This window comes from Streptomyces sp. SAI-170 (genome assembly GCF_049739565.1).
In the GTDB taxonomy this organism is placed as follows: Bacteria; Actinomycetota; Actinomycetes; order Streptomycetales; family Streptomycetaceae; genus Streptomyces.
Map to the genome: position 1 here is coordinate 4,241,342 of NZ_JBMGQD010000001.1, position 57,671 is coordinate 4,299,012.

General features: G+C 69.8%; 48 protein-coding genes and 2 tRNA genes (1 of these 50 cut by a window edge). 20 read left to right on the forward strand and 30 right to left on the reverse strand.

Annotation, left to right across the window (positions count from 1 at the left end; genetic code table 11):
* Positions 1 to 161 precede the first annotated feature (161 nt).
* Positions 162 to 857: a DUF5324 family protein gene (locus RKD23_RS18880; RefSeq protein WP_424854733.1), complete on the forward strand. Its 696-nt coding sequence runs from the start codon at positions 162 to 164 to the stop codon at positions 855 to 857.
* Between the two features lie 79 nt (positions 858 to 936).
* Here RKD23_RS18880 and RKD23_RS18885 read toward each other — a convergent pair.
* Positions 937 to 1,009: transfer RNA gene (locus RKD23_RS18885), tRNA-Ala, on the reverse strand.
* Between the two features lie 182 nt (positions 1,010 to 1,191).
* Between RKD23_RS18885 and RKD23_RS18890 the strand changes: the two genes are divergently transcribed.
* Complete coding sequence (locus tag RKD23_RS18890; protein WP_424854734.1) at positions 1,192 to 1,740, forward strand: helix-turn-helix domain-containing protein; 549 nt, start codon at positions 1,192 to 1,194, stop codon at positions 1,738 to 1,740.
* Positions 1,741 to 1,946: 206 nt separating this feature from the next.
* Positions 1,947 to 3,452 carry a serine/threonine-protein kinase gene (locus tag RKD23_RS18895; RefSeq protein ID WP_424854735.1) on the forward strand — a complete coding sequence of 502 codons (1,506 nt, stop codon included), beginning with the start codon at positions 1,947 to 1,949 and terminating at the stop codon, positions 3,450 to 3,452.
* Here RKD23_RS18895 and RKD23_RS18900 read toward each other — a convergent pair.
* Both RKD23_RS18900 and RKD23_RS18905 read right to left on the reverse strand, forming a co-directional pair.
* A complete protein-coding gene (locus RKD23_RS18900) occupies positions 3,416 to 4,873 on the reverse strand; it encodes a hypothetical protein (protein WP_424854736.1) in 1,458 nt (485 codons plus the stop codon). The genes RKD23_RS18895 and RKD23_RS18900 overlap by 37 nt on opposite strands.
* 102 nt (positions 4,874 to 4,975) lie before the next feature.
* On the reverse strand, positions 4,976 to 5,104 hold the full coding sequence (locus RKD23_RS18905; protein WP_003999697.1) for a DLW-39 family protein: 129 nt from the start codon (positions 5,102 to 5,104) through the stop codon (positions 4,976 to 4,978).
* A 338-nt stretch (positions 5,105 to 5,442) separates the two neighbouring features.
* Here RKD23_RS18905 and RKD23_RS18910 point away from each other — a divergent pair, with 338 nt between their 5' ends.
* From RKD23_RS18910 to RKD23_RS18920, 3 genes are all read left to right on the forward strand, one after another.
* Positions 5,443 to 5,862, forward strand: coding sequence for a DUF6344 domain-containing protein (locus RKD23_RS18910; protein WP_424854737.1), 420 nt, complete (start codon positions 5,443 to 5,445; stop codon positions 5,860 to 5,862).
* Between the two features lie 117 nt (positions 5,863 to 5,979).
* Positions 5,980 to 6,588: a UTRA domain-containing protein gene (locus RKD23_RS18915; protein WP_424854738.1), complete on the forward strand. Its 609-nt coding sequence runs from the start codon at positions 5,980 to 5,982 to the stop codon at positions 6,586 to 6,588.
* Positions 6,589 to 6,595: 7 nt separating this feature from the next.
* Positions 6,596 to 7,345: a glycosyltransferase family 2 protein gene (locus RKD23_RS18920; RefSeq protein ID WP_424854739.1), complete on the forward strand. Its 750-nt coding sequence runs from the start codon at positions 6,596 to 6,598 to the stop codon at positions 7,343 to 7,345.
* Positions 7,346 to 7,361: 16 nt separating this feature from the next.
* Here the strand turns inward: RKD23_RS18920 and RKD23_RS18925 are convergent, their stop codons facing one another.
* The 12 genes from RKD23_RS18925 to dnaA all read right to left on the reverse strand — a co-directional run bounded on the left by RKD23_RS18925 (position 7,362) and on the right by dnaA (position 25,331).
* The gene (locus tag RKD23_RS18925) at positions 7,362 to 7,550 is read right to left on the reverse strand and encodes a ferredoxin (protein ID WP_424854740.1); all 189 of its coding nucleotides are present in this window, start codon (positions 7,548 to 7,550) and stop codon (positions 7,362 to 7,364) included.
* Positions 7,551 to 7,573: 23 nt separating this feature from the next.
* Complete coding sequence (locus RKD23_RS18930) at positions 7,574 to 8,059, reverse strand: hypothetical protein (protein WP_424854741.1); 486 nt, start codon at positions 8,057 to 8,059, stop codon at positions 7,574 to 7,576.
* 191 nt (positions 8,060 to 8,250) lie between these two features.
* A complete protein-coding gene (locus tag RKD23_RS18935; protein ID WP_424854742.1) occupies positions 8,251 to 12,291 on the reverse strand; it encodes an AAA family ATPase in 4,041 nt (1,346 codons plus the stop codon).
* A gap of 347 nt (positions 12,292 to 12,638) precedes the next feature.
* A tRNA-Ile gene (locus tag RKD23_RS18940) sits at positions 12,639 to 12,712 on the reverse strand.
* A 100-nt stretch (positions 12,713 to 12,812) separates the two neighbouring features.
* Positions 12,813 to 13,484 (reverse strand): DUF3566 domain-containing protein, encoded by a 672-nt coding sequence (locus tag RKD23_RS18945; RefSeq protein WP_404037003.1) that lies wholly within the window; start codon positions 13,482 to 13,484, stop codon positions 12,813 to 12,815.
* A gap of 18 nt (positions 13,485 to 13,502) precedes the next feature.
* Positions 13,503 to 16,097 (reverse strand): DNA gyrase subunit A, encoded by a 2,595-nt coding sequence (gene gyrA, locus RKD23_RS18950; protein WP_424854743.1) that lies wholly within the window; start codon positions 16,095 to 16,097, stop codon positions 13,503 to 13,505.
* 42 nt (positions 16,098 to 16,139) lie between these two features.
* Positions 16,140 to 18,212 (reverse strand): DNA topoisomerase (ATP-hydrolyzing) subunit B, encoded by a 2,073-nt coding sequence (gene gyrB / locus RKD23_RS18955; protein ID WP_404036997.1) that lies wholly within the window; start codon positions 18,210 to 18,212, stop codon positions 16,140 to 16,142.
* A gap of 428 nt (positions 18,213 to 18,640) precedes the next feature.
* Entirely contained in the window at positions 18,641 to 19,171 is a 531-nt protein-coding gene (locus tag RKD23_RS18960; RefSeq protein ID WP_424854744.1) for a DUF721 domain-containing protein, read from the reverse strand.
* Complete coding sequence (gene recF / locus RKD23_RS18965; protein ID WP_424854745.1) at positions 19,168 to 20,289, reverse strand: DNA replication/repair protein RecF; 1,122 nt, start codon at positions 20,287 to 20,289, stop codon at positions 19,168 to 19,170. The genes RKD23_RS18960 and recF overlap by 4 nt, the downstream gene beginning before the upstream one ends.
* Before the next feature lie 59 nt (positions 20,290 to 20,348).
* Entirely contained in the window at positions 20,349 to 21,224 is an 876-nt protein-coding gene (gene gnd / locus RKD23_RS18970; RefSeq protein ID WP_424854746.1) for a phosphogluconate dehydrogenase (NAD(+)-dependent, decarboxylating), read from the reverse strand.
* 187 nt (positions 21,225 to 21,411) lie between these two features.
* Complete coding sequence (gene dnaN / locus RKD23_RS18975; protein ID WP_404036985.1) at positions 21,412 to 22,542, reverse strand: DNA polymerase III subunit beta; 1,131 nt, start codon at positions 22,540 to 22,542, stop codon at positions 21,412 to 21,414.
* A gap of 881 nt (positions 22,543 to 23,423) precedes the next feature.
* Complete coding sequence (gene dnaA, locus RKD23_RS18980) at positions 23,424 to 25,331, reverse strand: chromosomal replication initiator protein DnaA (RefSeq protein WP_424854747.1); 1,908 nt, start codon at positions 25,329 to 25,331, stop codon at positions 23,424 to 23,426.
* Positions 25,332 to 25,729: 398 nt separating this feature from the next.
* Between dnaA and rpmH the strand changes: the two genes are divergently transcribed.
* The 9 genes from rpmH (at position 25,730) to RKD23_RS19025 (ending at position 32,573) form a co-directional block, all read left to right on the forward strand.
* Positions 25,730 to 25,867, forward strand: a complete 138-nt coding sequence (gene rpmH, locus RKD23_RS18985) for a 50S ribosomal protein L34 (RefSeq protein ID WP_016644655.1) — start codon at positions 25,730 to 25,732, stop codon at positions 25,865 to 25,867.
* Between the two features lie 21 nt (positions 25,868 to 25,888).
* Positions 25,889 to 26,260 (forward strand): ribonuclease P protein component, encoded by a 372-nt coding sequence (rnpA, locus tag RKD23_RS18990; RefSeq protein WP_404036979.1) that lies wholly within the window; start codon positions 25,889 to 25,891, stop codon positions 26,258 to 26,260.
* Positions 26,257 to 26,628, forward strand: coding sequence for a membrane protein insertion efficiency factor YidD (gene yidD, locus RKD23_RS18995; RefSeq protein ID WP_404036976.1), 372 nt, complete (start codon positions 26,257 to 26,259; stop codon positions 26,626 to 26,628). The genes rnpA and yidD overlap by 4 nt, the downstream gene beginning before the upstream one ends.
* 3 nt (positions 26,629 to 26,631) lie before the next feature.
* Positions 26,632 to 27,921 (forward strand): membrane protein insertase YidC, encoded by a 1,290-nt coding sequence (gene yidC, locus RKD23_RS19000; protein WP_424854748.1) that lies wholly within the window; start codon positions 26,632 to 26,634, stop codon positions 27,919 to 27,921.
* Positions 27,922 to 27,936: 15 nt separating this feature from the next.
* Entirely contained in the window at positions 27,937 to 28,449 is a 513-nt protein-coding gene (locus tag RKD23_RS19005; protein ID WP_404036970.1) for a protein jag, read from the forward strand.
* Between the two features lie 127 nt (positions 28,450 to 28,576).
* On the forward strand, positions 28,577 to 29,293 hold the full coding sequence (rsmG, locus tag RKD23_RS19010) for a 16S rRNA (guanine(527)-N(7))-methyltransferase RsmG (protein WP_424854749.1): 717 nt from the start codon (positions 28,577 to 28,579) through the stop codon (positions 29,291 to 29,293).
* 312 nt (positions 29,294 to 29,605) lie between these two features.
* Complete coding sequence (locus RKD23_RS19015) at positions 29,606 to 30,679, forward strand: ParA family protein (protein WP_404038312.1); 1,074 nt, start codon at positions 29,606 to 29,608, stop codon at positions 30,677 to 30,679.
* Positions 30,676 to 31,776, forward strand: a complete 1,101-nt coding sequence (locus RKD23_RS19020) for a ParB/RepB/Spo0J family partition protein (protein ID WP_424854750.1) — start codon at positions 30,676 to 30,678, stop codon at positions 31,774 to 31,776. The genes RKD23_RS19015 and RKD23_RS19020 overlap by 4 nt, the downstream gene beginning before the upstream one ends.
* Positions 31,777 to 31,955: 179 nt before the next feature.
* The gene (locus RKD23_RS19025; protein ID WP_424854751.1) at positions 31,956 to 32,573 is read left to right on the forward strand and encodes a GNAT family N-acetyltransferase; all 618 of its coding nucleotides are present in this window, start codon (positions 31,956 to 31,958) and stop codon (positions 32,571 to 32,573) included.
* A gap of 76 nt (positions 32,574 to 32,649) precedes the next feature.
* On the opposite strand, the gene trxA is transcribed toward RKD23_RS19025, so the two are convergent.
* From trxA to RKD23_RS19060, 7 genes are all read right to left on the reverse strand, one after another.
* Entirely contained in the window at positions 32,650 to 32,982 is a 333-nt protein-coding gene (trxA, locus tag RKD23_RS19030; protein WP_424854752.1) for a thioredoxin, read from the reverse strand.
* Between the two features lie 44 nt (positions 32,983 to 33,026).
* Positions 33,027 to 33,995 carry a thioredoxin-disulfide reductase gene (gene trxB / locus RKD23_RS19035; protein ID WP_424854753.1) on the reverse strand — a complete coding sequence of 323 codons (969 nt, stop codon included), beginning with the start codon at positions 33,993 to 33,995 and terminating at the stop codon, positions 33,027 to 33,029.
* 157 nt (positions 33,996 to 34,152) lie between these two features.
* Positions 34,153 to 35,127 carry a hypothetical protein gene (locus tag RKD23_RS19040; protein WP_424854754.1) on the reverse strand — a complete coding sequence of 325 codons (975 nt, stop codon included), beginning with the start codon at positions 35,125 to 35,127 and terminating at the stop codon, positions 34,153 to 34,155.
* Positions 35,124 to 35,843, reverse strand: a complete 720-nt coding sequence (gene sigM, locus RKD23_RS19045) for an RNA polymerase sigma factor SigM (protein ID WP_424854755.1) — start codon at positions 35,841 to 35,843, stop codon at positions 35,124 to 35,126. Before sigM ends, RKD23_RS19040 begins: the two co-directional genes overlap by 4 nt.
* A gap of 18 nt (positions 35,844 to 35,861) precedes the next feature.
* Positions 35,862 to 37,565 (reverse strand): protein kinase family protein, encoded by a 1,704-nt coding sequence (locus tag RKD23_RS19050; RefSeq protein ID WP_424854756.1) that lies wholly within the window; start codon positions 37,563 to 37,565, stop codon positions 35,862 to 35,864.
* A gap of 117 nt (positions 37,566 to 37,682) precedes the next feature.
* Entirely contained in the window at positions 37,683 to 40,013 is a 2,331-nt protein-coding gene (gene murJ, locus RKD23_RS19055; protein WP_424854757.1) for a murein biosynthesis integral membrane protein MurJ, read from the reverse strand.
* Between the two features lie 44 nt (positions 40,014 to 40,057).
* On the reverse strand, positions 40,058 to 42,475 hold the full coding sequence (locus RKD23_RS19060) for a DUF6049 family protein (RefSeq protein WP_424854758.1): 2,418 nt from the start codon (positions 42,473 to 42,475) through the stop codon (positions 40,058 to 40,060).
* 308 nt (positions 42,476 to 42,783) lie between these two features.
* On the opposite strand from RKD23_RS19060, the gene RKD23_RS19065 reads away from it, so the two are divergent.
* Positions 42,784 to 44,229, forward strand: coding sequence for a CCA tRNA nucleotidyltransferase (locus RKD23_RS19065; RefSeq protein WP_424854759.1), 1,446 nt, complete (start codon positions 42,784 to 42,786; stop codon positions 44,227 to 44,229).
* 127 nt (positions 44,230 to 44,356) lie between these two features.
* Here the strand turns inward: RKD23_RS19065 and RKD23_RS19070 are convergent, their stop codons facing one another.
* The 5 genes from RKD23_RS19070 to RKD23_RS19090 all read right to left on the reverse strand — a co-directional run bounded on the left by RKD23_RS19070 (position 44,357) and on the right by RKD23_RS19090 (position 49,447).
* Positions 44,357 to 44,818: an LppU/SCO3897 family protein gene (locus tag RKD23_RS19070; protein WP_424854760.1), complete on the reverse strand. Its 462-nt coding sequence runs from the start codon at positions 44,816 to 44,818 to the stop codon at positions 44,357 to 44,359.
* Positions 44,819 to 45,374: 556 nt separating this feature from the next.
* A complete protein-coding gene (locus RKD23_RS19075) occupies positions 45,375 to 46,151 on the reverse strand; it encodes a hypothetical protein (RefSeq protein WP_424854761.1) in 777 nt (258 codons plus the stop codon).
* Between the two features lie 139 nt (positions 46,152 to 46,290).
* Entirely contained in the window at positions 46,291 to 47,553 is a 1,263-nt protein-coding gene (locus RKD23_RS19080; protein ID WP_424854762.1) for an MFS transporter, read from the reverse strand.
* An 80-nt stretch (positions 47,554 to 47,633) separates the two neighbouring features.
* Complete coding sequence (locus RKD23_RS19085; RefSeq protein WP_424854763.1) at positions 47,634 to 48,716, reverse strand: inositol-3-phosphate synthase; 1,083 nt, start codon at positions 48,714 to 48,716, stop codon at positions 47,634 to 47,636.
* A 47-nt stretch (positions 48,717 to 48,763) separates the two neighbouring features.
* Entirely contained in the window at positions 48,764 to 49,447 is a 684-nt protein-coding gene (locus RKD23_RS19090; protein ID WP_404036925.1) for a PadR family transcriptional regulator, read from the reverse strand.
* A gap of 386 nt (positions 49,448 to 49,833) precedes the next feature.
* Between RKD23_RS19090 and RKD23_RS19095 the strand changes: the two genes are divergently transcribed.
* Together RKD23_RS19095 and RKD23_RS19100 are read left to right on the forward strand one after the other, a co-directional pair.
* A complete protein-coding gene (locus tag RKD23_RS19095; protein WP_424854764.1) occupies positions 49,834 to 52,551 on the forward strand; it encodes a transglycosylase domain-containing protein in 2,718 nt (905 codons plus the stop codon).
* A gap of 111 nt (positions 52,552 to 52,662) precedes the next feature.
* Positions 52,663 to 54,159: a glycosyltransferase family 87 protein gene (locus RKD23_RS19100; protein ID WP_424858279.1), complete on the forward strand. Its 1,497-nt coding sequence runs from the start codon at positions 52,663 to 52,665 to the stop codon at positions 54,157 to 54,159.
* Positions 54,160 to 54,262: 103 nt separating this feature from the next.
* On the opposite strand, the gene RKD23_RS19105 is transcribed toward RKD23_RS19100, so the two are convergent.
* From RKD23_RS19105 to RKD23_RS19115, 3 genes are all read right to left on the reverse strand, one after another.
* The gene (locus RKD23_RS19105; protein WP_424854765.1) at positions 54,263 to 55,294 is read right to left on the reverse strand and encodes an alanine racemase; all 1,032 of its coding nucleotides are present in this window, start codon (positions 55,292 to 55,294) and stop codon (positions 54,263 to 54,265) included.
* A 110-nt stretch (positions 55,295 to 55,404) separates the two neighbouring features.
* Positions 55,405 to 56,526 (reverse strand): peptidoglycan bridge formation glycyltransferase FemX, encoded by a 1,122-nt coding sequence (gene femX, locus RKD23_RS19110; protein WP_404036916.1) that lies wholly within the window; start codon positions 56,524 to 56,526, stop codon positions 55,405 to 55,407.
* A gap of 187 nt (positions 56,527 to 56,713) precedes the next feature.
* Positions 56,714 to 57,025: a hypothetical protein gene (locus RKD23_RS19115; protein WP_404036913.1), complete on the reverse strand. Its 312-nt coding sequence runs from the start codon at positions 57,023 to 57,025 to the stop codon at positions 56,714 to 56,716.
* Between the two features lie 265 nt (positions 57,026 to 57,290).
* On the opposite strand from RKD23_RS19115, the gene rpsF reads away from it, so the two are divergent.
* Entirely contained in the window at positions 57,291 to 57,581 is a 291-nt protein-coding gene (gene rpsF, locus RKD23_RS19120; protein ID WP_009189556.1) for a 30S ribosomal protein S6, read from the forward strand.
* A 77-nt stretch (positions 57,582 to 57,658) separates the two neighbouring features.
* On the forward strand, positions 57,659 to 57,671 hold the start of the coding sequence (locus tag RKD23_RS19125; protein WP_424854766.1) for a single-stranded DNA-binding protein. The gene runs 566 nt beyond the window's last position; the window shows 13 of its 579 coding nt (coding positions 1-13); the start codon lies at positions 57,659 to 57,661; the stop codon falls past the right edge of the window.

Genomic DNA, 57,671 nt, shown 5'->3' on the forward strand with positions numbered 1-57,671 from the left:
CCGGGCAATCCGTGGCATTGTCGACGACAAGCCCTGTTGCTCCCCGTTCATCCGCTGGAACCCGAATGCCCGCCCCCGCATGCCACGAGGGGTCCCGGTAGGCATGATCCGTAAAAGGGTGGAAAGTCGAAATACCGTACGCCACCGAGGAGGAGGATCCCGTGACCCGCATCGACAGCGTGCGCGCCGCGACCGGCTCGGCGAAGGACAGCGTGCTGCACGCCGCGGAAGTGGTGGCGCCCTACGCCGACACCGCCAAGGAAAGGGCCGCACAGTACGCGCAGGAGGCGCGCCTACGGCTCGCGCCCAAGGTCTCCCAGGCCGCCGGACAGGCACGTGTGCAGTACGCGTCCCATGTCGCGCCGCTGCTGGCCGAGGCAAGGACGCATGTGCCGCCCAAGGTCGACCACGCAGCGCAGGAGGCCGCCGCACGCACGCGTGTCGCCGCGCGGCAGGCCGCCGAGTACTCCAGGCCGATGATCGAGCAGGCCGTGGCCGCGGCCGGGCCCGCCAAGGACGAGGCCGCGGCGCGCGGTGCCGCGGCGCTGGCCGCCCTGCGCGGTCAGGTCACGCCGGAGGAGATCCGCAAGCTGGTCCGCAAGCACGAGAGGCGGTCCCGCGCGGGGCGTGCCGTGAAGTTCCTGGCGATCTTCGGCATGGTCGCCGGCGGCGCCTTCGCCGCGTGGAAGTGGTGGGACAAGCAGGCCAACCCCGACTGGCTGGTCGAGCCTCCCGCCGCCACCGAGGTTCCCGAGCCGACGCCGCTGACCTCCGTCGACGGCAGCGGCTCCCTCGACCCGGAGGTCCAGGCCAAGGAGGCCGAGGAGGAGGCCGCGCACCGCGACGATCAGCGCTGAGCGCGGCGGCGGTCCCCCAGGCACCACGAAAAAATGCCCTCCGAACTGCGTTTCCGCAGTTCGGAGGGCATTTTGCGAGTGGAGCCTAGGGGAGTCGAACCCCTGACATCTGCCATGCAAAGACAGCGCTCTACCAACTGAGCTAAGGCCCCGCGACAAGCGTCCCGCCGAAAGTACCTCGCACCGGCGGGCGCCGCAGACCAGAGTACCGGGTCACCCGGGGGATCTCGCAAAAAGATTGGGGCTCCCTGCGGCCGACCACTCTCCGTAAGATGCTCGGCGTGGTTCGCTACAGCGAACCGCGGTTTGTTTGGGGAAGCGATGGGGAGACGCAATGGACGCCGCACAGCAGGAAGCCACCGCGAGAGCGCGGGAACTGCAGCGGAACTGGTACGGGGAGCCGCTGGGGGCGCTCTTCCGTAAGCTCATCGACGATCTTGGCCTCAACCAGGCTCGTCTCGCGGGGGTACTGGGACTGTCGGCACCGATGCTGTCGCAGCTGATGAGTGGTCAGCGGGCGAAGATCGGCAACCCTGCCGTGGTCCAGCGCGTGCAGCTGCTCCAGGAGCTGGCCGCGCAGGTCGCCGACGGCAGCGTGAGCGCCGCCGAGGCCACCGAGCGCATGGACGAGATCAAGAAGTCGCAGGGGGGCTCCGTGCTGAGCAACGTGACGCAGACGACGAACACTTCGGGTGCCCCGACCGTCAAGCGGGTCGTCCGCGAGATCCAGTCGCTGCTGCGCTCCGTCGCCGCCGCCGGTGACATCATCGACGCCGCCGACACCCTCGCCCCCACGCACCCGGAACTCGCCGAGTTCCTCCGCGTCTACGGCGCCGGCCGCACCTCCGACGCCGTCGCCCACTACCAGGCCCACCAGAGCTGACCGCCCGGCCCGGCCGACCGAGGGGGTTCGGCGGCCGGGCCCGGCTTCGACCACCCCGTGCACGACACCGACCACCCCGGGCACGGTCCCGACCACCCCGGGCACGTGCCGTGGGAGTACTGACGAGTTACCGGGGGAGTAAAGGGGAGCGAGGGACTCGGGGCCGGGCCGGGCATCGGCCGCAGGGGGAGGAGCAACGCACAGCGATGGGTGAGGTGTTCGCCGGCCGGTACGAACTGGTCGACCCGATCGGACGCGGCGGCGTCGGCGCCGTCTGGCGCGCCTGGGACCACCGCCGCCGGCGCTATGTGGCGGCCAAGGTCCTCCAGCAACGCGACGCCCACTCACTGCTGCGCTTCGTCCGCGAACAGGCGCTGCGGATCGACCACCCCCATGTCCTCGCGCCCGCCAGCTGGGCCGCCGACGACGACCAGGTCCTGTTCACCATGGACCTCGTCGCAGGCGGTTCGCTGGTCCACCTCGTCGGCGACTACGGCCCTCTGCCGCCCGCCTTCGTCGCCACGCTCCTGGATCAACTCCTGTCCGGCCTCGCCGCCGTGCACGCCGAAGGCGTGGTGCACCGCGACATCAAGCCCGCCAACCTGCTGTTGGAGGCAACCGGCACGGGGCGCCCCCGGCTGCGCCTGTCCGACTTCGGCATCGCCATGCGGCTGGGCGAGCCGCGTCTGACGGAGACCAACCTCGTGGTGGGCACGCCCGGCTATCTCGCGCCCGAGCAACTGCTCGGCTCGGAACCGGACTTCCCCGCCGACCTGTTCGCCGTCGGGCTGGTCGCGCTGTATCTGCTGGAGGGCGCCAAGCCTGACGCCAAGGCGCTCGTCGAGTACTTCACGGCGCATGGCACACCGAGTGCGCCCAAGGGCATCCCCGAGCCGCTGTGGCAGATCGTGGCGACCCTGCTGCAGCCCGATCCGCAGGCCCGTTTCCGTACGGCCACAGGGGCGCGCAAGGCACTCGCCGCCGCGGTGGAGCTGCTGCCGGAGCCTGGGCCGGACGACGAGTTGATCGAGATCTTCGACCAACTCGGGCCGCTGCCGCCGGGGTTCGGACCCGACGGACCGCTGAAGCGGGCGCCCGGAGTGAAGGAGTCTTCGGGGGAGGGCACCGGCGCGTCTCAGGGCACCGGCTCCCCCGGCTCGTCCCTGTCCTCGGGCCCCCAGGCCGGCCAGGCCCGTCAGGCCCGCCAGGTCCCCGAGGCTCCCCAGATCTCCATGTCGGACACGGGCAGTTTCCCGCTGCCGCCGCCCCTCCCGTCCGGTTCCCAGCCGCAATCCCCGTCCGGCGGAAGACACCCCCGCGTGCAACCAGCCCACGGGCAGCCCCACAGACAGCCCCAGGTACCGCCCCAGACGCCGCCCCACGATCCAGCAGACACCGAGGATCGCCGGCCACAGGCTCCCCTGGCCCCGCCACAGCCCCACCTCGCGCCGTCGCCCTACGCACCCGCCCACGTCCCGTACTCCCCCCAGCCGCGTATCGATGCCTCTACTGCTTCGTACACCGCTCGGGACCCGCAGGTTCCCACCCCCGCGCAGGAAATCCGGCAGCCGGTGCTCCCGGCCCGGACCGAAGGACGCCAGCACCGCCGGCGTCGGCGCCGCCCGGGACCGCCCGCCAAGGTGACCGTCCCGGTCCTGCTGCTGGCCCTGGCCTGCTACGCCGTGGGCTTCTGGGCGCTCACCCGCCTGTGACGACCGGGCATTCGATCAGCAGCCCCTCCCTCGGACACACCTACCCGGCCCGTCTCCGTGCCACCGCGGTCCACACGCCGAGGCCCGCCACCAGCACGCTTCCGCCACCGATGCCGCCCACCGCCAGCGCCCGCAGCGTGGCCTCGTCCTTCACGCCCCCATGGGAGATCCCCGCGCCCGGCAGCGAGGCCGAGCCGCCGGCCACGTCGAAGATCCCCCCGCGGCAGGGGCTCCCCCGCGTACCCGGGTCCGGAGCGGGCCTGCCCCGAGACGCGCAGGCGCAGGGTCAGCCCCAGCGGCCCGTCGCCGAAGCGCTCCGCCACCTGGGCCGAGAGATGGACGGCGAGGTAGTACGACCCGGCGAACCGCATGCCGCTGACCCGGTCGGCGACGGCGAACCGGTTCTCGTGGCCGACCGGCGGCAGCGGATCCAGGTCGGCGGACTGCTGCCGCCCGTAATAGCCGGTGCTCGTGTCCTCGACCGGACCGCGCGCCGGGTTGTAGAGGGTGAGGTCCAGCGCCCCGGCGGTCGCTCCGGACCGGCCGGGCGAGCTGCCCAGCTCGGCGGTGACGTACACCTGCCGGCCCCAGCCCAGCGGCACCTCGTAGTACAGCGTCTGCCCCGGCCGGATCCCGTCTCGCCAGACTCCGTGCCCGAGGCGGGTGGCCCGCGAGAAGCCGGCGCCGCCGGTGCGGGCGACGGGGTCCCCGGTGAGGTCGGCGGGCGGGGCGGAGTTCCAGCTCTCGGGCGCCTCGGTCGCGCCGGTCCGGGACAGCCCCGGTTCCGAGACGGTGGTCAGCTCCAGGCCCCAGTCCCCCGACGCGAACGCATCCGGGGCAGCGGAGTCGTCCGACGCCCCGGAGCCGCCCGACGCCCCGCCCCTCCCCGTCTCCACCACCGCGTAGTACGTCCCGGCCTCCTGGCAGCGCGACCTCCGTGAGGTCAGCTCCCGCATCCCCCACGCCGTGAGGGGACGCGCACTGCGGACGCTGCCGAAGGTCTCGGTGTCGACGGAGCAGATGCCTCCGTCGACGTCCTGGACGGACACCTTGACTCCGTCCAGGGCGGAGACGGCGGCGCCGGGCGGGGGGACGACGGTGGCGGAGACGTAGGCGTTGGTGGCGGAGTCGAGTTCGAGGCGGTAGTAGGCCTTCGTGCCGTGCGGCAGGGAGCTGCGGTAGATGCCGCCGAGCTCGAGGCGCTCGGCGTCGGTGGTGCTGCTCGCCGCGGGGAGACGCGCTGCGTCCTCGGCGTAGGCGAAGGGGGAGTCGCCCGAGGGGTCGGCAGCCCGCGCGGGCCACGCCCAGAGTGCCGGGACCAGGCTCAGCGCGGTGACCCCGCCCAGCAGGGCCGCGCCCACGCGCGCGTGCCCCCGGGTCCGCGCCCGTCGCCGTACCCCCGCCGTACGTCGCCGCCCCATCGCGCGCCACCCCTCCCGTCGGCCGGGGCCCATCCTGCCGCGCGCCCCGGACACACAAAACCCCGACCGCACATGCGGCCGGGGTCTGTTCGAATCAGGAACTCACGAACCCGTGGGCACGGAGTCAGTCGCCTCCGTCCACAGATCCTGCTCGGCGCGATCCGCCTGGATCTGGCGGTACACGAGGAGCCCGCCGATGGCGGCCAGTGCGACCAGGAGAAGCTTCTTCACCGCGCGACCTCGTCTTTCGTTGACGTAGGGGACCTCTGGCGCCCGACTATACACACCGTCCGATATCGATCGGTGACCTGCGCCGGGCCCTCAACTCCGGCCCCGAGCACCGCAGTAGACGATGGTTCACCACTGTGATCTGAGGGTGATCACACCCCCACGGAACGTGACCATTCGCCCGCCTTCTCCCCTCTCAGGGGTTTTTCAGGGCTCTTGCACCCATCCGTGTGGTGTTCATCTGAAGATCGACGCGCCGGGGGCGTCGGTCCACCACTTCGCGACCCACATACACATCATGAGGAAAGTACGCAAATCGCCCAACCCGAAAGTGAGGGATCATGGCCCGGAACAAGGTCATGCAGCTGTGGACCGCCTTCGTCACCGCCTTCCTCGCGCTGTGCACGGCGCTCGGTCTCGTCACCACCACCGCCGCCACGGCCGCCGCCGCGCCGGTACCGCAGACCGAGCCCGCCCGCAACACCAGCGCCCCGCTCGCCGTGCCGGCCGCGATGTCCCTGTGGGCCTGGTCCCACGCCAAGTCACTGCCGCCCACGATGAAGCAGCGCATCCACGCCGAGGCCCACGGCAAGAGCCCGAGCTGCCGTCACCTGCCCCTGACCGACACCGAGGACGCCACGGCCGCGGAGACCGACTCCTGCGCAGAGGGCACGGAAGGCGCCGACGGAGCCTCCAGGGATCGGGCACCCCACGCAGCTGAGGGAACGAACGCGGCCCGCACCGAGACCCTCAACCGTTGACCAGGCCGGTCCCCCCGAAGCAAGGGCATCCGACAAGCCCTGAGCCACACCACACGCAACACCCCGAGCCCCACCCCTCACCCCACACCCCTGGCCCCCCTCCGTAGGCTGAAGCCGATGAGCAGCAGCCCCGAGCCAACCCCTCCCCGGACCCGCGCCGTGCGTGACAACCGGCGCCACCAGTGGGAGAAGGACCGTGCCCGGCAGCCCCTCGCCAAGAGGGCGAGCACCGGAGCCACCGAGCACGAGACCGGGCTCACCCCCCAGGACCTGATCTTCCACGCCGAGTACGACGATGTGACGGCCTCCGAGGAACTCGCCGAGGCCTTCGGCGTGCCGGAAGGCACGCCCCTGCTGCGCCGCTCCTACCGGACCCGCTGTGCCCGGGAGCAGGCGCCCCTCAGCCTTGTCACGTCGTATTTGCTGCGGGAGACGATCGCCGCCAACCCCGAGCTCCTGGACGTCTCCAGGGAGCCGTGGCCGGGCGGCACGCACCACCAGCTGCACACGGTCGGCATCGAGATCGACCGCATCGAGGAGCGCCTCACCGCCCGCCCGCCGACCGCGCGCGAGGCGGCAGAGCTGTGTCTGCCCGACGGCGCCTGCGTGATCCTGCTCCGCAAGACGTCGTACGACCTCCATGGCCGTGTCGTGGACGTCTCCTATGTGACGCTGCCGGGCGACCGCACGGAGCTGTTGTTCACCACTCCTCTGGAAAGGTGGTGAAGGCGCCGTGCTCCGGCGTATCACCGTCGTCACCGCGGTCCACGCCCCCTCCGCGCCCTTCCTCCGGGACGCCCACGACTCGCTGTGCGCGCAGGAGCTGCCCGAGGGCTGGGACTGGCACTGGCTGATCCAGGAGGACGGCAGCACGGACGCGGTCGCCCACCATGTGCCCGACGACACGCGCGTGACGTTTCGTCAGGGCCGGCCCGGCGGCCCCGGAGTGGCCCGCACCCTGGCGCTGGCGCACGCGGACGGCACGTATGTGAAGGTCCTCGACGCCGACGACCGGCTCACCCCGGGCGCCCTCGCCCGCGACCTGGCCGCGCTGGAGGCGGACCCCACGATCGGCTGGGCCACCTCACGCGTCCTCGACGCGCTGCCGGACGGCTCCACCGTGGGCTTCCCGGGCGACCCGGAGCCCGGCCCGATCGAGCGCGGCACGGTCCTCGCCGCCTGGAAGGCAGCCGACTTCCGCGCCCCGGTCCACCCGGCCAGTCTCTTCGTACGACGGGATCTGCTGCTCGCCCTGGGTGGCTGGATGGCGTTGCCCGCCTCCGAGGACACCGGGCTGCTGCTGGCGCTCGACGCCGTGAGCCGGGGCTGGTTCACCGCGGAGGTCGGGCTGCTCTACCGCAAGTGGGACGGGCAGGTGACCGGGCAGGCGGCCCATGTCGACCCGGTCGAGCGGGCGGCGCGGATGGCCGTAGCGGAGGCACGCGCGCGTGCGTTGACGGACCTGCGCTGGCAGAGGGGCTGACAGCCGAACTCGTACGTCAGCCCTCGATCCGTATCGCCTGCGACGGGCACTTCTCCGCCGCCTCCCGCACCAGCGCGTCCGCCCCTGCGTCCTCGCGGCCCGGCAGGACGGCGCCGAACCCGTCCACGACCGTGAAGACGGACGGCACGCGGTACACGCAGTCGCCGGAGCCGTAGCAGAGGTCCTGATCGATGGACACCTTCATGCGTACTCCTGCCCCAGGGGTCGTCACGAGGGGTGACTGCCCAGCGGCCGCGGTGCCGAACCGGCCGACGTCAGCCAGTGCGCGACCCGCCGCAGGGTGGCCTCGTCGAGCCGGTCGACCAGCGCTTCGACGGCGGTCTGGTCCTCCGCGGTCAGGTCGTACAGGCCCGCCCCGCTCAGGCCCGCCAGGAGCACCTGCTGCCGGCGGTCGCTCATCCGCTCGTCCAGCCGGCTGGGCCCGGAGGCCTTGGCCTGTCGTACAGGAGCGGCCGGGGGCTCCACGGCACCGGTGAACCGCCCCCACTCCCCGTCCTGCGGCCCCCACACCTCCAGCTCCGCCGCCGCGCCGCGCGCCCGCAGGGTCTGGGCCATCTGGCCGGCGGCGTAGAGCACGGGAGCCCGGTACGGCGACTCGGCGGCCACCGTCCAGGAGCCGTCACAGGGCCGGTGGACCATCGCCACCCACCGGGGCGCACCCGGTGGCCGCGGGCTGGAAGGACGCGTCTGCATGGCACACCCCTTCGAAGGACGTACGGCAGGAGGAGCAGCACCCGGACCGTAGCTGACGGTCCGTCAGATGACCAGCGGCGCACACGAAAAGGGCCCGATCGCTGGCGACGGGGGATGCACCAGCGATCGGGCTGACACCAACCCTAACAAGGCTGTCAATGCCCCGGAACAGAGCCTTTCCGGCCGCGGTCTCAGTCGTCCCCGCACGGCGCCGAGTACGACAGCCGCGGCAGGTACTCCCGCCACTTCTCCGGCGTCAGCACCCCGCGCGTGACCCGGCAGATCCGGTCCACCGCCGCGTCGACGTCCAGGTCCCACAGCCGTACGGTGTCCGTGCCGCTGGAGACGCCGAGCATATGGCTGGTGGGGCTGAAGGCCAGGAACGTGCCGGTGCGGGCGTTGGGGCTCATCGACTGCCCGATCGCGGAGGCGTGGGCGGGGTCGGCCACGTCCCACAGCCGGACCGTGTCGTCGTTGCCGCCGCTGGCCAGCCTGCTGCCGTCCCGGCTGAACGTCAGCGACACGATCGCCTCGCTGTGCCCGCGCAGCGCGGACAGCGCGGACGCCCGCAGCGGGTCGGCGATGTCCCACAGCCGGACGGTGTTGTCGTCGCTGCCGGCGGCCAGCGTCCGGCCGTCGGGGCTGAACGCCAGCGCGTTCACCGGCCCCGAGTGCCCGGTCAGGGGCACCCCGAGCCGCTCGGCGCGGCGCGGGTCGGCCACCCGCCACAGCCGGATCGTGCCGTCGGCGCCCCCGCTGGCCAGGGTGTTCCCGTCCGGGCTGAACACCAGCGCGTTCACATAGCCGGTGTGGCCGGTCAGGGACGGCCCGTAGGGGCGCGGGTGCGCCGGGTCCCGCAGGTCCCACAGCCGTACGGAACGGTCGTCGTAGGCGGTCGCGAGCACACGGCCGTCCGGGCTGAACGCGAGCGTGCTGGGCCCGGCGAACCGGGTGCGCAGGGGCAGGGATCTGCCGTAGGGGACGGGGTGGGAGGGGTCGGAGACGTTCCACAGCTGCACCGCGCGGCTGCCGGTGACCACGGCGAGGGTCCGGCCGTCCGGCGAGAACGCCAGGGACTGCGCGTCCCCGTCGGCCGGCAGGAACGGCGTGCCCAGCAGGACGGGCCGGGCAGGGCGCCGGATGTCCCACAGCCGGACGTGCTCGTCGCGCGAGGACGTGGCGAGCACCCGCCCGTCAGGGCGGAACGCGCCGATCCGGCCGACCATGTCGGAGGTCGGGATGGACCACAGCCGTACGAGGCTGTCGCCGCTGCCGGTCGCGAGGGTCCGCCCGTCGGGGCCGAAGCCGACCGCGTACATCTCCCCGCTGCTGCCCGCGAGCGGCTCGCCGACCTGCGAGGGGAAGGCGGGGTTGCGGACGTTCCACAGGCTCGCCGTGGAGTCGGCGCTGCCGGCCGCGAGCATCGTCCCGTCGGGGCTGAACGCCACCGACCACACGGGCCCCGTGTGCCCGGTCAGCGGCGCGCCCAGCGCCCGGCCCCGGCGCGCGTCCCAGAGCTGGACGGTGTCGTCCGAGCTGCCGGAGGCCAGGGTGTGCCCGTCCGGGCTGAAGGCCACCGAGTGCACGGTGCCCCGGTGCCCGGCCAGCGGCCCGCCCATCTGGTGCCAGTCGGCCGTGCTCCACAGCCGTACGGTGTCGTCGTCGCCGCCGGAGGCGAGCACGCGGCCGTCCGGGCTGAACGCGACGGCCCGTACGGCGTCCTCGTGCCCGGTCAGGACGCCCAGGCGGCGCGGGCGGGCGGGGTCCGCCACGTTCCAGAGGCGGACGACGTGTTCCTCTGTGGCGGCGGCCAGCGTACGGCCGTCGGGGCTGAAGGCGAGCAGGTAGACGGTGCCGTCGTCGCCCGTGACGGGCTCGCCCAGCGGGCGCGGATGCGCCGGGTCGGACACGTCCCAGCGGCGGATCGTGCCGTCGTCGGAGGCGCTGGCGAGCGTGCGGCCGTCGGGGCTGAAGACGGCGGTGCTGACCCAGCTGGTGTGCCCGGTCAGCGGCTTGCCCAGCGGCTTGGGACGGGTCGGGTCGGACACGTCCCACAGGCGGACCGTGCGGTCGTAGCTGGCGGTGGCCAGGACCTTGCCGTCGGGGCGGAAGCTGGTGAGGTAGACGGCGCCCTTGTGGCCCGCGAGGGGCGTGGCCAGCGGGGCGTTGACGATCGAGACCAGCCGGTTGCCGGTGCCCTCGTCGCCGGGGCGCAGCCGGTGCGCGACCAGGTCCAGTTGGGCGGACAGCGACGGGTCGGTGTACTGCACCCGGTCCGCCTCGGCCAGGACGTGCTCGAACACCGCGTCGTCGCGCTGCTGCCACGCCACCACGGCCGCGCCGACGGCGACCACCGCGAGGACGAGCAGCGCCGACACCGCGGCCCGGCCGATCCACACCGTGCGCCGGCGCAGCCGGACCGAGGCGGCCAGGAACTCCACCGCGCTGCGGGTCAGCAGGGTGCCCCCGGCCGACTTCGCCCAGCCGTGGGCGTGCTCCAGCCGCGAGCCCCGGTAGAGCAGCGCGGTGTCGCGCCGGGACTCCTCCCAGGCGCGACCGTCCTCCTCCAGGCGCTGGCGCAGCAGGTTGCCGGTGCGGTCCTCGTCGATCCAGTCGCGCAGCCGGGGCCAGGCGTGCAGCAGCGCCTCGTGGGTGATCTCCACCGTCTCGGCGTCCAGCGTCACCAGCCGGGCGCGGACCAGCGCCTCCAGGGACTCCTCGGTCTTGTCCGGGTCGGACGACTCCTGCGCCAACTGGCGCCGGGTGCCGCGGCGGCGCGTGGCCTGGGTGTCCTCGCCGAGCCGGACGAGCCGGAGCAGCAGCAGCCGGGCGGCCGAGCGTGCCGCGGGGTCCAGGCCGGACCAGGCCCGCTCGGCGGTCGCCGCGACCGCGCCCTGGATGCCGCCGGCCGCGCGATAGCCGGCCAGCGTGAGCCGGCCTCCCTTGCGGCGCTGCCAGGTGGCGAGCAGCGCGTGGGACAGCAGCGGCAGCACCCCGGCGTCGTGCGCGCCGCGCGGCCCGTCGGCGCTCACCTCCCGCACGATCAGCTCCGCGAGACCGGGCTCCAGCTCCAGGCCGACCGCCTTGGCGGGACCGGTGACCGCCGCGCGCAGCTCCGCCGTGGTCAGCGGGCCGAGCACCATGTGCCGGTGCTGCAGCGCGTCGGCGAGTTCGGGGTGGCTCAGGCACTGCTCGTAGAAATCGGCCCGGATGCCCAGCACGACCAGCACGGGCGCCGGTTCGCCGGCGGGCCCGGGCGCGGCCGCGGCGTGCAGCATCCGTACGAAGGTGCGCCGCGCCGACTCGTCGGGGCAGAGGGTGAAGGCCTCCTCGAACTGGTCCACGATGACGACGGGCCGTCCGCCCGGGGAAACCTCCCTGCCGGCCCACGCCTTGACGGCCGCTCGGACGGCCTGGGCGAATCCATGGCCGTCGGGGTCGGGTACGGGGCGAGGGCCGAGGACCGCGCGGGGGTCCGGCGACGTCGCGTCGGGGGTGGCGCCCTCACCCACGGGGTCCGTCGTGTCCGGCACGGCCACCGCGGCCAGGTCCGGGATGCACCGGATCAGCTCGGCCGTCGGGTCGGCCCCGGGGACCAGCTGGAGCACCGTACGGGCCCGCTCGGCGTCCTCACGCGCCCGGTCGGCGTCCTCGCGCAGGGCGGGCACCAGACCGGCGCTCAGGAGTGAGGACTTGCCCGCTCCGGAGGCGCCGACCAGCATCACCAGGCCGCCGGTGTCCTCCACCTCACGCAGCTGGGCGACGAGGGCGTCCGTGCTGCGCTCGCGGCCGAAGAACCAGCGGGCGTCCTGCTGTCGGTAGGAGGCGAGCCCGCGATAGGGGCAGACCCCCAAGGCGGGCTGCTGCTGCTCCGGCTCCTCCCCCGGCTCGGCCGGGCCGGCCACCGCGCTCTCCCACAGCCGCTGCCACTGCGCCAGCTCGTACAGACCCGGCGACACCGGGGTGGGCCTCAGGCGGCGCGCCTGGGGTATCAGCACGTGCAGCACGGCCGCGAGCGCGGCGAACTGGGCCGGGACGTTCCGGGCGCGCCGCCAGTCGCTGATGCGCTGCGCGGAGACCCGTACGGGCCGCCCCCGTTCGTCGACCCGCTGCAGCCGTGTCACGGCCTCGGACACCCGCTTCAGCGGCGGGTTGCCGGCCTCCCGGTACAGCAGCGCAAGACGTTCGGCGAGGGCTGTGCGCGGCCCTGAGTCGGCACTCAAGGTGTCCACCCCTTGCTTCCCTCCGCACTTGGACGTCCGGACCGGAAAACTCACTTTATACGGCTGACCTGCGGCAAAGCCCAGCTCCGGACACCGGATGCTCCTCCCGGCAGGCCTCACCAGGCAGGATCAAGCTGCGGTCGCGCACGCGCCGACCAGGCCCGAGGGCGTCCGCTCGATCCACGCCGACAGGATCGACCCGAACCCACCGTCCGGCACCGGTCCCCGCGAGGGGAGGGACCGGTGCCGGACGAGGGGAACCGGCCCGTCGAACCCGTCCGCCGCCCCGCCCACCGTAAGGCCGCACAAACGCCGATCGGGCGCCTCCCGTAGGGGAGACGCCCGATCTTTTGCTGTGGGGCTAACAGGATTTGAACCTGTGGCCTCATCCTTATCAGGGATGCGCTCTAACCAACTGAGCTATAGCCCCGCCGCGCTCTGCGGTGTGTGTCCCGCGCGCTGACTCCTGAAGATTAGCGCACGACAGGCGCAGTCCCAAAATCGGTTACCCGCGCCCACTCACCGGCAGCTCACTCGTCCTCGGCGAGCGTCAGCTCCACACCGCCCACGAAGCCCGCGGACAGGTTGTAGATGAACGCGCCCAGCGTGGCCAGCGCCGTCGCCAGGACGACGTCGATGACCGCGATGATCGTCGTGAACAGCAGGACGTTCGGCAGCGAAAGGAACGACTGCAGGTCGAAGCCGTTGGACTCGTTCGACCCGGTCGCCTCCGAGATGGTGCCGCCGACCGTGGAGAAGACGCCCATGGCGTCCATGACCATCCACAGCACCGCCGCGGCGACGATGGTGCAGATGCCGAGCGCGATGGAGAGCAGGAAGCTGACCTTCATCACCGACCACGGGTCGGCCTTGGCCACCCGCAGGCGCGCCTTGCGCACCCGCGGCGTGGTCCGCGCGCCGGTGCGCGGCTTGCGCATGGCCCCGGCGGTCCCGCCCTGGGTCTGGTAGGCCTGCGGCGGGTGGTAGGGCCCGGCCGGCTGCTGCGGCTGCCGCTCGCCGGGCAGCGGTGAAGCAGCCTGCTGGGTGTCCGTCACAGTTCCCCCCTGGGATCCATGAGTGCCGTACGAGGAAGTGTGTCCGCCACTGGTGGCGTGCGCGGCGGAGCCACGGCCGCCGCCGTCCGTTCCGGCAGAGGTGCCGGTCGACGTACCGGACGATCCGGCGCCCGTGGCTCCACTCACGTGACTCACTCCTCGTGCCTACTCGGCCGAGGGCGCCTCACCCTCGTCCGTGCCGGTGACCGCGGCGCCTTCGGCGGTCTCGTCGACGGCCACGTCGCCGTCGACCTCCTCCGCCTCGCGCCCCGCCTCGGCGTTGCGTGCGATGCCGACCACGGCATCGCGCTTGCCCAGATTGATCAGTTGGACGCCCATGGTGTCACGGCCCGTCTCCCTGACCTCGTTGACTCGCGTACGAATCACACCGCCGCCGAGCGTGATGGCGAGGATCTCGTCCGTCTCCTCGACCACCAGCGCGCCGACGAGCGAACCGCGGTCCTCCACGATCTTGGCGGCCTTGATACCGAGGCCGCCGCGACCCTGGACGCGGTACTCGTCGACAGCGGTGCGCTTCGCGTACCCGCCGTCTGTGGCAGTGAACACGAACGTACCCGGTCGAACAACATTCATCGAGAGCAGCTCGTCGCCCTCGCGGAAACTCATGCCCTTCACACCGGAGGTGGCGCGGCCCATGGGGCGCAGGGCGTCGTCCGTGGCCGTGAACCTGATGGACTGCGCCTTCCTGCTGATGAGCAGCAGGTCGTCCTCGGCGGAGACCAGCTCGGCGCCGATCAGCTCGTCGTCGCTGCCGTCCTCGCGCTCGCGGAGGTTGATGGCGATGACGCCGCCCGCGCGCGGGGAGTCGTAGTCCTTCAGCGAGGTCTTCTTCACCAGGCCCGCCTTGGTGGCGAGGACCAGGTAGGGCGCGGCCTCGTAGTCGCGGATCGCGAGGATCTCGGCGATCGCCTCGTCCGGCTGGAAGGCCAGCAGGTTGGCGACGTGCTGACCGCGCGCGTCGCGGCCGGCGTCGGGCAGCTCGTAGGCCTTGGCGCGGTAGACGCGGCCCTTGTTGGTGAAGAACAGCAGCCAGTGGTGGGTGGTGGAGACGAAGAAGTGGTCGACGATGTCGTCTTCCTTCAGCTTCGTGCCGCGCACGCCCTTGCCGCCGCGCTTCTGGGCGCGGTAGTCGACCGTCTTGGTGCGCTTGACGTAGCCGCCGCGCGTGACGGTGACGACGATGTCCTCCTCGGCGATGAGGTCCTCGATGGACATGTCACCGTCGTAGGGGATCAGCTGGGTCTTGCGGTCGTCGCCGTACTTCTCGACGATCGCGGCGAGCTCCGCGCTGACGATGCCGCGCTGGCGGACCGGGGAGGCCAGGATCTCGTTGTACTCGGTGATCTTCGCCTGGAGTTCGTCGTGCTCCTGGACGATCTTCTGCCGCTCCAGGGCCGCGAGGCGGCGGAGCTGCATCTCCAGGATCGCGTTGGCCTGGATCTCGTCGATCTCCAGGAGGTCCATCAGGCCGGTGCGGGCGATGTCGACGGTCTCGCTGCGCCGGATCAGCGCGATGACCTCGTCGATGGCGTCCAGGGCCTTCAGCAGACCGCGCAGGATGTGCGCGCGCTCCTCGGCCTTGCGCAGCCTGAAGCGCGTACGGCGGACGATGACCTCGATCTGGTGCTGCACCCAGTGGCGGATGAAGGCGTCCAGGGAGAGGGTGCGCGGCACGCCGTCGACCAGGGCCAGCATGTTGGCGCCGAAGTTGGTCTGCAGGTCGGTGTGCTTGTAGAGGTTGTTCAGCACGACCTTGGCGACCGCGTCCCGCTTGAGGACGATCACCAGGCGCTGGCCGGTGCGGGAGGAGGTCTCGTCGCGGACGTCGGCGATGCCGCCGATCTTGCCGTCCTTGACGAGGTCGGCGATCTTCTGCGCGAGGTTGTCCGGGTTGACCTGGTAGGGCAGCTCGGTGACCACCAGGCACTGGCGGTTCTGGATCTCCTCGACCTCGACGACCGCGCGCATGGTGATCGAGCCACGGCCGGTGCGGTAGGCCTCCTCGATGCCCTTGCGGCCCACGACCAGCGCGCCGGTCGGGAAGTCCGGGCCCTTGATGCGCTCGATGAGCGCGTCGAGCAGCTCCTCGTGGCTGGCCTCGGGGTTCTCCAGGTACCACTGGGCGCCGGAGGCCACCTCGCGCAGGTTGTGCGGCGGGATGTTGGTCGCCATGCCGACCGCGATACCTGCGGAGCCGTTGATCAGCAGGTTCGGGAAGCGGGCCGGCAGGACGGTCGGCTCCTGGGAGCGGCCGTCGTAGTTGTCCGTGAAGTCGACGGTCTCCTCGTCGATGTCGCGGACCATCTCCATCGACAGCGGCGCCAGCTTGCACTCGGTGTAGCGCATCGCCGCCGCCGGGTCGTTGCCCGGGGAGCCGAAGTTGCCGTTGGAGTCCACCAGCGGCATCCGCATCGACCACGGCTGGGCGAGGCGGACCAGGGCGTCGTAGATCGACGAGTCGCCGTGGGGGTGGTAGTTGCCCATGACGTCGCCGACGACACGGGCGCACTTGTAGAAGCCGCGCTCGGGGCGGTAGCCGCCGTCGTACATGGCGTACAGCACGCGGCGGTGGACGGGCTTGAGACCGTCCCGGACGTCGGGCAGCGCACGGGACACGATGACGGACATCGCGTAGTCCAGATACGAGCGCTGCATCTCCGTCTCGAGCCCGACGGGCTCGACGCGCATCGCGACTTCGCCGCCCTCTTCAGGGGTGACGGGAGTGTTCTCGTCGGCCATTGCTGGTGAAGATCCTTCCTGGTGCGGTCAGCTGAGACCGACTCAGATGTCGAGGAAGCGGACGTCCTTGGCGTTGCGCTGGATGAACTGGCGGCGTGCCTCGACGTCCTCGCCCATCAGGACCGAGAACAGGTCGTCGGCCTGGGCGGCGTCGTCGAGGGTGACCTGGCCCAGGACGCGGTGCTCCTGGTCCATGGTGGTCACGCGCAGCTCCTCGGCGTTCATCTCGCCGAGACCCTTGAAGCGCTGGATCGAGTCCTCGCGCACGCGCTTGCCGCGCTGGCGGCCCATCTCGATCAGGGCGTCGCGCTCGCGGTCCGAGTAGGCGTACTCGATGTCGTCCCGGCCCCACTTGATCTTGTAGAGCGGCGGACGGGAGAGGTACACGTGCCCGGCCTCGACCAGCGGCCGCATGAAGCGGAACAGGAAGGTCAGCAGCAGGGTGGAGATGTGCTGGCCGTCGACGTCGGCGTCCGCCATCAGGATGATCTTGTGATAGCGGAGCTTCTCGATGTCGAAGTCCTCGTGCACGCCCGTGCCGAAGGCGGAGATCAGCGCCTGGATCTCCTGGTTCTGCAGGATCTTGTCGATCCTGGCCTTCTCGACGTTGAGGATCTTGCCGCGGATCGGGAGGATCGCCTGGTACTCGGGGTTGCGGCCGGACTTGGCCGAACCGCCGGCGGAGTCACCCTCGACGATGAAGATCTCGCACTTGGTGGGGTCGTTCGACTGGCAGTCGGACAGCTTGCCCGGCAGGGACGCCGACTCCAGCAGGCCCTTGCGGCGGGTCAGGTCGCGCGCCTTGCGGGCCGCCACGCGCGCGGTGGCCGCCTGGATGCCCTTGCGGACGATGTCCGCCGCCTCGACCGGGTTGCGGTCCAGCCAGTCGCTGAGGTGCTCGTAGACGGCCTTCTGCACGAAGGTCTTCGCCTCGGTGTTGCCCAGCTTGGTCTTGGTCTGGCCCTCGAACTGGGGCTCGCTCAGCTTCACCGAGATGATCGCCGTCAGACCCTCGCGGATGTCGTCGCCCGTGAGGTTGTCGTCCTTCTCGCGCAGCAGCTTCTTGTCGCGCGCGTACTTGTTGATCAGGCTGGTGAGCGCCGCGCGGAAGCCCTCTTCGTGGGTGCCGCCCTCGTGCGTGTGGATGATGTTGGCGAACGAGTACACGCCCTCGCTGTAGCCGGTGTTCCACTGCATGGCGACCTCGAGGGACAGGCTCTTGTCCTTGTCCTCGCCCTCCAGGTCGATCACCGTCGGGTGCACCATGTCGCCCTTGCGGGAGTTCAGGTACTTCACGAAGTCGACGATGCCGCCGTCGTAGCGGTACGTGACCGTCTTGGCCTCGTCCAGCTCGTCGGCGCCCGCCTCGTCCGCGCCCGCCGTGGCCTTGGCCGACTCGCGCTCGTCGGTGAGCCGGATGGTCAGGCCCTTGTTGAGGAACGCCATCTCCTGGAAACGCCGGGAGAGCGTCTCGAAGGAGTACTCGGTGGTCTCGAAGATGTCCGGGTCCGCCCAGAACGTCACCGAGGTACCGGTCTCCTCGATGGCCTCGTGCTGGGCCAGCGGGGCGGTCGGGACGCCCATCTTGTAGTCCTGCGTCCAGCGGTGACCGTCGGTCCTGACCTCGACGGACACCTTCGACGACAGGGCGTTCACCACGGAGACGCCGACGCCGTGCAGACCGCCGGAGACGGCGTAGCCGCCGCCGCCGAACTTGCCGCCCGCGTGCAGCACCGTCAGCACGACCTCGACGGCCGGCTTGCCCTCGGAGGGGACGATGCCGACCGGGATGCCACGGCCGTTGTCGACGACCCGGACGCCGCCGTCGGCGAGGATCGTGACGTCGATGGTGTCCGCGTGCCCGGCCAGCGCCTCGTCGACGGAGTTGTCGACGACCTCGTACACCAGGTGGTGCAGTCCTCGCTCGCCGGTCGAGCCGATGTACATGCCCGGGCGCTTGCGGACCGCGTCCAGACCCTCGAGGACGGTGATGGCACTGGCGTCGTACGACGACACCGCTGAGGCCTCAGCGGCTGCGGCCGGGGCCTCGGTGGACGGGATGTTCTCGTTGGGGTTGCCGGAATCGGCCACGAAGCGCCCTTTCTGGCACAGCACGAGCCGAGCTCGTCGGCGATTGCCGGAGCGGCTGCGGCATGTTGCGTGGGTAAGCCTTGATCAGCGTTGCTCAGCTTCTCCCGGGCGTCCCCGCGTCGCGGGGCGGGATTGTCTTCCAGTCTACCGGTAGCACTGACACTGATGGGGGTTTGCCGGTACCTGAGTCCGCATGTGCCGCCCTGAACCTGCCTCGGCCGACTCCCGATATGCGGATGGGGGCTCCAAGAGGCTCACAGCGCCACCTAGCGCTTCCGGTCGTCAACCCTTCGCTACTCCCGGGTCAGGTGGCGATTCGCACCCGCGTGCGGTTGTACGACAAAGGGCGGGAGCCTGTGGAAAAGGCAGGCAAACGGGAGCACCGATGTGAGGTCGCTCACTTCCGTGCCCTGCAGGGCCTGTCGGCCGCTCGATGCTCTTCAGGGGGCCTGTCAGCCGTAGGTGTCGCCGGGACCCGAGCTGCCCGGCGCGCGCAGCGGCCCGTAGCGGCGGGGCGCGGTGCCGGGACCCATGACCTTCAGCAGGCGCACCGCACCGTGCCCGAGGTCCTCGTTCAGCCGGGCGACGAGGGTGGGCGCGAGAAGCCGCAGGTTCGTCGCCCACGCGGTCGAGTCGCAGCGCACCACGAGCACCCGCTCGTCCTCGTCGTACCGGTCGGGCACACAGTGCTTGGCCACGTCGTCGCCGACGATCTCCGGCCAGCGCCCCATCACCCCGCCGACCGCCGCCGGCGTCTCCCAGCCACGGTCGCTGAGCAGCCGGTTGATGGCCGCGCCGAGTGCCATCGGGTCCCGCCCGTCGGCGCGCGCGCCGGAGCGCAGTCCGCCGCCCCGCCGCGCCTGCTTCCTCTGCTGGGCCGCGTCCCCACGCGCGCGTGCCGCCTCCTTCGCCGCCCGCAGCGCCACCCGCGCGAGATCGACTCCGGAGGGCTCGGCGCCCTTCTTCGGCTCCTGTGCGCTCATACGCGTTCCACCGTCCCACCGGACACCGCGTACCGCGCGCCGGCCAGCACATGCGGTACGTCGTCGTCGACCGCGGCCGTCACCAGCACCTGCTCACCCGGCGCCACCAGCTCCGCCAGCCGCTCCCGGCGCCGCGCGTCCAGCTCCGCGAACACGTCGTCGAGGATCAGCACCGGCTCGTTGCCCTCGGCGCGCAGCAGGTCGTAGGACGCGAGCCGCAGCGCCAGCGCGTACGACCAGGACTCGCCGTGGGAGGCGTATCCCTTGGCGGGCAGCTGACCGAGTTTGAGAACCAGATCGTCTCGGTGGGGGCCTACGAGGGTGACGCCCCGGTCGACCTCCTGCTTACGGGCGTCCGCGAGCGCCGCCATCAGCTGGGCGTAGAGATCCTCGCGCGTGTGCGCCTCGCCGGGCGCCGACGGCTTGTACTCCAGCGCGACGGGCCCGCCCCCGGGCGCCAGCTGCTCGTACGCCTTGTCGGCCAGCGGCTGGATCGCCGCGATCAGATCGAGCCGCTGCGCCAGCAGCTCGGCACCCGCGCGCGCGAGGTGCTGGTCCCATACGTCCAGCGTGGACAGGTCCATCGAGCGCCCGCCGTGCCTGCGCGCGAGCGCGGCCGTCTTCAGCAGGGTGTTGCGCTGCTTGAGCACCCGCTCGTAGTCGGAGCGCACCCCGGCCATGCGCGGGGAGCGGGCGGTGATCAGCTCGTCCAGGAAGCGCCGCCGCTCACCGGGATCGCCCTTGACCAGCGCGAGATCCTCCGGCGCGAACAGCACCGTCCGTACGATGCCCAGCACGTCACGCGGTCTGACCTGCGAGGACCTGTTGATGCGGGCGCGGTTGGATTTGCCCGGGTTCAGCTCCAGCTCGACCAGCTGCTGCCGCTCGCCCTGCCGGATCTGGGCGCGGATCACCGCGCGGTCGGCGCCCATGCGGACCAGGGGCGCGTCGGAGGAGACGCGGTGGCTGCCGAGGGTGGCGAGATAGCCGACGGCCTCGACGAGGTTGGTCTTGCCCTGGCCGTTGGGGCCGACGAAGGCGGTGACACCCGGGTCGAGCGGAACCTCGACCCGGGCGTAGGAGCGGAAGTCGGCCAGCGACAGATGCGTCACGTGCATGTCGTTCGCCGACCTCCCCCGGCGTGCAGGATGTGGCCCGGGTTTCCCCAGGCTGTGGACTACTTCTTCTCGACCGCGTGGCCGCCGAACTGGTTGCGCAGCGCGGCGATCATCTTCATCTGCGGGGAGTCCTCCTGGCGGGAGGCGAACCGCGCGAACAGCGAGGCCGTGATCGCGGGCAGCGGCACGGCGTTGTCGATCGCGGCCTCCACGGTCCAGCGTCCCTCACCGGAGTCCTGTGCATAACCGCGCAGCCCGTCCAGGTGCTCGTCCTCGTCGAGGGCGTTGACCGCGAGGTCCAGCAGCCAGGAACGGATGACGGTGCCTTCCTGCCAGGAGCGGAAGATCTCGCGGACGTTGTCCACGGAGTCGACCTTCTCCAGCAGCTCCCAGCCCTCGGCGTAGGCCTGCATCATGGCGTACTCGATGCCGTTGTGGACCATCTTCGCGAAGTGGCCCGCGCCGACCCGGCCCGCGTGCACCGCGCCGAAGTCGCCCTCCGGCTTGAGCGCGTCGAAGACCGGCTGCACCTTGGTGACGTTCTCCGCGTCGCCGCCGTACATCAGCGCGTAGCCGTTCTCCAGGCCCCAGACGCCGCCGGAGACGCCGCAGTCGACGAAGCCGATGCCCTTGGCCGCCAGCTCCTCGGCGTGCTTCTCGTCGTCCGTCCAGCGGGAGTTGCCGCCGTCCACGACCACGTCGCCGGGCTGGAGCAGCTCGGCCAGCTCGTCGATCGTCGACTGGGTGGGCCCACCGGCCGGAACCATCACCCAGACCACGCGCGGGCCCTGGAGGCTGTCCACAAGCTCTTTGAGGCTGTGGACGTCCGCGAGGTCCGGGTTGCGGTCGTAGCCGATGACGGTGTGGCCCGCGCGGCGGATGCGCTCGCGCATGTTGCCGCCCATCTTGCCGAGGCCGACGAGACCAAGCTCCATCAGTTGTTCCTTAGGTTGCTGTGGCGTGTGAGGCACCTTCGTACCCACGTCCGAGCCTAAACCCGGACGGTCACGCACAGCTGTGGGCATACGCGCTCATACGTACACCCCCGGCCGCGCCCTCACCTGCGGTTTCCCCACAGGCCGGGGACGGTTTTCCCACGGCCTGTGGACAACTCCGCACGCGTCAGCCGCTGAGGCGCACCGGCATGATCAGGTACTTGTACGCGTCGTCCGCCTCGGCGTCCAGCGCCGGCTTGCCGCTGAGCAGCGCCGGCTTCGTGGAGGTCGTGAAGGACAGCTGCGCCACCGGGGAGTCGATCGCGCTGAGGCCGTCCAGCAGGAAGGTCGGGTTGAAGGCGATGGAGATGTCGTCGCCCTCCAGCTGGGCGTCGACCCTTTCCACAGCCTGTGCGTCGTCGCTGGAGCCGGCCTCCAGGATCAGCACGCCCTGCTCGAAGCTGAGCCGCACCGGGGTGTTGCGCTCGGCGACCAGGGCCACACGCTTGACGGCCTCCACGAAGGGGGCGGTCTCGATCACGGCGACGGAGTTGAACTCGGTCGGGAACAGCGTGCGGTACTTCGGGAGGTCGCCCTCCAGCAGCCGGGTCGTCGTGCGACGGCCGGCGCCCTCGAAGCCGATCAGACCCTCGCCCGCGCCCGAGCCGGACAGCGCCAGCGTGACGCTGTCGCCGCTCGTGAGGGCCTTGGCGGTGTCCAGGAGCGTCTTCGCGGGCACCAGGGCGACCGCGGAGGCGTCCGGGTTCTCCGGCTTCCACAGGAACTCGCGGACCGCGAAGCGGTAGCGGTCGGTGGAGGCCAGCGTGACGGTGTCGCCCTCGATCTCGATGCGCACACCGGTCAGCACGGGCAGCGTGTCGTCACGGCCGGCCGCGATGGCCACCTGGGAGACGGCGGAGGCGAAGACCTCGCCGGGGACCGTGCCGGTCGCGGTCGGCATCTGCGGCAGCGCCGGGTACTCCTCCACAGGCAGGGTGTGGAGTGTGAACCGCGAGGAGCCGCAGACCACGGTCGCCCGTACACCGTCTGTGGAAATCTCCACCGGCCGGTTGGGGAGGGCGCGCGAGATGTCGGCGAGCAGCCGGCCGGAGACGAGGACGGTGCCCTCCTCCTCGACCTCCGCCTCGACGCTGACCCGCGCCGAGACCTCGTAGTCGAAGCTCGACAGGCTCAGCTGGCCGTCCTCGGCCTTCAGCAGCAGGCCGGCGAGGACAGGCGCCGGCGGACGGGCCGGGAGGCTGCGCGCCGCCCAGGCCACTGCCTCCGCGAGTACGTCGCGTTCCACCCGGATCTTCACGGTTAGCCGCCTCCTGCTGTTGCCGGCGCTTCTCGCCCTGCTTCGCTTCGTCGTCTGTCTCGGTGTCGCTGACCCCTGGGACGGGAAGGACACCGGGGACCAGTCTGACGTACGGCACTGACAGTCGGTGCCCCTCGGGGTCAAGTCGTGACGGGCCGCGGACAAGCGCCGGAGAGCGAGTTGTGCACAGCCCCCGCTTCAAAACGGTTTCCGAGCTCTCTCTAGTCGTTCGTAGTAGTAGGGGCTGTGGATACCGTGGATAACTTCGTTTCCGCAGGTCAGAGCCGAAATTTTGTCCCCAGGTCCTGTGGGTGGAGCCGGTGGACAACTGGGGCGGTCTGTGGAGAACAGAAAGTTCTGCACACCTCATCCCCAGGGAGGGCGGAGTTCTCCCCAGACTCGTCCCCAGCTTTACCCGTCTTTCCCACAGGGCAACCCGGCAACTTCGTGTGACGCCTTTCACTCGACCCGGTGGGCGGGTGCGTCGGGTTGCCGAACAGTGGACAGCCATGTGGAGAAGCCGGGGATCATTGGGGACAACCGGCCTCAGCCTGTGGGTTGTCGGTGGAAAACTCCGTACACAGCCTGTGGATACTTTTTTCGTCCACACCCTGTGGACAGACTTCGTCCACGAATCCACAGCCACGTGACCTGGTCTGATGGTCCTTCAACAGGGTGGCCTGTGGACAGAGTTCGGGACAACTTCACCGTCCCCACCCTGGGGACGGAAGAAAGTCGCCGAATCTGTGGAGAGTGGCCGTAACCTCGCCCGGATTCGAACAGAGGATGACCCCGGGGAAACGAGAAGGGCGCCCCGGGAATCGTTCCCGAGGCGCCCTGGAGCGTCGTACGAGGGCCGTGAAGGGCCCTGAAGCGGGCTGTCAGCCGGCCTTGATGCGGTTGGTGAGCTCGGTGACCTGGTTGTAGATCGAGCGCCGCTCGGCCATCAGATTGCGGATCTTCCGGTCGGCGTGCATGACGGTGGTGTGGTCGCGGCCGCCGAACAGCGCGCCGATCTTCGGCAGCGACAGATCCGTCAGCTCACGGCACAGGTACATGGCGATCTGCCGGGCCGTGACCAGCGCGCGGCCGCGCGAGGTGCCGCACAGGTCCTCCACGGTCAGCCCGAAGTAGTCCGCCGTGGCGCTCATGATGGCCGTGGAGGTGATCTCCGGTGCGGAGTCGTCCCCGCCGGGGATCAGGTCCTTCAGGACGATCTCCGTCAGGCCCAGGTCCACCGGCTGCCGGTTGAGCGACGCGAACGCCGTCACCCGGATCAGCGCGCCCTCCAGCTCACGGATGTTCCGCGAGATCCGCGACGCGATGAACTCCAGTACCTCCGGCGGGGCGTTGAGCTGCTCCTGCACCGCCTTCTTGCGCAGGATCGCGATCCGCGTCTCCAGCTCGGGCGGCTGCACGTCGGTGATCAGACCCCACTCGAAACGGTTCCGCAGCCGGTCCTCCAGGGTGACCAGCTGCTTGGGCGGCCGGTCGCTGGAGAGCACGATCTGCTTGTTGGCGTTGTGGAGCGTGTTGAAGGTGTGGAAGAACTCCTCCTGCGTCGACTCCTTGTCCGCGAGGAACTGGATGTCGTCGACGAGCAGGATGTCCATCTCGCGGTAGCGCTTGCGGAAGCTGTCGCCCTTGCCGTCGCGGATGGAGTTGATGAACTCGTTGGTGAACTCCTCCGAGCTCACGTACCGCACGCGCGTGCCGGGGTAGAGGCTGCGCGCGTAGTGCCCGATCGCGTGCAGCAGGTGCGTCTTGCCCAGGCCCGACTCCCCGTAGATGAACAGGGGGTTGTAGGCCTTCGCGGGTGCCTCGGCGACGGCCACCGCGGCCGCGTGCGCGAAGCGGTTGGACGCGCCGATCACGAATGTGTCGAAGAGGTACTTGGGGTTGAGCCGCGCGGTCGGCTCGCCGGGGCCGCCGGCCGACGTGGACTGCCCGCTCATCGAGCCGAGCGAGGACGGTCCCCCGGAGGCCGGCGCCGCCGGGGCCCCCGGGTTCGTGCCGCCGCGGTGCGCCGGCCCGGAGCCGGTCTGGGGCTCGGGCAGTTCACGGCGGCCGTCGCGCTGGTCGTAGTCGCCGCGCCCGCCGTCGTAGTCCGCGCGCTGCTGCTCGTACGACGGACGCTCCGGCGGCTTCGGGCGGTAGTCCTGGCCGCCGTAGGTCTCGTGGCCGCCCTGCCCGTAGCCGTCCTGCGAGGAGGGCGAGGCGTACGGGTCGCGGTCGGGGTAGGAGTCCCGGTCGGCGTACGGGTCGCGCTCGGGGAAGCCGAGGCGCGGCTGCTGCCAGCTGTACTCGTCCTGCGCGGGGCGCGGCCAGGCGCCGGGTTCGGGGCGCTGGTACTCCGAGGGGTAGGCCGGGCGGGCCGACGGGAGCTGCTCTGAGGTGCCCGGGAGCGGCTCGGCGCGGTGGCGGCCGTAGCCGCCCTCGTAGGGAGCCGGCTCGGGCTCGTCGTAGCGCGACGGGGGCTGCGCGGGGGCGGGGCCGGAAGCCGGGGGCTCGCCCGCGGAGTCGTCGACGGTGATCGCGATACGGATGGGGCGGCCGCACTCGCGGCTCAGGGTCTCGCTCACGATCGGCGCGAGACGGCCCTCGAGGACGTTCTTCGCGAACTCGTTCGGTACGGCCAGGAGCGCGGTGTCGGCGACCAGCGCGAGCGGCTGGCAGCGGCGGATCCAGTGCTCGTCCTTGGACTCCACACCTTGCCCGCGGCCCTCACCGAGAAGCTGCTCGAGTACTCGTGGCCACACTGCGGCAAGATCGGCAGGTACGTCAGCCACAGGGCACGCTCTCTCACAGGTCCCACGAACGTGTGGTTCACGAGACGGATCGGGATGTAGATCAAGGTGGCCAGCGGGGACGAACCCGCTGGGCCGGGGACAAGGGAACGAATCGGAGTCCAGCCACGGTAGTCAGCGCGACGGGTACGGTTCAAGTTGTTGTCCCCAGGCTGTGGACAGTGTCTCCCGTACGTCGCTGGTTTGACCGGATGGCGTAGCCCCGCGTACCGTAACCAGGTCGAGTTGTCGATGGCTGCTGCCGCCTGCCTCCGATGGGCACAGATCGCGTCAAGGTGATCGGAAAGCGGTGCACTCGGGCGTAACGCGAGCTACTCGTGGGCGCACGGTGACAGCCAGGACGGCACCCCGCAACTACTGATTCTTTCTGGAGCCCCCGAGTGAGCAAGCGCACCTTCCAGCCGAACAACCGTCGTCGCGCGAAGACCCACGGCTTCCGGCTGCGGATGCGTACCCGTGCCGGCCGCGCCGTTCTGGCGTCCCGCCGCAGCAAGGGTCGCGCCCGTCTGTCCGCCTGATCCCGGTCAGGTCATGACGTCGTGCTGCCCACCGAGAACCGGCTGAGGCGGCGCGAGGATTTCGCGACCGCGGTACGACGAGGACGCAGGGCCGGTCGCCCTCTGCTCGTCGTCCATCTACGCAGCGGTACTACGGACCCGCACGCGCCTGGGGAGAGCGCTCCTCCGACGCGTGCGGGTTTCGTCGTGAGCAAGGCAGTGGGTGGCGCGGTCGTGCGCAACAAGGTCAAGCGCAGGCTTCGTCATCTGATGCGTGACCGGGTGGCTCTCCTGCCCCCCGGTAGCCTGGTAGTGGTACGAGCGCTGCCCGGTTCGGGCGACGCCGACCATGAACAGCTGGCCCAAGACCTGGACGCCGCCCTTCAGCGGCTTCTGGGAGGGGGCGCGCGATGAAGTACCCGCTGCTGGCATTGATCAAGCTGTACCAGTGGACGATCAGTCCATTGCTCGGGCCGGTGTGCAAGTACTACCCGTCGTGCTCTCACTACGGCTATACGGCCATCGACCGGCACGGTGCGATCAAGGGCACGGCCCTGACCGCCTGGCGCATCCTCCGCTGCAATCCGTGGTCGCTGGGCGGTGTGGACCATGTCCCGCCGCGCAAGCGCCCGCGATGGCACGAGATGGTGCGCACTGCCTGGCGCGCACGCAAGGGCGGGCCCTCCTCCGCCGAACCGGCCACCGAGGGACAGAATGCGTTGAGCTCTACGAGTCCTTCGAGCCCGGCCGCAGAGACCCCGTCCCATGCCCAAGGAGCATGATTAGTGGACACGATTGCCAGCCTCTTCAGCTTCATCACCACGCCCGTCGCATGGATCATCGTCCAGTTCCACAAGCTGTACGGTGCGATCTTCGGTCCTGATACGGGCTGGGCCTGGGGCCTGTCCATCATGTCCCTGGTGATCGTCATCCGGATCTGCCTGATCCCGCTCTTCGTGAAGCAGATCAAGGCGACCCGGGCCATGCAGACGCTCCAGCCGGAGATGAAGAAGATCCAGGAGCGCTACAAGAACGACCGGCAGCGCCAGTCCGAAGAGATGATGAAGCTGTACAAGGAGACGGGCACCAACCCGCTCTCCTCGTGCCTTCCCATCCTGGCGCAGTCGCCGTTCTTCTTCGCCCTGTACCACGTGCTCAACAACATCGCCAACGGCAAGACCGTCGGCAAGGTGATCAACCAGGATCTGCTGGAGAGCGCGCAGCAGGCCCACATCTTCGGTGCTCCGCTCGCCGCGAAGTTCACCAACAGCGCGGAGAAGGTCCAGTCGCTCGGCGCCACGCTCACCGACGTCCGTGTCGTCACGGCCATCATGATCATCCTGATGTCGCTGTCGCAGTTCTACACGCAGCGCCAGCTGATGACGAAGAACGTCGACACCACGGTGAAGACCCCGTTCATGCAGCAGCAGAAGATGCTGATGTACGTCTTCCCGGTCATCTTCGCCGTCTTCGGCATCAACTTCCCGGTCGGTGTCCTCGTCTACTGGCTGACCACCAACGTGTGGACCATGGGCCAGCAGATGTACGTGATCCACAACAACCCGACCCCGGGTTCCAAGGCCCAGGCCGCCTACCTGGAGCGCCTGACCAAGCACGTCACGCACCACGGCAAGGTCCGCCGACGCAGCGAGCGCACGATCATCAAGGCCATCGTCGCCAAGGGCCGGGACCGCAACGAGTTCGAGCGCAAGTTCATCAACGGCCTCAGCAAGGCGGGCTTCGCCGCCCAGCCCGACGGCACCGTGGTGAAGGGCGAGAGCGCTGTCGCCGTCGAGACCGCCGAGGACGGCACGCCCACGACGGCGTCCGGCACCCCCCGGCGCCAGCAGCCCAAGCGGCAGACCAAGGCCCAGCGCCAGTCCGGCGCCGCCAAGGCGGCCGATGAGGCCACGTCGCTGGAGAAGACCTCGCTGGAGAAGTCCGACGAGCCCGAGGACGCCGCTCCGGCCGCGCAGAAGAAGGCCGCTCCCAAGCAGCCCGGCTCCGGCCGCAGCAAGGCGCAGTCCGGTCAGCGCAAGGGTCCGCAGCGTCCCAAGTCCCCGTCCAAGAAGTAAGAAGGAGTCCATCCCGTGACGGAAGGCACCACCTCCGCCGCTGCCGAGGGTGCAGACACCCTGACCCGCCTGGAGCAGGAGGGCGAGATCGCGGCGGACTACCTCGAGGGTCTGCTGGACATCGCCGATCTCGACGGCGACATCGACATGGACGTCGAGGGCGACCGCGCCTCTGTCTCGATCATCAGTGACTCGGGCGCCCGCGATCTGCAGAAGCTGGTCGGCCGTGACGGAGAGGTGCTCGAGGCCCTCCAGGAGCTCACGCGTCTCGCGGTGCACCGGGAGACCGGGGACCGCAGCCGTCTGATGCTGGACGTCGCCGGCTACCGGGCCCGCAAGCGCACCGAGCTCGCCGAGCTGGGCGCCAAGGCCGCGGCCGAGGCCAAGAGCACCGGCTCGCCCGTGAAGCTGAAGCCGATGACGCCGTTCGAGCGCAAGGTCGTGCACGACGCGGTGAAGGCGGCGGGCCTGCGCAGCGAGTCCGAGGGCGAGGAGCCGCAGCGCTTCGTCGTCGTGCTGCCCGCCTGAGCGGTCCATACGTTCCACCGGCCCCGTCTGTAGCGCAGGCGGGGCCGAATTTTGTCAGCCTGATAGTTCTGGTGGTTCTGGTGTCGGCGCCTGGTCGCGCTGACGCGGTACGGAAGGACGGTCCCCCGTGACGGAGGCAGCGGAGCTCCCCCCTGCGCCCGAGCAGGCACGTGCGGTGTTCGGCGATCGCTTCGCGGATGCGGTCCGGTATGCGGAGCTGCTCGCCGAGGCGGGCGTGCAGCGCGGTCTGATCGGCCCACGTGAAGTGCCGCGCCTGTGGGAGCGGCATCTGCTGAACTGCGCGGTGCTCTCCGAGGTCGTGCCCGAGGGTGTCACGGTCTGCGACGTCGGTTCGGGGGCCGGCCTGCCCGGCATTCCGCTGGCACTCGTCCGTGAGGACCTGAAGATCACCCTGCTCGAGCCGCTGCTGCGGCGTACGACCTTCCTGACCGAGGTCGTGGAGCTGCTGGGCCTGGACCATGTCACGGTCGTGCGCGGTCGTGCCGAGGAGGTCATGGGCAAGCTCACTCCGGTGCATGTGGTCACCGCCCGTGCCGTTGCCCCGCTGGACCGCCTCGCCACCTGGGGCATCCCGCTGCTGCGGCCCTACGGCGAGATGCTCGCGCTCAAGGGCGACACCGCGGAGGAGGAGCTGAAGAGCGCGGCCACCGCGCTGAGCAAACTGGGTGCCGTGAGCACCTCCGTCCTTCAGGTGGGCGAGGGCGTCGTCGATCCGCTGTCCACGGTGGTGCGGGTGGAGGTCGGCGAGAGCCCGGGTGGTGTGCGCTTCGCGGCCAAGCGGGCGAAGGCAGCGCGTACGGGGCGGGCGCGCCGACGGCGTTGAGCCGTACTCCACACAAGCTGCCGAACCTCCTCATGACGGAGTGTCGCGCCAGTTGGGCCCCGGCTGCTGTGCATCGTGTTTCACGTGAAACGTCGCTCACTGCTGCACGGCATCATCAGTCGGGGCCGCGCTGCGGCCGAACCTCGCGACCGTAAGCCGCTCGGATCACTGGACAAGCCCACTAAGGCGCCCGAGAAGCGCGCCGGAGCCCTCGATGAGCCCGCCGGTTCACCCGATGCGGGAGCTGAGTTGTCCACAGAGGTGGATTTCTCCACAGAAGCACCGGCCTCACTGGTTCACGACCCCGAAGACATGGGAGGCTCTGTTCATTGCGAGCCTGAAGTCGAGGAGAGTGAATCCTTGCGGTCCGACGCCAACATCGCGGGACCGATGACCGATCCGGTCCCCGGTCCCCGTACCGAGTCGCCGGGGATGGATGTTTCACGTGAAACACCGCCCCCGATGGACGACACACCTATCGGTCGTGCTGCCCAACTGGCGGTCGAGGCTCTGGGACGAGCCGGTGAGGGCCTTCCCCGGCCCGAGCAGACGCGGATCATCTGCGTGGCCAACCAGAAGGGCGGGGTCGGCAAGACGACGACGACTGTCAACCTCGCCGCATCCCTGGCTCTGCATGGCGGCCGGGTCCTCGTGATCGACCTCGACCCTCAGGGCAACGCCTCCACCGCTCTGGGCATCGACCACCACGCCGAAGTGCCGTCGATCTACGACGTGCTGATCGAGGGCAAGCCCCTCGCGGAGGTCGTGCAGCCCGTTCCCGACGTCGAGGGGCTCTTCTGTGCTCCCGCCACGATCGACCTCGCCGGTGCGGAGATCGAGCTGGTGTCCCTCGTGGCCCGGGAGAGCCGGCTTCAGCGGGCCATCCAGGCCTATGAGCAGCCGCTGGACTACATCCTCATCGACTGCCCGCCCTCCCTCGGGCTGCTGACGGTCAACGCGCTCGTCGCGGGCCAGGAGGTCCTCATCCCCATTCAGTGCGAGTACTACGCGCTGGAGGGACTGGGGCAGCTGCTGCGTAACGTCGACCTGGTGCGGGGGCACCTCAACCCCGCCCTGCATGTCTCGACGATCCTGCTCACCATGTACGACGGCCGGACGCGTCTGGCCTCCCAGGTGGCGGACGAGGTGCGCAACCACTTCGGCGACGAGGTGCTGCGGACGAGCATCCCGCGCTCGGTCCGTATCTCCGAGGCGCCTAGCTATGGACAGACGGTGCTGACCTACGATCCCGGATCGAGCGGTGCCCTGTCTTACCTTGAAGCAGCCCGAGAGATCGCGCTGCGGGGCGTGGGCATCAGCTACGACCCGACCCGCGCCCACATCGGCGCGCAGAACAACCCGAACATGGTGGAGGGGATCCAGTGAGCGAGCGACGGAGGGGACTGGGCCGTGGCCTCGGCGCGCTGATCCCATCTGCCCCGACGGAGAAGACACCTGCTGCTACGGCGGTGGGAGGTGCGGCCTACCCCTCGGCTGTGGGGGGCTCGGTGCTGACATCCGAGCGAGGCGTGGCCGCCGGCAAGGTGATCGAGGCTCCGCCTGTTTCACGTGAAACAGAGGAGCCGGTGGCTCCCGCCGTTCCGGAGCTGCCGGCGCCTCCTATCGGCGCCCACTTCGCCGAGATTCCGCTCGACGCCATCACGCCGAACCCTCAGCAGCCGCGTGAGGTGTTCGACGAGGACGCGCTTCACGAACTGGTCGTCTCCATCCGTGAGGTCGGTCTCCTCCAGCCCGTCGTCGTGCGGCAGGCCGCTCCCGGCCGCTACGAGCTCATCATGGGTGAGCGGCGCTGGCGTGCCTCCCGTAAGGCGGGGCTCGACGCGATCCCGGCGATCGTGCGGGACACGGACGACGACAAGATGCTTGTCGACGCCCTGCTGGAGAACCTCCACCGGGCCCAGCTGAACCCGCTGGAGGAGGCAGCCGCCTACGACCAGCTGCTGCAGGACTTCAACTGCACGCATGAGCAGCTCGCGGAGCGCATCGGCCGCTCTCGCTCGCAGATCTCCAACACGCTGCGGCTGCTGCAGCTCTCGTCGAAGGTCAAGCTTCGTGTCGCGGCCGGTGTGCTGTCCGCGGGCCACGCGCGTGCGCTGCTGAGCGTCGAGGACCAGGACGAGCAGGATCAGCTCGCCCATCGGATCGTCGCCGAAGGACTCTCGGTGCGTTCGGTCGAGGAGATCGTGCGGCTGATGGCATCGCGGGAGCACCAGGCTCCGCGGGCCAAGAAGCCGCGTGCCGGTGCCCGGCTGTCCCCGGCGCTCTCCGACCTCGCCACGCGCCTGTCGGACCGCTTCGAGACCCGGGTGAAGGTCGACCTGGGCCAGAAGAAGGGCAAGATCACCGTCGAGTTCGCCTCGGTGGAGGATCTGGAGCGCATCCTCGGCACGCTGGCCCCGGGCGAGGGCCCCGTGCTGCAGAAGAGTCTGCTGGACGGCGGTTCCGAGGACTCGGAGGACTGAGTCGAGGAGCGCGTCGAACGCCACGAGAGCGAGCCGTGTCCGGTGTGTACCGGAACACGGCTCGCTCTTTGCTTTCTGCCGGTATCGAGCGAATCGCAGGGTGGTTACGATGCGAACGGGAAGGATCATCCACCTGCCGCCTGCGGTGCCGCGGGCGAAGGAAGCGAGGAACAGCCTTCATGGGGCGTCGGCTCGTACCGCTCACGCTGGACAACCTTGAGGACCTTCCCCGGCGCTGCCGCTCGTGCGTCTTCTGGGAGCTGGACCCCGTCAGTGGCGAGGCCGCGGTGAAGGGCGGTACGGCTGCGCTGGAGAAGGAGGCGTGGATCTCCGCCGTCCTGCTGGACTGGGGTTCCTGCGGCAGGGTCGTCTATGTCGACGACGTCCCCGTGGGGTTCGTGCTCTACGCCCCACCGGCCTACGTCCCGCGCTCCTCCGCGTTTCCCACGAGCCCCGTCTCGCCGGACGCCGTGCAGCTGATGACGGGGTTCATCCTGCCCGGCTTCCAGGGGCAGGGGCTGGGTCGCGTGATGGTGCAGACGGTGGCCAAGGATCTGCTGCGGCGCGGCTTCAAGGCGATCGAGGCGTTCGGTGACGCCCGCTGGAAGGAGCCCGCCTGTCTGCTGCCCGCCGACCATCTCCTCGCCGTCGGCTTCAAGACGGTGCGGCAGCATCCCACCCATCCCCGGTTGAGGCTGGAGCTGCGGTCGACCCTCTCCTGGAAGGAAGACGTGGAGATGGCGTTGGACCGGTTGCTCGGGGCGGTACAGAAGGAACCGGCGCTGCGACCTCTGTGACATGACGAAGGGGCCGGCCCTTGCGGGCCGGCCCCTTCGTGTTTCACGTGAAACGTCGCTCCGTCTCACCCGCACGTCACTCGGCGATGAAGTCCTCGAGGTCGCGCAGGATGGCGGCCTTCGGCTTGGCGCCGACGATGGTCTTGGCGACCTCGCCGTGCTGGTAGACGTTCAGGGTCGGGATCGACATGACGCCGTACTTGGCGGCGGTGGCCGGGTTCTCGTCGATGTTCAGCTTGACGATCTCGATCTTCTCGCCGTACTCCTCGGCGATCTTCTCCAGCGACGGAGCGATCTGGCGGCACGGACCGCACCAGGCGGCCCAGAAGTCCACCAGGACGGGCTTGTCGCTCTTGAGGACGTCCTGCTCGAAGGAGTCGTCGGTCACATTCTTCAGGGTGCCGGCCACTGGGGGCTCCTTAACTGATGGTGCGTGGGGCGGGTGGGAGAGGGTCAGACAGCGGTCTTCTCGGGCTCGGCCTTGTCGCCGTCCGAGAGAGCAGCGAGGAAGCGCTCGGCGTCGAGAGCGGCGGAACAGCCGGTGCCGGCCGCGGTGATCGCCTGGCGGTAGGTGTGGTCCACGACGTCACCGGCGCCGAAGACACCCGTCAGGTTCGTCCGCGTGGAGGGGGCGTCGACCTTCAGGTAGCCCTCCTCGTCCAGGTCCAGCTGACCCTTGAACAGCTCCGTGCGCGGGTCGTGGCCGATCGCGATGAAGAGGCCGGTCACCGCAAGCTCCGAGAGCTCGCCGGTCTTGAGGTTCCGCAGCTTCAGGCCGGCCAGCTTCTGCTCGCCCTGGACCTCGGCGACCTCGCTGTCCCAGACGAACTTGATCTTCGGGTCGGCGAAGGCGCGCTCCTGCATGGCCTTGGAGGCCCGCAGGGTGTCCCGGCGGTGGACGATCGTCACGGACTTGGCGAAGCGCGAGAGGAAGGTGGCCTCCTCCATCGCGGTGTCGCCACCACCGATGACGGCGATGTCCTGGTCCTTGAAGAAGAACCCGTCGCAGGTGGCACACCAGGAGACACCGCGGCCGGAGAGGGCGTCCTCGTTCGGCAGGCCGAGCTTGCGGTGCTGGGAGCCGGTGGCGACGATGACGGCCTTGGCCTGGTGGACCGTACCCGCGGTGTCGGTGACCGTCTTGATCTCACCGGTCAGGTCGACGGAGACGATGTCGTCCGGGATGAGCTCGGCCCCGAAGCGCTCGGCCTGGGTGCGCATGTTGTCCATGAGCTCGGGGCCCATGATGCCGTCCTGGAAGCCCGGGAAGTTCTCCACCTCGGTGGTGTTCATCAGCGCACCGCCGGCGGTGACGGCGCCCTCGAACACCAGGGGCTTCAGCGACGCGCGCGCGGTGTAGAGCGCCGCCGTGTAGCCGGCGGGCCCGGAGCCGATGATGATCACGTTACGGACGTCGCTCACGGCTTGTTTCCTCGTCTCTGGACTGCGTCGTTCGACCGGGGAGAGCGTCTTTCGGAACTCTCACCCCACCCAACGGATCCTAAGGGGCGCGCATTCCCGCTGTGTCCGGGCACACGAAGGGGAGACCCACCGGTGACACAACAGACGAGGTGACGGCTCAGGGACGGGCGTAGGAGTCCTTCAGCAAAACCTCCGCCTTGGCGGTGGAATCCTGCTCCACACAGCGCGCGTCCACGATGTAGACGGTGACGCGGCTGCTGTCGGACGTGTCCGGCAGCACGACGAGCAGCGCCTCACGGCCCTTGTAGGTGCCTTCCTCGGTGGCGAGGGCCGCGTCGTTGCTGCCGATGCCCTTCTGGACGCAGTCGGGGACCACGGGTTGCTGGAAGACCCTGGGCCTTCCGGTGTCGGGTCCGCCTTCCACGCCGAAACTCTGCGGGGTGCGGGAGCCCTCGCGCAGGCTCTCCTTCGCGGAGAGGAGGTCGGTGACCTCCCGCTGAAGCGTTGCCGTGGCGAAGGTGTCCGAGGCGGAGGTCTGCTCATCGTGCTCGGGAGAGGACGACGGCGAACCACCGCCCCACGACGACAGCAGGACCGAACCGAGCCCCAGAGCGGCCGCGGTGAAAGCGGCGCCCAGGACGGCAACCCTGCGCCTGCTGCCTGGACGGCGGCTCTTTCGGCCGGGGCCGGTGGTGGCGTTCCTGGCATGGCCCGCGGGCCGGTCGGCCGATGTTTCACGTGAAACACGCACGCTGCCCGCCGACGCGGAAGCGGCGTGTTCGGCAGGAGCAGCGGGTTCGCCGGGTTCCGTGTGCTCGGCGGCTTGGGCGTGTGCGGCGTCTTCGGTGTGTGCAGCGTCCTCGGGCGTCGGTGTCGTGGAGCTCAGAAGCGCTTCCGCTGCCAGCGCCGCGTCGATCCGGCCGGCGACGTCGGAGGGCATCCGGCTCGGGCCGGGCAGGGTGCCGAGCAGGCCCCGGATCTCCTCCAGGGACGCGTAGACGTCCGCGCAGAGCTCGCACCCCTCCAGGTGCTGTCGTACGTCGGTGCTGCGGGACGGTGGGAGCAGTCCCTCGGTGAGGTCGGAGATCTCGGTGACGTCCGGGTGCCCGGCCGTGTCCGTCGTGGAAGTCACGCTCGCCCACCTCCGCCCTTCACTGCAGCTGAGTCGCTTGGCCCGGGATCCTGGGGACCGGCTGGGCGCGGTCCCGCTGCGGGTGGGACGGATGTCCCCTGCGTCCGGTTCCGTCCTTCGTCCTTCTGCGTAGCTTCACCGGGTCTTTCCGGCCGCAGATGGGTGAGGAGCGGCTGCAGTCTGGCTCTGCCGCGGGCACAGCGGCTCTTCACCGTCCCGGTCGGCACGTCGAGGATGCGGGCGGCTTCGGCGACCGGGTAGCCCTGCATGTCCACCAGGACCAGGGCGGCCCGCTGGTCGGGCGGGAGGGTGCCGAGCGCCTCGATGAGCTGCCGGTGCAGGTCGTTGCGCTCGGCCGGGGCCGAGGCCGACTCGTGCGGCTCCAGCAACTGCTCCAGGCGCTCGGTGTCGTCGACCGGGGCGGTCTTGCGTGAGGCGGCCTTGCGGGCCCGGTCCAGACAGGCGTTCACCGTGATGCGGTGCAGCCAGGTCGTGACGGCCGACTTGCCCTGGAAGGTGTGCGCGGCCCGGTAGGCGGAGACCAGCGCGTCCTGAACGGCGTCCGCGGCCTCCTCGCGGTCGCCCAGCGTCCGCAGGGCCACCGCCCACAGCCGGTCGCGGTGGCGCCGCACCAGCTCACCGAAGGCGTCCGGGTCGCCGGCGACATGCCGGGCCAGAAGAGCCTCGTCCGGTGCTTCCTGCCGGTCGCTGCACACGCCGCCGCCCCCGCTTTCTCAGCTGGTCACCTTGATGTCGACCACGCGGCCGCGGTACTCGCCGTTGGACTGCAGCGGCAGTTCGGTCAGCCAGACCAGCACGTAGCGGGCCTTGAGCTCCTTGGACGGCTTGAGGTCGACCGCGCTGCCCGACCCGTCGGCGACCTTGGTGAAGGCCTCGAAGGTCTGCGGCTCGGTGTCCCCGTCCGCGGCGAGGAGTTCGACAGAGGTGTCGCCCTCGAAAGTGACGGCGACCTTGCCGACGTCCTGGACCTTGCCGAGGTCGAGGATGACACCGACGCCGCTCTTGAGATTGCCGAACTTGGCGGCGAACTCGCCGTAGTACTTGTCCGTCTGCCAGTACGTGCCCGGAGCGTTGTCATAGACCTTGTCTATGTCGCCGGGCTTCTCGGATTGGTCCTGACCGAACGGGTCGAAGTCCCGAGCGTCCTGAATCGCGATGGGCAGAGACGGCTTCGGCTTGTTCTTGTCGCCGCCCTCCGTCGTCTGCGTCTGGTTCGTGTCGTCGGACTTGCCGCCGCGCTCCATCAGGGCTTCCGCGAGCTGCCAGCTGCCCAGGCCCAGGGCCGCGATGAGGAGGGCGGAGACCGCCCACTTCAGGGCCTTGCCGGGGCGGCTCTGCAGCGGGGGCGGCGGGGTCGCCACCGGCTGGGTGACGCCGGGGTGCGGCGCCGGGCGGCCGTAGTTGCCCTGCTGGTACGTGGTGCGCTGGTACTCGGGCGGTGCGGTGAAGGCCGGCTCCGGCGGGCGGATGCGGGGCATCTCGCCGATCGCCTTCACCAGTTCCTCGGGCGTGGTGCACGCGGCCTCGTGCCGGGAGGCCGTCGCCCCGTCGTTGGCCAGCGCCCGCATGGCCAGCTCGGACAGCCCGCGGTGCACGCCCGCCCGCACCTGGTCGGGAGCGATCAGCCCGATGTCCTTGGGCAGCCCGGACAGGCCGTACGCGTCGTTCTCGTACGGCCAGCGCTGGGTGAGGGAGGCGTACAGCAGGGCGCCGATCGACTCGGTGTCGGTGCGCTGCGGGGAGTCGGAGCTGATGCCGCGCAGCGCCGCGTTCACCGCGAGGCCGCGGATGCGCCACTGGCCGCTGGAGGTGCGCAGGACGGCGTTGGGGTTGAGGCGCAGATGGGCCAGGCCCTCGCGGTGGGCGGCGGCCATCGCGGCGGCGATCTGGCTGACCAACTGGTAGGCGTCGTGCGGCTCCAGCGGGCCGGCGGCGAGGAGCGCCGTCAGCTCGGTGGCGTCGGGCAGCCACTCGTGCACCACGTAGACGAGGTCGTTCTCCTCGACGGCGTCGAGGACCTGGACGAAGCGGGGATCGCCCAGCAGGGCCGCTGAGCGGGCCGCGGCGAGGACGGAACGGGCGCGTGAGTGGTCGGCGGGCAGGATGTGGACGCCGACGGCACGGCGGAGCTTCTCGTCGACCGCGCGCCAGCTGCTGAAACCGTCCAGACGGGTGACGCACTCCTCGAGGCGGTAGCGTCTGGCGAGCTTGTGACCGCTGTGCAGTTCGGGCGGTGAGGCCTTTCCGGGACCTTCGGTCCCGCCGCTCCCCTGTGCCTCGTCGTTGTCCGTGGTCCGCTCCCCGGTCTGGTCCGCCCCGTCGGCCGTGGACTGGTCCGCCTGGTCCGCCTCGGCGGTCAGCGGCGTCTCGCCGCTGGTGTCTGCCACGTCGACGGCAGCCCTGCTCCGTTCCGCCACCGTCGTCCTGCCTCCCCGATCCGTTGCGCGCCGTCCGACGCCGAAACCAATTGTGCCCACAGTCCGCCCCTGTGCACGACACACAAGGGCCGACGATGGTTGTGCGCCTACCCCGTCTCAGCGCCCCAGTCGTCCCCGCACCATGCCGACCATCGAGTTCAGCTCCTCGATGCGCATGCGGCGGGCCGCGACGTAGAAGACACCCAGCAGTACGGCACCGCCGAGCAGCAGTGCGGCGAAGGAGCCGAGGACGCCGAGGCCGAGGGCCTGGGTGATGCCGTAGCAGGCCGCTCCGCTGAGGAGGGCCGCCGGGACGGAGGCGATACACAGCCGCGCGTAGGTGCGCAGTACGCGGGCCCCGTCCAGGTCGCCGCCGAGCCGCTTGCGCAGCCGCTGCCAGGCGACGCCGACGCCGATGACGTAGGCCAGTCCGTAGGAGGCGGCCATGCCGATCACGGCCCAGCGGGCCGGCAGCAGGAGGTAGCACAGGGCCGAGGCACCCGCGTTCACGGCCGCCACGATGACCGTGTTGTAGAAGGGGGTGCGGGTGTCTTCGTAGGCGTAGAAGGCGCGCAGGACGACGTACTGGACGGAGTACGGGATCAGGCCGAGGCCGAAGGCCATCAGCATGTAGCCCATGTTGGTGGCGGCGGCGGTGCCCGAGGAGCCGAAGATCAGGGTGCACATCGGGACGCCGAGCGCGACGAGTCCGAAGGCGATCGGGACGATCGCGACGGCCGTCGTGCGCAGACCCTGCGAGATGTCGTCCCGGACGGCGCCCGCGTCCTCCTCGGCGGCCGAACGGGAGATGCGCGGCAGCAGCGCGGCCATCAGCGAGACGGTGATGATCGCCTGCGGCAGACCCCAGATCAGCTGGGCGTTGGCGTAGGCGCTGTAGCCGGTGCCGCCGATGTTGCCGTCGACGATCGACGCGGTGGCGAGCTGGGAGACGACCAGCGCACCGGCCTGGTTGGCCAGCACGAACAGGATCGTCCACTTGGCGAGCACCGCGGCCTTGCCGAGGCCGTGGCCCTTCCAGTCGAAGCGCAGCCGCAGCTTGAACCCGGTCTCCCGCAGATACGGGATCATCGCCAGGGCCTGGACGACCAGTCCGAGCAGGATGCCGATGCCGAGCAGGCGCTGGCCCTCCGGCGGGATGCTGTCGACGGTCATGTGCGAGTTGGCCGCACTGCCGTACACCCAGATGAACATTCCGAGGGTCACGATGATGACGATGTTGTTCAGGACCGGGGTCCACATCATCGCGCCGAAGCGGCCGCGGGCGTTGAGGATCTGTCCCATCACCACGTGGATGCCCATGAAGAAGATCGAGGGCAGGAAGTAGCGGGTGAAGGTGATGGCCACGTCGTTGGCCGCGGCGTTGGAGGCGACGGGGTTCGACAGGGCGCGGACCAGGAAGGGCGCGGCGAACATGCCGGCCACGGTGAGGGCACCGAGGGCCACCATGACCAGGGTCAGCAGCCGGTTGGCGTAGGCCTCGCCGCCGTCCTCGTCGTCCTTCATGGCCCGCACGAGCTGCGGGACGAAGACGGAGTTGAGGCCGCCGCCGACGGTCAGGATGTAGATCATCGTCGGCAGCTGGTACGCCACCTGGAAGGTGTCGCCGAGGAGGGCGGTGCCCAGTGCCGAGACGATGAGCACCGAGCGGATCAGGCCGGTGAGCCGGGACACCATCGTGCCCGCCGCCATCACCGCGCTGGACTTCAGCAGGCCCGCCGCGCGGCCGCTCTTCTTCGCCGAGGAAGCGGCGGGAGAGGCGGTGGCGGCGGCAGGAGCGGCGGGCGCCGGCACCGGCGCGGCCGGCTCGACGGGGGACGGCACGGGCGCCTGGTACTGCTGCGCGGCCGGGTACTGCTCAGGGGCCGGTGCCTGGGGCGCCCCGTAGGGAGCCGCGGGGCCGCCCTGGCCCGGGTACGGCGCCGCCGCGGGGCCGGGCACGGACGGCTGGTCGGCCGGGTTGACGCCGCCCTGCTGCTGGTCGCGGAAGAGATGCGCGAAGGCGTCCGGCTCGTGGTGCTGCTCGCCGGCCTGGCTCACCAGGTCGTCGATGCCCACGTACTGCGTGGTGCGCGGGTCGTCGCCGTAGGGCAGGTACTGGGTCGCGCCGTCCGGCTCGGGGGCCGGCGGCTGGGCCCAGACCCGCGGATCGGGCGCGTACGGCGACTGCGGCGGCTGGGCGTACAGCGGCTGCTGCGGGTAGGTGCCCGGTGGCGGCGGCGGGTGCGCGGCGCGGTCGTAGAGCGCCTCGGAGACCGGGTCCTGGGCGGCGAGGTCCTGCGCCTGGTAGGGGTCCTGGTCGTAGGCGTCCTGGAGGTACATGTCCGCCGGGTGCTGCGGCGGCACCTGGCCGTGCTCGGGCGGCGGGCCCTCGGGGTGACCCGGGTCGCCCACGGCCCGGCCGCGGTCACCGTCGTACGGCGCGTTCATGGTTACCCCACCTCATCGTCCCGGGCCCACCGGCCACGACATCCTCAACGGTCCACTCTCTCACCCGTGCCGGACGGGTCCGTGTTTTCCGCTGCGGTGTCCGGTGTCGGGTCACTCGGCTGCTCCGGCTCGTCTGCCCCGGGGCGGACGTCCGACTCCTCGGACGCCTCGGTCTCCTCGGTCTCCTCGGTGAGACGGTCCTCGGTGCCGTCCGGGTTCACCGGGCCTTCGGCGGACTCGGCCGCCTCGTCGGGGCCGTCCTCCTCGGCGTCGCGGGCGGCGGCACGCTTGCGCTGGGTGTACATCCGGAAGCCGGCCAGGACGAGCAGCAGTACGCCGCCGCCGATGACGAGCATGACCGTGGCGGTGATCTCGGTGACCCGCACGTCGAAGGTGACGGGAGAGCCGTAGGGCTGGCCGTCCTCGGTGAACAGCTGGGCGATCACCGTGACCTTGCCGTTGGCGTTGGCGGAGGTGGGGAACTTCACCGACTGGCTGTGTCCGCCGGAGACGGTGACCGCCTGCTCGTTGTACGCCTCGCCGTTGATCTCCAGGCGGGTGGGACTCGTGGAGGTGAGCCGCAGGACGAGATGGTCGACGCCCTGCACCAGGTTGTTCTGCACCGTGACCGGGATGGTGGCGCTGCGTCCGGAGAGCTTGGTCTCCGACTTCTCGATCAGGCTGACCTGCTGGGCCAGGTCGTCGAGGTAGACCTCCACGCCGTCGCGGAAGTTGCGCGCGGCGACGGCGTGGCCGCGCCAGGACGTGGACATCTCGCGGTTCATCGCCCGGCCGAACGGGGTCACCACACGGGACTCGTCGCTCAGGATCACCTTGAAGTTGTCGAGCTTCTCCTGGGTGACGGCGATCTGCTGGAACGCCGTACGCGGCAGTTCCCGCCTGCGCAGCGAGGCCGGGTAGCTCGATGCGGAGGGCACCTCGGTGGTGGCGTCCGGGTCCGGCCTGGCCGCGGCGGCGTCGGTGAGGCTCTGTGACTCGTTCCAGGGGCTGCCCTGGAGGGCGGCGACGGCCTCGGCCATCGTGTGGGCCTGGCTGGCGCTCGGCGTGCGCTGCGGGGCCACCACGATGCTGCGCTGCTTGTCCGTCTGGAGGTTCAGCGCGAGGCTCTGCGCGAGGAAGCGCTGCACGGCGAGTGTCCCCGCCGACGCCGTCGTCAGATCGCCCTGGAAGGCGGTCGACAGCCGGGCGTCCGCGACGACCGCGGTGGTGCCGCCGCCGATGGGCCGCGGCGCCGACGGCGTGTACGTCAGTCCGCTGGTCTCCTGGAGGCTGTCGTTGCGCGCGATGATCTTGTCGGCCCCGGCGGAGGTGGCGACCTTGACGATCGACGGGTCGACGGCGCCGTTCACCGGCCAGGCGAAGTCGGTGGAGGGCTTCACGTGGAGGACCGTGTCCACCGTCCGCGAGGCGACCTCGGTGGCCTCCTTGAGGTGGCTGAGCGAGCCGGTGACGCTCGTGCCGTTGTGCGCCAGGGACGCCAGGTCGATGTCGCCGAAGGGCAGGGCGACGACCTCCTTGCCCGCGACCGCCTCCTGCAGCTCGGCCAGCCATCGCCGGGCTACGCCCTGGCTGCGCCCCGGGGTGGTCGTGTCGCCCTCGCCCTGGATCTCGTAGTTCTCCGTCATGGCGTCGACGGACGCCAGCAGGTCCGGATCGATCACCCAGGTGACGTCGAGTTCCTTGCCGAGCGCCACCATCTGTTCCAGGCGGCCGCCGGGTGCGAGGTCCTCGGCGAGGCTGTCGTCGAGGAAGACCGGAGTCTGCTTCTCGTTGGATCCGGTCCGCGCGGTCATGTGGGCGTCGGAGATCAGCGGCCACAGGAACGTCGTCTTCGTGGTGCTGTCCGCCTCGCCCGGCTGCCACGGCAGGAAGGTCCGCTGGAAGCCCAGCACCTGGTCCCACTGCTGCGCGGACGTCTCCCCGGAGAGCGCGACCCCGAGCTGGTAGACGCCGGCGCTGCCGAGGTCGAGGTCCTCCATGGGCACCGAGATGCTGAAGTGCTCCGCGACACCGGGAGTGAGCTCGGGCAGCTTCTCCGCGTACTCGTCGCCGATCCCGGAGCCGTCCGAGCCCGCCGAGTAGTCGCCGCCCGCGGCGGCGTCGTCGATCCCCGAGCGGGTGTCCAGCTCGGGCCCGAGGAGCAGGTCCATGTGCGCGTCCGTGATCGTCTGGCGGCCGTTGTTGGTGACGGTGCCGGAGACGGTCAGGGTGTCGTCCTCGGTGGGGACGGCGGGGGTGAGCGAGTCCAGGGAGACGGAGACCGTGCGCGAGCCGGAGGCGGCCTTCGCCGCGGTGGGGGCCGCGGCCTGCGCGGAGGAGCCGACGGTCAGCTGGAGCAGTCCCGCCAGCAGAGGGGCGGTGGTCAGCACGGCCGCGGTGCGCCGCAGACGGCGGCGGGCAGGTGAGGGACTGGTCCCCTGGAAGTCTGCCGCCTCGGCCACGCGCTCGCCCGTCCCTCGTCGTCGTCAGTGGTCGTTCCCATGTGCGTCCACGCATGGTAACGATGCGCGCTGAGAGGAAGTGCCGCGGACTGCTCCACAAGATCAGCCGGTGGCCGTCGTCCGCTCTATATGGGCGCTTGGCCTGCGCGGGTGCGGAATGCGTTGAGTTACGTCACAACAGAGGGCTTTGGGCGTGTACCGCACAAGGCCCTCGGTGGACACCCTGCGTCACCGCGCGTCACCGGCGAAGCGCCGGTGCCCGTAATGCAGGCGCTGCCCCCGGCTTCGGCCACGTACCCTCTTCTGTTGTGCCGAACGCCAACGAAGACCACCTCATTGCCCCGGAGCGCGACCACGCGGTGACCGAGCCGCTGCAGGTCGCGCCAGTCGCCGACGACCTCGCCCGCCGTTTCCAGGCGGCCGGGTTCTCGCTCGCCCTGGTCGGCGGCTCGGTACGGGACGCGCTCCTCGGCCGGCTCGGCAACGACCTGGACTTCACCACGGACGCGCGCCCCGAGGACGTCCTGAAGATCGTGCGGCCATGGGCGGACGCCGTCTGGGACGTCGGCATCGCCTTCGGCACGGTCGGTGCCCAGAAGGACGGCTACCAGATCGAGGTCACCACCTACCGGTCCGAGGCCTACGACCGGACCTCGCGCAAGCCCGAGGTGTCGTACGGCGACTCCATCGAGGAAGACCTCGTCCGGCGTGATTTCACGGTCAACGCGATGGCCGTCGCGCTGCCGGAGAAGAGGTTCATCGACCCGCACGGCGGCATGGACGACCTCGCGGCGCGGGTGCTGCGCACCCCGGGGACGCCCGAGGCGTCGTTCTCGGACGACCCGCTGCGGATGATGCGCGCGGCACGGTTCGCCGCCCAGCTCGACTTCGAGGTGGCTCCCGAGGTGGTCACGGCCATGACGGAGATGGCCGGGCGTATCGAGATCGTCTCCGCCGAGCGCGTGCGGGACGAGCTGAACAAGCTCATCCTGTCCGCGCACCCTCGCAAGGGCCTGACCCTGCTGGTCGACACCGGGATCGCCGACCATGTGCTGCCCGAGCTGCCGGCGCTGCGGCTGGAGAGCGACGAGCACCACCGGCACAAGGACGTCTACGACCACACGCTGATCGTGCTGGAGCAGGCGATGGCGCTGGAGGAGGACGGCCCCGACCTCACCCTGCGGCTGGCCGCGCTGCTGCACGACATCGGCAAGCCGCGCACGCGCCGCTTCGAGAAGGACGGCCGGGTCTCGTTCCACCACCACGAGGTGGTCGGGGCGAAGATGACCAAGAAGCGCATGACCGCGCTGAAGTACTCCAACGAACTGGTCAAGGACGTCTCGCGCCTCGTCGAGCTCCACCTGCGCTTCCACGGCTACGGCACCGGCGAGTGGACCGACTCCGCCGTCCGCCGCTACGTCCGCGACGCCGGCCCGCTCCTCGACCGCCTCCACAAGCTGACCCGCTCGGACTGCACCACGCGCAACAAGCGCAAGGCGGCTGCGCTCTCACTGGCGTACGACGGCCTGGAGGAGCGCATCGAGCAGCTCAAGGAGCAGGAGGAGCTGGACTCCATCCGGCCCGACCTCGACGGCAACCAGATCATGGAGATCCTCGGCGTCCAGCCGGGCCCTGCCGTCGGCCGCGCCTACAAGCACCTGCTGGAGCTTCGCCTGGAGCACGGCCCCCTGGGGCACGAGGCTGCGGTGGAGGCCCTGAAGGAGTGGTGGGCCAAGGAGGAGCAGGGCTCCTGAGTCCGGCTTCACGACACGAGAAGGGGCGCTGTGTTTCACGTGAAACACAGCGCCCCTTCTGGCGTTCCACGGGCCACCTTGTCGGTTGTTTCACGTGAAACGCAGCGTCTTCATGACAGGTCGTGCCTTACTTGACTTCCTTCAGGCACAGGACGAGGTCGTGGCCGTCACCCGTCTGGTAGTACGCGATCTCGGTACCCGTGACCGTGTTGCACTTGTCGGTGTCGCTGGTGTCGTCGAACTTCTCGATCACCTTGTACTGGGCGTCGGTGGAGGAGCAGTCGACCGTTTCCAGCTTGGCGTCGGTCATCGAGCCCTTGTTCTGCATGCAGCTGCCGACGGACGTCGTCTCCGCGTCGGTCTTGCCCATCTGCATCTTCACCACCGCGATGATGATGGCGATGACGATGAAGCCGCCGATGCGCAGCAGCTTCTTGCTGAAGCGCTTGCCCTGCGCGGGCGGCGGAACGGGCACGCCCTGCTGCGGGAAGCCCGGCTGACCCGGCTGCTGGGGCGCCACCTGCGCCTGGGCGTAGGGGTTCTGACCCTGGGCGAACGGGTTCTGGCCCTGGGGCGGCGGAGTGGACATACGGGGGTCCCCCTTGCAGCGCGCTCGTGTGACGCACATAAGAAGCGAATAAGACCCACGTAAGGTAGCGGCCGTCGGTGACAGCACCAGAGGCGGGAGGTGCTCTGTGGCTGGCATGTGACATTCGGCGGCGTTCAAACCGGACCATAGTGGCGGGAATTGCTGCTTAGCACACCGCTACGGCCGTGACGAGGGCTGAGGGGTGGCCATGAGAAGGTGGCATCAGAGCGGCCGTAGTGGGCACCGGGCTCTGTCCACTTGCCGGCGTAGGGGATCAGGCGCCCGGGGAGATGGGCAAAGCCCCTGGCGAACGGGTTCACAGCGTGGTCCCCGGACTCACCAGAGGCTTCGTGTCCTTGTCTCTTCGTGCGGGCGGCACGCATTCAGCCGATCGCTGCCCTTTCTCCCGGCTCGCTCGTGCGAACACTGTCGGGGCCCGCGTCGACGCCGTCCTCGCCCTGCACCTGCATCGCGCCGCTCAGTCACAGGTCAAAAGGACCTGACTCTGGGGCTGGCGGCGATGCGTCAGAGACTCATCCTTTGTTTCGCCTCTGCCTTACACGTTGTGAAGGTAGTAGTCGATGACCCTGCCGTAGATGTTGGACAGCATGTATTGCTTCTTGTCGATCTGGACCACACTGCCTTCATAGGCGACCTCGCCCTCCCAGATGACGGAAGCGGCAGCATTGTGGCCGCGGTAGCAGCGAGTGGGGTGCAAACGGCAGAAGCCCCATTCCGCGAGCCACTTCTTCGGGATGCCGTGGGAAATGTTGATCCCGCCGCTGAGATTCCTCTTGCTGGCGTCGGCCCAGTTCGCCTTGGTGATGTCCCGCCCGTTACTGTGGAAATTCACGGCCAGGTTGAGCTTTATGATCTTTATGCCGAAGAGCTTTATGTAGGTGCTGTGCTTGACCGTGTGATTTCCCCTGGGAAGCGGCCTGCTCGCCCTGGTGGAAAGGCCGCTGACTGTGCGCTCCTGGCCGATGGTGACATCACCGTTGTACAGCGTGGTCGTGCTGCTGGAGTTCCGGGAGTAGACGGAGACGCCGCTTCCCTGCTCCGTGCTTTTGTCGAGGAGCGACTTCAGCAGGGCCGGGTCGTGGAGGTAGTCGATGAACTTGTTCTGCTCGGCTCGCGTCAGGTGCTGGAACTGATTGAGGGCGTCGGTCGCACCCTCTTCGTGGGAGTGACGCAGGTAATTGGCGTATGCCGTCGGGGTGGCAGCGGGATCGGTCTGCTGAGCCTCGGTGGCAGAAGCCTGCGAGGCAGTGCCGGCGAGGATGGCGACAGCGCAAAGCGCTGCTGCCATTCCGTGCGACGTGCGAGTCTTCATGAACGTTCCCCGTTCCTGTTGGGATTTACGATTCCCCTGGTCGCGTGCTCGAGATGGTCAGCTTTGAGAACGAAACGTGATCCTTGCAGTCGAGGCGCACCTCAACAAGTGATTTGAGGTGCATCTGAGGAAGTGATGCTCACTGTGCGCGGGATTTGGACATGAAGGCTGAAACTATTGCGTAGACAGTGGCGACTATGACCAGCAGGGGAATCGATTTCCCGTCAGAAGGCAGGATCAATGCGGTTACTCCAGCCGCCCCTACAAATGCAATATTGAACAGGACGTCGTAGACGGAGAAGACACGGCCGCGGAAGCCGTCCTCGACCGAGGCCTGGACGATGGTGTCGGTGGAGATCTTGGCGCCCTGTGTGGTGAGCCCCAGGACGAAGGCGGCCGCCAGCAGCGGGCCGGTGGCGAACAGCAGCCCCAGGGCGGGCTCCAGCACCGTGGCGATCGCCGCGCACACGGCGATCCACCGCCCGGGCCCCAGCCGACCCGCCGCCCAGGGCGTCAGCACGGCCGCCGCGAAGAACCCCGCCCCGGACACGCCGAGCGCCAGACCGAGGAGCGCGAGCCCGTCGTCGGTCTCGGACGTCAGGGCGTACCGGCACAGCATCAGCACCATGACCGTCAGGGCGCCGTAGCAGAAACGCATCAAGGTCATCGCGCCGAGCGCCCAGGCGGCCTCGCGGCGCGGCGGCGCGGCCAGGTGCCGGACGCCCGCCGCCAGGTCCCGGGCCGTGCCGGACAGGGCCGTCGTGAGCCGCGGCCGGACGAGGGCGAGGTCGGGGCCCAGCAGCTCCCGCGGGATGCGCAGCGCGGCCAGGGCCCCGCACAGATACAGCGCCGCCCCGAGGAACACCACGGCCGCGTCGGAGTCGGCCACCACCAGCCGTACCCCGAAGGCGAGGCCCCCGCCCGCGGTCGCGGCGAGGGTGCCGGCGGTCGGCGACAGGGCGTTGGCCATGACCAGGCGCTCGCTGTCCACCACACGCGGCAGCGCGGCCGACAGCCCCGCAAGGACGAAGCGGTTGACGGCGGTGACGCACAGGGCGGAGACGTAGAAGAGCCAGTCGGGGGCGCGGCCGACGATCAGCAGTGCGGTCACCGTCGCCAGCAGCGCACGCAGCACATTGCCGTGGACGAAGACCTGACGGCGCCGCCAGCGGTCCAGCAGCACACCGGCGAAGGGGCCGACGAGGGAGTAGGGCAGCAGCAGGACGGCCATCGCGGAGGCGATCGCGGCCGCGGAGGTCTGTTTCTCCGGGGAGAAGACGACGTAGGTGGCGAGGCCGACCTGGTAGACGCCGTCGGCGCCCTGGGAGAGCAGTCGTACGGCGAGCAGGCGCCGGAAGTTCCCGAAGCGCAACAGGACCCGAAGATCACCTACGACGGCCATGGGGCACAGCCTCACATACGGCGAGGGTCCCCGGGGCGCAATGCCTCGGGGACCCTCACAGAGCCCAGGGAAGAGCGGTCTTAGCGCTCGACCTCGCCCTTGATGAACTTCTCGACGTTCTCGCGGGCCTCGTCGTCGAAGTACTGCACCGGCGGGCTCTTCATGAAGTAGCTCGACGCGGACAGGATCGGGCCGCCGATGCCGCGGTCCTTGGCGATCTTCGCGGCGCGCAGGGCGTCGATGATGACACCCGCGGAGTTCGGGGAGTCCCAGACCTCGAGCTTGTACTCCAGGTTCAGCGGGACGTCACCGAAGGCGCGGCCCTCGAGGCGGACGTAGGCCCACTTGCGGTCGTCCAGCCAGGCCACGTAGTCGGACGGGCCGATGTGGACGTTCTTCTCGCCGAGGTCCCGGTCGGGGATCTGCGAGGTGACGGCCTGCGTCTTGGAGATCTTCTTGGACTCCAGGCGCTCACGCTCGAGCATGTTCTTGAAGTCCATGTTGCCGCCGACGTTCAGCTGCATCGTGCGGTCCAGGATGACACCGCGGTCCTCGAACAGCTTCGCCATGACGCGGTGCGTGATGGTGGCGCCGACCTGGGACTTGATGTCGTCACCGACGATCGGGACGCCCGCCTCGGTGAACTTGTCCGCCCACTCCTTGGTGCCGGCGATGAAGACCGGGAGGGCGTTGACGAAGGCGACCTTGGCGTCGATGGCGCACTGGGCGTAGAACTTCGCCGCGTCCTCGGAGCCGACGGGCAGGTAGCAGACGAGGACGTCGACCTGCTTGTCCTTGAGGATCTGGACGACGTCGACCGGGGCCTCGGCGGACTCCTCGATGGTCTCGCGGTAGTACTTGCCGAGACCGTCGAGGGTGTGGCCGCGCTGGACGGTCACGCCCGTGTTCGGCACGTCGCAGATCTTGATGGTGTTGTTCTCGGAGGCGCCGATGGCGTCGGCGAGGTCGAGGCCGACCTTCTTCGCGTCGACGTCGAAGGCCGCGACGAACTCCACGTCACGGACGTGGTACTCGCCGAACTGGACGTGCATCAGGCCCGGGACCTTGGACGCCGGGTCGGCGTCCTTGTAGTACTCGACGCCCTGCACCAGCGACGCGGCGCAGTTGCCCACGCCGACGATGGCTACGCGAACCGAACCCATTCCGGTTGCTCCCTGTGTGTGTACTCGGTGAAGCCCTTTTGGGACCTTCACGTGGCGGTGTCGTCGGGCGTATCCGGCCGGGGCGTGTCCCCGGACCGGGGCAGGCCGCCCGTCGCTCCATATGTGGTGTCCTGCTGAGCGGGCTCCCCGGTGGCGGAACCCCGAAGGTCCCGTCCGGCCCGCTCGCTCTCGATGAGCTCGTTCAGCCAGCGCACTTCGCGCTCCACGGACTCCATTCCGTGGCGCTGGAGCTCGAGGGTGTAGTCGTCGAGGCGTTCCCGGGTGCGCGTCAGCGAGGCGCGCATCTTCTCCAGGCGTTCCTCGAGGCGGCTGCGGCGTCCTTCGAGCACGCGCATGCGTACGTCGCGCGAGGTCTGCCCGAAGAAGGCGAAGCGGGCGGCGAAGGTCTCGTCCTCGTACGCGTCGGGCCCCGTCTGCGAGAGCAGCTGCTCGAAGTGTTCTTTGCCCTCCGCCGTCAGCCGGTAGACGATCTTGGCGCGCCGGCCGGCGAGGGACGCGGCCAGGGCGTCCTCGGGGGCGCTCCCCGGCTCCTCGATCAACCAGCCGTTGGCGACCAGCGTCTTCAGGCAGGGGTAGAGCGTCCCGTAGCTGAACGCACGGAACACACCCAGTGACGTATTGAGTCGCTTGCGCAGCTCATAGCCGTGCATCGGAGATTCGCGGAGCAGGCCGAGTACGGCGAACTCGAGGATCCCGGAACGCCGGCTCATCGTCGCCTCCTCTCTGCCGCGACCCGTATGACGGGCCCCTTTGACGGTCCTTATGTCGCGCTGATGTATCGACTCGATACATCACGACGATAGAACGACGGTGCTGGTGCGACAAGAGGGGGGATCGTGAGCGGCGTCACATCACTGATTCGTCGGTGGCAAGTTGCCTGATTTGGGTGGAACTTCGGGGCTAGGCAGGTTTTGGCGGTGCGTAGTCTGTGCCGGCATGCATACCGCCGGGAACCGCGTGACGCCTGGGGACGTCCTGGTCCCCGGTGCAGTACGGGTGAATGCGGAACAGACCGCGTCCGTACTTCGGGGGGACCGGAAACCAGCTGCCGTTTCCAGGCGCGCAGGGGTGCGCCTGCCCGAGGAGTAGTCGTTCGATGAGCGAGCACCGTCGCAAACCGCCGCAGCCGCAGGGAGGCGGACGGGCCGCGGCCAGACGCGGCCCGTCCGCCTCGTCCTCCGGCCGCCGAGCGGCACCGCGAGGCGCCACCGGGTCTTCCTCCGACGCGTACGGGCCGGGAGGCGAGGAGCCTACGTACGGCGGCCGCGCCGAGGCCCGGCGCGCGGCGCAGCGCAGCGGAGGCGGACGCCGCCGGGCTGCCGAGCCCGGCCGTGGCGGCCGGCGTGCCGCACCTGGCCCGGGCGGACCCGGGCGGGGCAGGGGCCGGGCGGTGGATCCCGGCCGCAGGCGGATCATCGACTACCCGCGCGCGGGTAGGTACGGCTGGAAGCGCTGGGTTCCGTCCTGGAAGCTCGTCTCCGGTCTGAGCCTCGCCTTCTTCGGCGGCCTGGTCGCCATCGCGGGCGTCGGCTACGCGCTGGTGACCGTCCCGAACGTGCAGGACACGGCGACCGCGCAGAACAACGTCTACTACTGGTCCGACGGCACCGAGATGGTCGCCACGGGCGGTGAGACGAACCGGCAGATCATCAGCCTGGCGCAGATCCCGGAGGAGATGCAGAACGCCGTCATCTCCCAGGAGAACAAGACCTTCCGCACCGACAGCGGCGTCGACCCCAAGGGCATCGCCCGCGCCATGTTCAACATGGCCCGCGGCGGCAACACCCAGGGCGGCTCGACCATCACCCAGCAGTACGTCAAGAACGCGATGCTGGACGACCAGTCGCAGACGGTCTCCCGGAAGTTCAAGGAGCTCTTCGTCTCGATCAAGGTGGGCGCCAAGCTCTCCAAGGACGAGATCATGGAGGGCTACCTCAACTCCGCCTACTACGGCCGTAACGCCTACGGCATCCAGGCGGCGGCCCGCGCGTACTTCAACAAGGACGCCATCGACCTCAACCCGGGCGAGTGCGCCTTCCTCGCAGCGACCCTGAAGGGCGCCACGTACTACGACCCGGCGGGCGCCCCCCAGATCGACCCCGCGGAGGCCACGCGGGAGAAGAATCAGCGCCGGGCGCTGCGCCAGCAGCAGGACACCCTCGACAAGATGGTCGAGTACGGCCACCTCGACCCGACCACGCGCGCCAAGTACACCGAGCTCCCCAAGATCCAGAACCCGCGCTTCAACACCGCCCTGAGCGGCCAGATCGGTTACCTGGTCGACCTCGCCAACGGCTACGTCGTGAGCCACAGCGAGGAGACCCACATCAGCCAGGACGATCTGCAGCGGGGCGGCTACTCCATCTACACGACCTTCGACAAGAAGAAGGTCAAGGCGCTGGAGGCCGCGGTCACGAAGGTCCGCAAGGAGAACATCAAGCCCAAGGAGCGGCCGGAGGACACGCACGTCCAGTTCGGCGGCGCCTCCGTGGACCCGGCGACCGGTGCGATCAGGGCCATCTACGGCGGTGAGGATGCCACCAAGCACTTCACCAACAACGCCGACGAAACCGGTGCCCAGGTCGGTTCGACCTTCAAGCCGTTCGTACTCGCGGCGGCGATGACGTGGGGTGTCCGGGACCCCGACGGCCCGGAGACCCAGGCGCAGGACGAGCGCACGGTCGTCTCCCCGAAGAGCCTGTACAGCGGCCAGAACGACCTCAAGATCCGCAAGTACGACGGGTCGGTATGGACGAACGAAAAGGGCAAGGAGTGGCTCCAGGAGAACGACGGCAAGCAGTCGGTCGGCAAGGCGCCCAAGTACATGATCGACCTGCGTGAGGCGATGCGTGAGTCGGTGAACTCCGCCTTCGTGCAGCTCGGCATGGACGTCGGCCTGGACAAGGTCAAGGAGGCCGCGATCGCCGCGGGCCTGCGTGAGGACAGCCTGGCGGGCACCAACTACCCGTCGTTCTCCATCGGCATCTCCGACCCCAGCGCCATCCGTATGGCCGGCTCGTACGCCACCTTCGCGGCCAGCGGCAAGCAGCGCGAGCCGTTCTCGGTGCAGAAGGTCACCAGCAAGGACGGGCCGGTCTTCACGCACAAGACGCAGACGGAGCAGGCGTTCACCTCGGAGGTCGCCGACAACGTCACCGACGTGCTGAAGACCGTCGTCGAGGAGGGCACGGGTACCAACGCGGCACTGCCGGGCCGGGACGTGGCCGGTAAGACCGGTACCACCGACGAGAACAAGTCGGCCTGGTTCGTGGGCTACACGCCGCAGCTGTCGACCGCGGTCACCATGTTCCGTTACCCGGACGACGAGAAGCTCAAGAACCGTACGTTCCTCCCGATGTACGGCACCGGTGACCAGGACTCGATCCACGGTGCGTCGTTCCCGTCGGAGATCTGGCACGACTACATGGCCGAGGCCCTGAAGGACCTGCCGGCCGTGAAGTTCCCGGAGCCCGAGCCCATCGGCGAGGTCGTCAACGCCGAGCCGACGCCGACGCCCACCCCCTCGCCGAGCGAGTCGGAGGAGGAGCCGAGCCCGACGCCGTCGCCGAGCAAGGACAACAAGCCCGACCCGTCGCCCACGCCGTCGCCGTCCGACTCCTGCAACAACTGGTGGAAGTGTGACGAGACCACCACGGGCGGCACGGACACCGGTGGCACGGACACGGGCGGCCTGGACACGGGCGGCACGGACGGCGGAGTCAGTACCTCGCCGACGCCCTCACCGACGGACGGCGGTCCCGGCAACGGGAACGGGAACGACGGCGGAGGCATCTTCGAAGGAACAACTGGTTAGTCACCGCTAGCCGCCGTTTCGCCCGGAGCGGGTGTTTCACGTGAAACATCGGGCCGCCGCACCCACCCGGGTGTGGCGGCCCTCGGCGTTTTCCCAGACATGTACGGCAGGATGTGCCCCATGCCCAGTGCAGAAGGAACGCAAGCCCGCCCGACCGACCCGGTGGCGCCGACCCGGGCCGACTCGGTCGCTGCGAGCGGCAGCGAGCTGATCGGCGGTCCCCTCGGGCGGCACGCCCTGCTCGGTACGTCCTGGTGGACGCCCGTGCGGATCATCGCGCTCGTGGCGATCGGCATGTTCGCCATCGGCCTGGTCCAGAAGGCGCCCTGCTACAACGGGGGCTGGTTCTTCGGCGCCAGCTCGCAGTACACGCACGCGTGCTACTCCGACATCCCGCACCTCTACAACGGGCGCGGCTTCGCGGACGGGCTCGTGCCGTACTTCGACCGGCTGCCCGGTGACATGGAGTACCTCGAATACCCGGTGCTGACCGGTGTGTTCATGGAGGTCGCCGCCTGGCTGACACCCGGCAGCGGCAGCATCCAGCACCAGGAGAAGTGGTACTGGATGGTCAATGCCGGGATGCTGATGGCGTGCGCGGCGGTCATCGCCGTCTGCGTCGCCCGCACCCACGCACGCCGCCCCTGGGACGGTCTGCTGGTCGCGCTGGCCCCCGCCTTCGCGCTCACCGCGACCATCAACTGGGACCTGCTGGCGGTCGCTCTGACGGCCTCGGCGATGCTGATGTGGTCGCGGGGGCGTTCCCTCGCCTTCGGCGTCCTGCTGGGGCTCGCCACGGCCGCCAAGCTGTATCCCTTCCTGCTTCTGGGACCGCTGCTCGTGCTGTGCTGGCGTGCGGGCAAGTGGAAGGAATTCGGCACGGCCCTGGGAGGCGCCGCCGGGGCCTGGGTGGTGGTGAACCTGCCCGTGATGGTCTTCGCCTTCGACGGGTGGTCGAAGTTCTACACCTTCAGCCAGGAGCGGGGCGTCGACTTCGGCTCCTTCTGGCTGATCATGGCCCAGAACTCGAAGGACCCGCTGGAGACCGAGACCGTCAACACCCTCGCGACCCTGCTGATGCTGCTGTGCTGCGCGGGGGTCGCCGCGCTCGCGCTGATGGCTCCGCGCCGGCCTCGCTTCGCGCAGCTGGTGTTCCTGATCGTCGCGGCGTTCATCCTGACCAACAAGGTCTACTCGCCCCAGTACGTGCTCTGGCTGGTGCCGCTGGCCGTGCTGGCCCGGCCCCGGTGGCGGGACTTCCTGATCTGGCAGGCGTGCGAGGTGGCCTACTTCCTCGGGATCTGGCTGTACCTCGCCTACACGACCAGCGGAGACGCCCACAAGGGCCTGCCCACCGACGGCTACCACTGGGCGATCGGCGTGCACCTGGCGGGGACGTTCTACCTGTGCGTCGTGGTCGTCCGCGACATCCTCATGCCGCAACGGGACGTGGTCCGCCGGGAGGGCGACGACGACCCGTCGGGCGGAGTCCTCGACGGCGCGGAGGACGTCTTCACCCTCGGCCGCGCGGCCCATCCCCCGCGGCACGCGGCCCACTTCGAGGGGCCGCAGGTGGAGTGGGGCGCCACGGACAAGAGTTCGCCCTGAGCGAACAAGGGGCGGGAGTCGCCATGCAGAAGGCCGTACACGGACCTCCGTGTACGGCCTTCTGCATGTCCTGCGCGATCCAGCGGGGCCTGCCCCGCGAGGCTCAGCGGTCGACGAGGCGGTCGAACTGCGTGGTGGTGTGCCGCAGATGGGCCACCAGCTCGTCACCGACCTTCGGCTCGGGGGCGTCGGCCGGCACGAACAGGATCGACACCTGCATGTGCGGCGGCTCCGCGAACCAGCGCTGCTTGCCGCCCCAGACGAACGGAGAAAGGTTCCGGTTGACCGTGGCCAGGCCGGCGCGTGCGACGCCCTTGGCGCGCGGCATGACGCCGTGCAGCGCCTTGGGAGCCTCCAGGCCCACTCCGTGCGACGTACCGCCCGCCACGACCACCAGGAAGCCGTCCGAGGCCGTCTTCTGCTGGCGGTAGCCGAAGCGGTCGCCCTTGGCCACCCGAGTGACGTCCAGGACCGCGCCGCGGTACTCGGTCGCCTCGTGGTCGCCCAGCCACAGCCGCGTGCCGATCCGAGCGCGGAACCGGGTCTGAGGGAACTGCTGCTGGAGCCGGGCGAGTTCGTCGGCCTTGAGGTGGCTGACGAACATCGTGTGCAGCGGCAGCCGGGCCGCGCGCAGCCGGTCCATCCAGCCGATGACCTCCTCGACGGCGTCCGAGCCGTCGGTGCGGTCCAGCGGCAGGTGGATGGCGAAGCCCTCCAGCCGGACGTTCTCTATGGCGGCGTGCAGCTGCGGCAGGTCCTGCTCGCTGATGCCGTGCCGCTTCATCGAGGACATCACCTCGATGACCACCCGGGCGCCCACCAGGCCGTACACGCCGTCGATCGACGACACCGAGCGGATGACCCGGTCCGGCAGGGGCACCGGCTCCTCGCCGCGCCGGTAGGGCGTCAGCACCAGCAGGTCACCGCCGAACCAGTCCTTGATGCGCGCGGCCTCGTACGTCGTGCCGACGGCGAGGACGTCGGAGCCGAGCCGGGTGGCCTCCTCCGCCAGCCGTTCGTGCCCGAAGCCGTAGCCGTTGCCCTTGCAGACCGGCACGAGCCCCGGGAACTGCTCCTGCACGTGCTTGTGGTGCGCCCGCCAGCGCGCGGTGTCGACGTAGAGCGTGAGCGCCATGGCCGGACCTGGAACCTTTCTCGTGGCTGCGGTGTATCAGAGGTATGGGAGCTATCGACGGTACCGAAGCGCGTGACGCCCGGTCAGCGACGCGACTGGTGAAAGCGCGGTCAGCGGCGCGACATGTAGATGTCCAGCGCCTTGTGCAGCAGCTTGTTCAGCGGGAAGTCCCACTCGCCGAGGTACTCGGCGGCCTGGCCGCCCGTGCCCACCTTGAACTGGATCAGGCCGAAGAGGTGGTCGGACTCGTCCAGCGAGTCGGAGATGCCGCGCAGGTCGTACACGCTTGCGCCGAGCGCGTAGGCGTCGCGCAGCATCCGCCACTGCATCGCGTTCGAGGGCCGGACCTCACGGCCGATGTTGTCGGAGGCGCCGTAGGAGTACCAGACGTGCCCGCCGACGATCAGCATCGTCGCCGCGGACAGGTTCACGCCGTTGTGGCGGGCGAAGTACAGCCGCATCCGGTTGGGGTCCTCGGAGTTGAGGGCCGTCCACATGCGCTGGAAGTACGACAGCGGGCGGGGCCGGAAGTGGTCGCGCACCGCGGTGATCTCGTACAGCCGCTGCCATTCCTCGAGGTCGTGGTAGCCGCCCTGGACGACCTCCACGCCGGCCTTCTCGGCCTTCTTGATGTTGCGGCGCCACAGCTGGTTGAAGTTCTTGTGGACCTCTTCCAGGGACCGGTTGGCCAGCGGCACCTGGTAGACGTAGCGGGGCTGTACGTCGCCGAAGCCGGCCCCGCCGTCCTCGCCCTGCTGCCAGCCCATGCGGCGCAGCTTGTCGGCCACCTCGAAGGCGCGCGGCTCGATGAAGTCGGCCTCGATGTCGCGCAGCCGCTTCACATCGGGGCTCTGGATGCCCGCCTTGATGGAGTTGGCCTCCCAGCGCCGGATGATCACCGGCGGGCCCATCTTCACGGAGAAGGCGCCCTGCTGCTTGAGGTGGGCCAGCATCGGCTGGATCCAGTCGTCGAGGTTCGGCGCGAACCAGTTGATGACCGGGCCCTCGGGCAGATAGGCGAGGTAGCGCTTGATCTTGGGCAGCTGCCGGTAGAGGACCAGACCCACGCCGACCAGCTCGCCGGTCCGCTCGTCGAACCAGCCGAGGTTCTCCGAGCGCCACTCCGCCTTGACGTCGGCCCAGGCCGGGACCTGCATGTGGCTCGCCGCCGGCAGGCTCTGGATGTAGGCCAGATGCTGCTCGCGGCTGATGGTCCTCAGGGTCAGGCTCATTCGGGGCGCTCCTCGGGCTGGTGTGTCCCCATGGGTACAGGGGCTCCGGCTCTCGCGCCGAAGCCTACTGCGCCTTGCGAGCGCCCTGCCTGGGCGCACGGCGGCAACGCCCCGGTCCAAGGGCGGCCGGGGCGTGCCACGCCGTGTCGTTCAGCGGTCTCTCAGCGCCGGGGCGGCGCCGGTGCCCTCACCACAGGCCGCCGAAGAGACCTCCGTGCGCCATGCCGAGGAAGAAGCCGACGGCGCACGCACCGAGGCCCAGGATCAGCCCGAAGCGCTCACGGGTGGTCTCGGAGATCCACTGTCCGTAGGCGCCGGTGATGATCCCCACCAGACCCGTCCAGGAGCTGAGCAGATGGAGGTTGTGGAACATCGCCGTGATGAAGGAGATCGCCCCGAGTACGACGGTCACGGCGAGCAGCGTGTCCTGAAGAGGATGGGCCTTGTCGTCAGTGGCGAACAGGGATCCGGCGGTGTTGGGTCGCAATGCTTGTGCCATGGGGCACCTCCTGCGGAAGGCGGCGCATCGTAGCGCCATACACACCCGATGTGTACAGATTGACGGTCCTGGCGGCCTGATTTCAACCGGAAGCCGGTGTGCGGGTACTCTGTACCGTCTGCACCGGTGTCTGCCCAGACCGCGGCCCGGGATCTCCCAGCGAGACCCCCGATTGTCAGTGGTGGCCGATACCGTTGTCTACGCATCACAACCCTCCTGCCACGGAACGACCGTGGCCGCTGAGTCCAAAGGAGGTGGGTTCCACATGCGTCACTACGAGGTGATGGTCATCCTCGACCCCGATCTCGAGGAGCGCTCTGTCTCCCCGCTGATCGAGAACTTCCTTTCTGTCGTCCGTGACGGCGGCGGAAAGGTCGAGAAGGTCGACACCTGGGGCCGTCGTCGTCTCGCGTACGAGATCAAGAAGAAGCCCGAGGGCATCTACTCGGTCATCGACCTGCAGGCCGAGCCTGCGGTCGTCAAGGAGCTCGACCGCCAGATGAACCTGAACGAGTCGGTCCTCCGGACCAAGGTCCTCCGTCCCGAGACCCACTGAGCTTCCTCGCTCAGCTGATCTCGGGTTTCGAGTAGTACCGCAAGCAGCCAGCAGCAAACCCGCCGAGAGGTTCCCCCATGGCAGGCGAGA

Bases quoted from the DNA above. Each gene is read 5' to 3' on its own strand.
- RKD23_RS19100 (WP_424858279.1), top strand. From the start codon at position 52,663: ATGTGCCCCATGCCCAGTGCAGAAGGAACGCAAGCCCGCCCGACCGAC.
- RKD23_RS18915 (WP_424854738.1), top strand. From the start codon at position 5,980: ATGAGCAGCAGCCCCGAGCCAACCCCTCCCCGGACCCGCGCCGTGCGT.
- femX (WP_404036916.1), bottom strand. From the start codon at position 56,526: ATGAGCCTGACCCTGAGGACCATCAGCCGCGAGCAGCATCTGGCCTAC.
- RKD23_RS18900 (WP_424854736.1), bottom strand. From the start codon at position 4,873: ATGGGGCGGCGACGTACGGCGGGGGTACGGCGACGGGCGCGGACCCGG.
- RKD23_RS19090 (WP_404036925.1), bottom strand. From the start codon at position 49,447: ATGAGCCGGCGTTCCGGGATCCTCGAGTTCGCCGTACTCGGCCTGCTC.
- RKD23_RS18890 (WP_424854734.1), top strand. From the start codon at position 1,192: ATGGACGCCGCACAGCAGGAAGCCACCGCGAGAGCGCGGGAACTGCAG.
- RKD23_RS19105 (WP_424854765.1), bottom strand. From the start codon at position 55,294: ATGGCGCTCACGCTCTACGTCGACACCGCGCGCTGGCGGGCGCACCAC.
- RKD23_RS19025 (WP_424854751.1), top strand. From the start codon at position 31,956: ATGGGGCGTCGGCTCGTACCGCTCACGCTGGACAACCTTGAGGACCTT.
- rpsF (WP_009189556.1), top strand. From the start codon at position 57,291: ATGCGTCACTACGAGGTGATGGTCATCCTCGACCCCGATCTCGAGGAG.
- RKD23_RS19080 (WP_424854762.1), bottom strand. From the start codon at position 47,553: ATGGCCGTCGTAGGTGATCTTCGGGTCCTGTTGCGCTTCGGGAACTTC.
- yidD (WP_404036976.1), top strand. From the start codon at position 26,257: ATGAAGTACCCGCTGCTGGCATTGATCAAGCTGTACCAGTGGACGATC.
- RKD23_RS18910 (WP_424854737.1), top strand. From the start codon at position 5,443: ATGGCCCGGAACAAGGTCATGCAGCTGTGGACCGCCTTCGTCACCGCC.
- gnd (WP_424854746.1), bottom strand. From the start codon at position 21,224: ATGGAGCTTGGTCTCGTCGGCCTCGGCAAGATGGGCGGCAACATGCGC.
- RKD23_RS18930 (WP_424854741.1), bottom strand. From the start codon at position 8,059: ATGCAGACGCGTCCTTCCAGCCCGCGGCCACCGGGTGCGCCCCGGTGG.
- RKD23_RS18925 (WP_424854740.1), bottom strand. From the start codon at position 7,550: ATGAAGGTGTCCATCGATCAGGACCTCTGCTACGGCTCCGGCGACTGC.
- RKD23_RS19085 (WP_424854763.1), bottom strand. From the start codon at position 48,716: ATGGGTTCGGTTCGCGTAGCCATCGTCGGCGTGGGCAACTGCGCCGCG.
- RKD23_RS19095 (WP_424854764.1), top strand. From the start codon at position 49,834: ATGAGCGAGCACCGTCGCAAACCGCCGCAGCCGCAGGGAGGCGGACGG.
- RKD23_RS19015 (WP_404038312.1), top strand. From the start codon at position 29,606: ATGGGAGGCTCTGTTCATTGCGAGCCTGAAGTCGAGGAGAGTGAATCC.
- RKD23_RS19075 (WP_424854761.1), bottom strand. From the start codon at position 46,151: ATGAAGACTCGCACGTCGCACGGAATGGCAGCAGCGCTTTGCGCTGTC.
- recF (WP_424854745.1), bottom strand. From the start codon at position 20,289: ATGCACGTGACGCATCTGTCGCTGGCCGACTTCCGCTCCTACGCCCGG.
- RKD23_RS18895 (WP_424854735.1), top strand. From the start codon at position 1,947: ATGGGTGAGGTGTTCGCCGGCCGGTACGAACTGGTCGACCCGATCGGA.
- RKD23_RS19070 (WP_424854760.1), bottom strand. From the start codon at position 44,818: ATGTCCACTCCGCCGCCCCAGGGCCAGAACCCGTTCGCCCAGGGTCAG.
- murJ (WP_424854757.1), bottom strand. From the start codon at position 40,013: ATGAACGCGCCGTACGACGGTGACCGCGGCCGGGCCGTGGGCGACCCG.
- RKD23_RS19115 (WP_404036913.1), bottom strand. From the start codon at position 57,025: ATGGCACAAGCATTGCGACCCAACACCGCCGGATCCCTGTTCGCCACT.
- RKD23_RS18960 (WP_424854744.1), bottom strand. From the start codon at position 19,171: ATGAGCGCACAGGAGCCGAAGAAGGGCGCCGAGCCCTCCGGAGTCGAT.
- gyrA (WP_424854743.1), bottom strand. From the start codon at position 16,097: ATGGCCGACGAGAACACTCCCGTCACCCCTGAAGAGGGCGGCGAAGTC.